Here is a 57168-nt window from a genome sequence, read left to right as displayed (position 1 = left end):
CTGCGATGCTGATAGCGCGACATGTCGGCGCCGGCATTCGCCCAGCCGATTCCGGTACCGGCGGCCATGGTGCCAATGCCGATGATCATCGCGCTCATCGGCGCCGGCGTGGCGTTGAACACCGCGCTCCAGTCGATGGTCGCGCAGAGGAAGCCGCCGACCAGAATGTTCAGCGCGCCGAACACGTAGGTCGCCCACTTCTGGATCACCAGCAAGGTGGCGTGGCCGAGGCCGGACACCGACAGGGTCAGCAGCACGAAAATCGCGATAAAGATCAGGGTCAGCACGGGCGCGCTTTTGGCTTCCACCGGCGAGCCGAACAGGATCGAGCACAACGACAGCAGCACGAACGCGGCGGTGGTGGTGTTGACGGTTTCCCAACCCAGACGCGACATCAGCGACACCAGCGTCGGGCCGATATTGCCGCGCACACCGAAGATCGCCCGCGAAAGGGTCAGGCTCGGCGCACGACCGCGACGACCGGCAATCGAGATGATCCCCACCACCGCGAACGAACCGGCAGCGCCTAGAATCGCGACGATGATCGCCTGCCAGATCGCCAGGCCGCGAAACGCAACCAGCGTGGCGCCCAGCGGCAGGCCGAGGATGGAAATGTTGGCAGCGAACCAGACCCAGAACAGTTGCAGCGGATGGCCGTTGCACTCGCCTTCCGGCACCGGTTCGATGCCCCGGGTTTCCAGTTGCCCGGCGCTTTGCCCGGCGGTCGATGAACTCATGAAAAATGCTCCTGTTTGCCTTTATTGTGGTTGTGGCAATGACGCAGAACGACCAGACATTCCGCCCTTCCTGGGCCTGTCTGCGCGATCCATTGCGGGTGAATATTCAGGATTTGCGGCGCGGCCATCGCTGGCAAGCCAGCTCCCACAGGTTCGAAGTGAACCTTGAGGTTTGCACGGTCCCTGTGGGAGCTGGCTTGCCAGCGATGGCGTCAGTTCAATCAGCGCAAGGCCAAAAGTCCCTGCACCAACGGTTCAAGCTCCAGACCATTGACGGCCTTCACCGTCTCGATCATCGGCGCCGGCCAGCTCTGCAGGCCCAGGCAGGCCCCGAGCATGGCGCCGAGAATCGCGGCGATGGTGTCGGTGTCGCCACCCAGGCTCGCGGCCATGCACAGCGCATCGAACGGCGTCATTTCACCGATCGCGACTTGCTGCGCGAGGGCGAACGACACCACCACCGATTCCTGCGACGCCACCGAGGTTCCAATCACGTCGTACAGCAGATCCGCGAGCAACACCGGGTCGCTCTCGACACTGATGCTGCGCGCCCAACTGATCCGCGACGCAATGCGCCCGCCGGCCACCCAGTGCCCATGAGACTCCGCTTGCTGGGCGATCTGCTGGCCGAGGTTCAGCGCCTCGCCCAGATCCAGGCCGTTGATGCCGGCCGAGACCACCGCAGCCACCGCCGCCGCGCTGGAAATCCCCAGCGTGGTGTTATGAGTGACCTGACAAGCCTGCACCACCGCCGCGATAAAGCGCTCGGGGTCGGCGACATCCGCCGCGATTCCCACCGGGGTGATGCGCATCGCTGCGCCGTTGGTGGTGCCGTAGCGCCCGGCCTCCTCCGGCGAATGGCCGGCGAGGATCATTTCGATCGCACGTTTGGTCGATGGGCCAAGCAAGTCCTGCGAGCCTTTGGCCTGCATCTCGGCTTCCCATTCGATCAGCCGTTGCGCGAGCACCGCCGGTTCGATCCGGCCCTTGCCTTCGACCAGCAACTCGCCGACCAGAATCGCCTGTTCGGTGTCATCGGTGATCGAGCCCTTGGGCATGTTCGCGGCAATCGGCTGCAAGGGCCCGGCGTCCTGTAGATCGGTGATCTGGCCGAAGCGCTGCTTGATGGTTTCGCGGTTCAGGGATTGGGTCGGCATGCCTAGCGCGTCACCCAGGGCAAGGCCATAAAACGCGCCCAAGGCACGGTCGAGGGCGGTCATTTCGATTCTCCAAATTGCAGGTGCAGACGGAAATGCACCGGGTCGAGCAGGCTTTCGACCTGCTCCATGAAGCGGTTTTGCCGGTCGTAGGTGGTGCGCAATGCCTTGAGGAACACCGTGCCTTCGGGGCGGCCGAGCAGTTCGGCGTCCTCGGCGTTGAGCGGTTCGGCGCCGATCCATTGATCGCCGCGCTCGCCGATGTAACCGTAGGCGGCCAGGGTGATGGTCAGGGAGTTGTCGATCAGGCCGACCCGCGGCAGGCTTTCCAGGCCTCCGCTGGCGGGCATCAGAGAGCGTTCAAGGGACACCGCCGTGCCATCGTTGGAACGGCGGCGACGTTCGAGAAGAATGAATTGATCGGAGCCGAAACGCGCAAGCAGATCCGCACGAGTCACGGCCTCCAGACGCAGCACGTCGGTATTGATCATCGCCCCGCTGTCGGCCAGGGCCTGGGCCCAGCCGCTGCGCTGGTCGAGCACCACACCGTCAAACGTGACGATGGAGCCGACCCCGCTTTGCGTGGCGATGTAATTGCGCCGCTTCAGTTCGGCCAGCGCTTCGCGCAACGTGCCACGGCTGACGTTGAATTCCTGAGCCAACTGGTGCTCGCCGGGCAACAGAAAGCCGTCCTCCATGAGGCCGCTTTCGATGCGTCGAACGAGCTCGTCGACCACCCGTTGTTTCTTGTCAAATCGTACCTGTCTAATCATGTACAAAGTGATAACCGAAACGGGTTGAGACGGGCAAGGGAAATTTTGGGTGGGGTGACGGAAGGCGGGAAGATCAAGAGCGCCCTCATCGGAACGCCGCCCGCCTAGCCCTCTCCCGGAGGAAGAGGGAACTGAATGGGGGATATTTGGGAGATACGCCGACCTGAGCCCGCTCGCTGAATCCATAATCGACTGAATTCTTCAGGTCAACGTAGAGCGCAAGACACCTCGGTCAGCTCCCTCTCCCTCCGGGAGAGGGCGGGGGGTGAGGGAGCTTTTGATCTCAGCGCTGTTTCAGACGGTCGATAACCACAGCCAACAGCAGAATCGACCCACGAATCACATACTGATAAAACGTGTCGATATTCTTCAAGTTCATCGCATTCTCGATAATCGCCAGAATCAAGACCCCGGCAATCACATGCCGGATCATCCCGATCCCGCCACTCAGCGACACCCCGCCCAGCACGCAGGCCGAAATCACCGTCAGCTCAAAACCCTGCCCGATCATCGGCTGCCCTGAAGTCATCCGCGAAGCCAGAATCACCCCCGCCAACGCACCAATAACCCCGTGCACCGCAAAGATGATGATCTTCGTACGGTCAACATTCACCCCCGCCAGCAACGCTGCTTCCTGATTGCCGCCGATGGCCATGGTGTTGCGCCCGTAGGTCGTGTAGTTCAGCAGCCAGCCGAAAAACAGGAAGCAGACGATAGTGATCAGGATCGGCACCGGCACGCCGAACAACTGGCCGTTACCGAACACGAAAAACGATTCCTGCGAGACGCCCACCGCTTTGCCGTTGGCAAAAATGTAGGCCAGGCCACGGACGATCTGCATGGTCGCCAGCGTCGTGATCAACGCGTTGACCCGCAACTTGGCGATCACGATGCCGTTGATCAACCCGACGATCAGCCCCATCACCAGCGCAGCGCTGACACCTAGAAGCACGCTGTTGGTGTCGCGCATCACCACCGCCGCAACCACCCCGGCGCAGGCAATCACCGAACCCACCGACAAGTCGAAATGCCCCGACGCCAAGCAATACAACATGGTGCACGCGGCGATCCCGGTAGTGGAAATCGCCAGACCCAGGCCACGCATGTTCAGCGGCGAGAGAAAGTTGTCGATCAGCAAGGTGCAGGCGATAAAAATGCCCACTGCCGCCAGCAGCATCACCCAGTCATCGAGGAAGCGCCGCATGTCCAGAGGTTTGCGCTCGGTCGGCAGGGTTTCGTTTTGGGTTGTCATCATAGTCACCTCTCAGTTCGCCACGCCGTCAGCGCGGTGGCGCGGCAAAGCCAGTTGCAGCAGGTTGGATTCGTTGGCCTGGTCGCGGCTGACTTCGCCACGCAGGGCGCCCTCGCACAGCACCAGAATGCGGTCGGAAATGCCCATCACTTCCATCAGATCGCTGGACACCACGATCACCGAAATGCCGTCGGCGGCCAGGTTATGGATGATCTGGTAGATCTCAGCCTTGGCGCCGATGTCGATGCCCCGGGTCGGCTCGTCGAGCAGCAGGACTTTCATCGGCATCGACAGCCAGCGGCCGAGAATGGCTTTTTGCTGATTGCCGCCGGACAGGAACTTGATCTGTTGCCCGGCGTGGGGCGTTTTCACTTTCAGGGCCTTGATCTGTTTGTCGGCGTTGCCCTTCTCCCAGATCCCGCGCAGCAGGCAACCGAGCCCGGAGTTCGCGCCCCGTGCACTGATGTTGATGTTCTCGGCGACGCTGGCGAGCGGGATGATGCCTTCCTTCTTGCGGTCTTCCGGGCACAACAGAATCCCGGCGGCAATCGCATCGCGGGGCGAACGCAGTTTCAGTTCATGACCGCGCAATTCCAGGCGTCCGGCGGTGTTGCGTTCGAGACCGCTGAGCAGCCGGAACAGCTCGGTGCGCCCGGCCCCGACCAGTCCGAACAAACCCAGAATCTCGCCTTTGTGCGCATCGAAACTGATCGGCTCGCGCAGGCCCGGGCCGAGCAATCCATCGACTCTCAGCGCCACGGCACCGCGCGGGCGACCGCGATAATCGTAGATGTCCTGAATGTCGCGCCCGACCATGCAGGTCACCAGTTGATCATGGGTCAACTGGCTCATGTCGTCGAAGGTGCGCACGTAGCGGCCGTCCTTGAACACCGTCACCGCGTCGCAGATGCGGAACACTTCTTCCATGCGATGGGAGACGTAGAGCACCACTTTGCCCTCGTCGCGCAGCCGACCGATGATCGCCATTAGCCGGTCGATTTCCCGCGCCGAAAGGCTGCTGGTCGGTTCGTCAAAGGCAATCACATGCGCGCCACGGGACAGCGCCTTGGCGATTTCAACCAGTTGCCGCTGACCGAGGGACAGGCGTCCGACCTTGGTCTGCGGGTCGATTTCATCGGCCAGGCCTTTGAGGCAAGCCAAGGCTTGCTGGCGCAGCGCGCCGCGATTGATCAGGCCGAAACTGGCCGGCAGGTGACCGAGAAACAGGTTCTCGGCCACGGTCATTTCCGGCACCAGATGCAACTCCTGGTGAATCACCGCCACGCCGCTGCCGATGCTGTCGGCGGTGGACTTGAACGCCATCGTCCGCTCGCCGATCTGCAGCTCGCCGCTGCTCGGAACGTAGGCACCGCCGAGGATCTTCAGCAGGGTCGATTTGCCGGCGCCGTTCTCGCCCATCAAGGCGTGAACCTGCCCGGGGTGAGCGACGAAACTGATGCCGTCCAGCGCCTTCACGCCCGGGAAGGTCTTGCCGATCCCGTTGAAACGCAGGCTGCCGCTGGCGCTGTGTTCTTGTGTCTGTACTTGCGCGTGCATTTAAGCCACCTCATCACACCGTTCAAGCGGCCCGGCTGCCCGGGCCGCCGCTGCCGTCAGTTCCACAGGCCGATCTTCTCCAGCTCCTGCTTGAAGTTGTCGCGGGTGATCAGGGTGACGTCGTCCATCGCGGTATACTTCGGTGGTTCTTTGCCGGTGGTGACCCACTCGTGCATCATCTCGGCGGTCTTGTAGCCTTCGATGTGCGGGCTCGGCAGCATTGAACCGTAGAAGCCGCTGTTGGGCTTTTTCAGTTCGCCGATGGCGTCGGTGCCGTTGATGCCGATGCCGATCACATTGGCCGCGGCAAACCCGGCGGCTTCAGTGGCGCGCACGCCGCCGAGCACGGTGTTGTCGTTCATGCCGCCGATGATCAGGTTCTTCGCCGCACTCGGCAGCTTGACCAGCGCCGAGTTGGTGGCATCCATGCTGCCCGGTACGTCGAGGGTTTTCAGGGCGGCGGTCAGAATGTGATCTTTCGGCATGCCCGCGTCTTCGAGGGCCTTCATCGAGCCGTCGGTGCGCTTCTTGCCGGTGTCGAGTTCGTTGTAGGTGTTGACCACCGCGTAGGTGTCTTTCCAGTCCCAGTTACGCTTTTTCGCCTCGGCGGCCATGGCGGCGCCCTGCTTCTGGCCGACTTCGAAGGCGGCCATGCCAAGGTACGGCACGTCCTCCATGAACTTGCCATTGGCGTCGACGAAACGGTCGTCGACGGCGATCACTTTCAGGTCATTGAGCTTGGCCTTGGCCATGATCGCCGGGCCAAGGGACACGTCCGGCGGGCAGATGACGAAGCCTTTGGCGCCGTTGGCCGCAAGGCTGTCGATAGCGGAGAGGGTTTTCTCGCCGTCAGGCACGGCGATCTTGATGAGCTCGAAGCCTTTGTCCTTGGCAGCTTTCTCGGCGAAGGCCCATTCAGTCTGGAACCACGGCTCTTCGGCCTGCTTGACCAGGAAACCGATCTTCACCGGATCGGCGGCCAGCAGCGAACTGCTCAGGCTGAACGCAGTGACCGCCAGCGCGGTGCTGCACAGGGTACGAATCCCGAAACGACGTTTCATAAGCAGACTCCTTGTTATTTTTCTTGAGCGTTATTTGAAAAACGTTAAAGCGGTCGAAGCGTTTCCTGCTAATCATGACGAAAATAGTCATATCGTATGATGATTGAATTTCAGGCGGACCTTTGCACCTGAAGTCCGGATTTTCAGTCGTGGTACATCACCGAGCGGCCACCATCGATGGTGATGCACGAGGCGTTGATGAACGGCGCTTCATCACTGGCCAGGAATACAGCAGTCATTGCCACTTCGATCGGTTGGCCGATGCGTTTCGGTGGGTGCAGATCGAAGGCGCGCTGACGTTCGGCGTGTGGGTCGGCGAAGCCGTTCCAGTAATCGACGTTGAGCTGGGTTTCGATGTAGCCCGGGGCGATGGCGTTGACGCGAATGCCTTTCGGCGCGTACTCGATGCCTAGCGCGCGGGTCAGCCCGAGCAAGCCGTGCTTCGCCACCGGGTACGGGAAGCAGCCGGGAATAATGTTGGTGGAATGGGTCGAGGCAATGTTGATGATGCTGCCGATGCCTTGCTCGATCATCTGCGGCAACACGGCTTTGCAGCCGTACCAGGCGCCGTCGAGGTCGATGGCGAAGCAGCGCTTCCAGTCTTCTTCGGTCATTTCCAGCGGATCGCGGAACACGTTGACCCCGGCGCAGTTGACCAGCACGTCGATGCGACCGTGCAGCTCGATGGCCAGTTTGGCCATGGCGTGCAGATCCTGCTGACGCGAGACGTCGGCCTTGATCGCCTGCACATCGGCGCCCTGCTCGCGCCAGTGCGCGGCGACTTTCTCGACCTTCTCGGCCTGGATATCGCTGATCACCAGTTTGGCCTGCTGCGAGGCGAAGGTCGCGACGATTGCTTCGCCGATGCCTTGAGCGGCGCCGGTCAGCAGCACGACCTTGTTTTTCAGGCGCTCGCCTTTCGGTGGCTCGGGCACGGGTGGCAGGGACAGAGGTTCAGCCATGGATCAGGACTCCTGTTCGAAAGCATAAAAAAACCGGGCATCTGACGATGTCCGGTCTGGAAGGCTTGTGGAACAAAACAGGCGAGCGCACGCCACGGCACCGAAACGGCCCGAAGCGCTGACTCCGCTGTGGAGTGCGATGAAAATTCGCTGCATCACTTCACCTGTTTTGTTCTTTTTAAGTGTGAGTGCGTGTTACTGCTGGAGCCGACTATAAACCCGACCGCCAAATAATCTCAATATATAATTTTGCATCCCATATTTCGGGATTTAACCAGCGAATCGCGTACAGAGCTTTCCGGCGACGTCCACTCGCAAAGACAGCACGGCGCCGTCCAGCGGGTGGTTCAGCGGACTTTTAGCGCTGGTGATGTACAGGGTTTTCAGGTCGGCGCCGCCGAATACGCAACTGGTCGGACGGCTGATGGGCAGATCGATCTTGCGGTCGATCTGGCCATCCGGTGTCAGGCGCAGCAGACAGCTGCCGTCCCAGCGGGCGTTCCACACGTAGCCTTCGGCGTCCATCGCCGAACCGTCCGGACCGCCGGGCTGATCGGAGCTGTACCAGGGCTGGGCGGGGTCGAGGTTGCCGTCGGTGTGGATGAAGTAGCGGTACAAAGTGCTGTCGAGGCTGTCGCCGAACAGCAGCGTGGTGCCGTCGTCGCTCCAGAGCAGCGTGTTGGGAATGCCCAGCCCCCGTAACAAGGGTGTGACCCTTTTATCCGGATCAATCCGGAACAGCCCGCCGGAACGACGGATGATCGGCAGATCCTGACCCTGCTCGCCAATGTTGTTTTGCATGGTGCCGAGCCACAAACGGCCCTGGCCATCACAACGTGCTTCGTTGGCGCGATTGCCCGGCTGCGGATCGGCGACGCAGAACAGCGTCAGTCGCGGCTCAAGTCCGGGGGAATCGAGATCGAGCCGGTAGACGCCGCTGCTCAGGGTCACCAACGCGTCGCCGCTGGCGCAGGGAATGAACGCCGAGACGTGCTCCGGCATCTGCCAGATCTGCACGTTCTGCCCGATCAGGCGCAGCGCCTGCTTTCCGGCGATGTCCACCCAGTACAGCGCCTGGGTCGGCGCATCCCAGAACGGGCCTTCGCCCAGTTGCGCCCGATGTTCTGTCACCGCAGTCCACGTCATGCAACCTCCTGTCTTGTTGTTTTTGTCAGCTGGCTTTTTTGTCGGCCATCACCTGCGGGTAGAACCGCTTGATGGCCAGGTCGGCATTGTCGATCAGGGTCATGCAGGCCCACACCCCGCGCGCGGCATCCCGGGCGGCGATGGCGTCGGCCATGTCTTTGTGGATGGGCAGAGTGCGGCGCAATTCATCGGGATCGGCCGCAGAAACTTCGAAGGACACGGCGAGCAATGCGCCGAGGGCCGGCACCATTTGCTCGATGAATTGATTGTGGCTGGCGGCGAGAATGCATTCGTGGAAGAACTGGTCAGCACGGTTGTAATCGATACCGCTGTCCACTGCCCGTTCCAGCGCGTTGTAAGCCTGCTGCACCGCTTGCACCTGTTCCACGGTCGCCCGCTCGCAGGCCCAGCGCACCGCCATCGGTTCGATGGTGCGGCGCAGGTCGAGCAGGTCATCGACGAAGTTTTCCGGCAGGCCGCTGCGCGACAGCCAGCCCACGACTTGCGGATCGAAAAGGTTCCAGCGTTTGATCGGCAACACCCGCGTGCCGACTTTCGGCCCGACTTCGAGCATGCCTTTGGCGACGAGGGTCTTGATGGCTTCGCGGATCACGGTGCGGCTGACACCGAGTTGCTCGCCCAGATCGGCCTCGACCTTGATTGCCTGCCCCGGTTTTACCTGGCCACCGGCAATCCAGGCGCCCAGCCAGTCAACCGTTGATGCGTGAAAACTGCTCGACATGGACACTCCGAAGCCGTTCGCTGTGGATGCCCAAGCTAATCATCATATGATTAAACGTCAATCGGGATTTTTAGGCTGGCGGACACAAGGCCTCAGGGGTACAACTCATCCCCCCGAAGCGACCGACCTCAGGGGGCCGGAGGTGAGATCAATGGCACTGCCTGGTCAGCAAAACTTTCGGTATAAACGACGTCCTTGGTTGCCCCCGCCACTTCCGCGAAGCGACAGGCAAAGAACTGGCTTCCATGATTGGAAACACCCCCAGCGCTGGTCAAGAAGTTGAACCGCAGATCCCTGACGTGCGAATCCCTTTTTTGCGGCGGGACAATCATATTGATGACCAACCGCACGTAAGCGAGCGCTTCGCCATGTTCGAAAACGCGGTCGATTTCCAATCCATGAGTATTTTCATCGCGGGGGGGATTCTGGGTACTGAGCCAACCAGTGACAGGGGAGGAGTTGAATGCCACGACTTTTGAAACTTTGATCAGGTGCTCGCTGGATCTGGGCATTGCATAGGCCAACTGCTGCGCCAGACCGCCTCCAAGGGAATGCCCCAAAGCAACGACCTTCACATCAGGCGGCAGTCGATGCTGGCGAATGCGGGTCTGTATTTCATCCTCGAAGACCCGAGCCACAATATCTCGCGTTATATCGTATTGGTCTTCGCCACGCAGTTTTGTCGGGATGAACCAGCGAGCATTGGATTCCCAGTCCTGACGCTGATCACCCTCGGTACCACGAAAAACGATAGCGACCTCGGAAACGTCACTGCTTCCCTTGCCCGTTCGATGCTCCCATACACTGAAAAACAACTTCGCTTTCTCAGCCTTTTTGGCCAGATTGGGTCCAGGGAACTGAGTCCATGCGTACCAGCCGGGCGTGGGGATCGTCACATCACTGTGAGGTTTACACGATCGCTCGAACTGCTTGGATAAGGGCTCGGTCACTTGTTTGATATTGGCCTGCACCAGTTGTTGCTTGTAATCAGGCCATTTCAAGTGATAGGCATTCGCCGCGAGGGCTGTATAAACCCAATAATTCTTCGCGACTGTTTCAACGTCATGATGAATCGTGTAACTGCTCTGATCATGCTCTCGAATCAGTACGGTGTCCGGTTTCTGTACCCATGAGCTGCATCCCGTCTGCAAAACGATCAACGTCAGCGCACCGACTTGATGTCTGTTCATTTCCATGCCCCTTCTGGCGAGTGGCATCTTGCCACACTACAGCTATAGCAGCTGCCGGAAAGGATTCAAGCGGGCTCGATCTGCGCAGTGGCGCCAGGCGGACAACATCTCAAGGTTCAAGACCTATCGGGAAAAACTCACCGCCACTCCAAATACCCAACCATCGCTGATCGTCGATCTCACGGCTGACAGCCAGCTCCACTAACTGATAGAACACGTTGCGGTGGATCAGCGCTTCGAGGTTGGTGCGCACATGCACGTAAGGGGCAGGTTCTTGCGTCGTCGGATCGATTTCGACCCGGATCGGATGTTCGGGACCGGCCTCGGTGGTTTCATCGACGTTGGTGGTAAAGCGCAGCAGTTGCGCCTCCCCCTCGCCTTCCACCTCGACGGCAATCGCCACAAATGGCGCGTCGTCGACCTTGATTCCGACTTTCTCCACTGGAGTAATCAGAAAGTAATCATCGCCGTCGCGGCGGATGATGGTGGAGAACAGCTTGACCATCGGCTTGCGCCCGATCGGCGTGCCTAGGTAATACCAGGTGCCGTCACGGGCGATGCGCATGTCGATGTCGCCGCAGAAATCCGGATTCCACAAGTGCACCGGCGGCAAGCCTTTGGTTTTGGGGATTTGCCCCAGCAGATCATTGGCTTTTTGCGGGCCACTCATGGCGTACTCCTTGATTACTGGTCCCCGACGCCAAGCAGACTGCGCGCGTACTGCGCAAGCGGTGGGCCGATCAGGTCTTCGGGCTTGTTGTCGTGGAACGTCAGTAAACCGCCACGACTCTTGATCCGTGCAGTATCAATCAAATACTGGGTGCTGGTCTCGATCAACATGATCTGAATCACGCCGCCGTCGATACCGAGGCGATCCACGGCTTCCTGATCGAGCCACTCATCGGAGTTGCCGATGCGGTCGTCGGCCTTGGCGAAACGGGTGTACAGCAGGTAGTGGGCACCGGCGTCGCGGGCTTCGCCCATCGCCTGATCGAGGCCTTCCGGCGCACGGGCGCGGCGGACCATCGGGAAGTACTCGACGAAGCCTTTGAAGGCCTCTTCAGCCACTACGTTGGGCCGCGGGTAAGAACCACCCGGCGGCGCGAACGAGCCTTGCGCAATGTAGATGAACGAATCCGGCTGAATGCGGAAGTTGTTTACGCGACGGCTGTCGCTGTGGTCCAGCAGCCCCGCGTCGCTCATCTGGTAGCGAGTTCCTTCGGCCATATCACTGACAGTCATACAGCCGCCCAGCGCCAAAACGGCCAGCAGCAAAACCAGGCTACGCATCCTAATCCTCCAGAAGCCGGTGACGGAAAACCGGCGAATGGCCGTAGGATGCAGCTTTTGCGCCAGTCCTTGGAAATGTGCAGGTATCCGCTTTGAAATAAGACTTCGCGGCTAAACCGGGTTCAGCCGCCGATGATCTTCATGACGGTGGCGCCCCCGGAGAACGCGACTTCCTGCTTGTCGCCCAACGCCTTGACCAGCAGTCGCTGCAACGCCGGCAGCGCCTCGTGACGTGGTTTGTCGAGCAGGTCACCGACGTAGTGGCGGTTGCTCGACGACAGGCAGCCATGCAGCCATCCGGTGGACGACAGACGCAGGCGCGAGCAGGTTCGGCAGAACGGCACACTTTCGTTGGCGATAACGCCGAAGTTGCCCCTACCGGGAATCGCATAGCGAACCGCCGTGGCGTCCACCGGCGCGTCGGTTTGCGCGTACTCGTAATGTTCGCCGATCAGGCTAAGCAGCTGTTGCAGGCTGACGAACTGTTGCAGGAAGGCGTTGGAATCAGTGGCCAGGTGGCCCATGCGCATCAGCTCGATGAAACGCAGCTCGAAGCCGCGCTCGAGGCAGTAATCGAGCAGCGGCATCACCTGGTCGAGGTTTTGCCCGCGCAACGGCACCATGTTGACCTTGATCTTCATCCCCGCCGCTGCCGCCTGATCCATGCCATCCAGCACGGTGGCCAGATCGCCGCCACGGGCAATGCTGCGGAACGCGCCGGCGTCCAGGGTATCGAGGGAAACGTTGAGGCGTCGCAGGCCGGCATCGACCAGCAGCGGAAGTTTTTTCGCCAGAAGTTGACCGTTGGTGGTCAGGCTGATGTCTTCCAGACCCATCTTGCCGACGGCGCTCATGAAAGATTCGAGTTTGGGGCTGACCAGCGGCTCGCCGCCGGTAATGCGCAGGCGCTCGATGCCGGCGGCTTCGATCAGATAAGCCACGCCACGTGCCATGGCCTCGGCCGACAGTTCATCCTGCGCAGCCACCAGCCGCTTGCCGTTGGGCACGCAGTAGGTACAGGCATAATTGCAGGCTGAAGTCAGACTGATCCGCAAATTGCGAAAACGCCTGCCTTGACGGTCAACGATCATGAAGCACTCCGGCGATGGAAAATCGAGCGGCTAAAACTTGACTCACAATTCAAGTTTTAGCAAGCCCTATGCCTGAGTATATTCCTGCGGTACTGCGCCATGTAGCGAAAAACACGGCGCATAAGGCAACTGAATGATTCAGCTGCTTGGCGTTTCAGGGTCGCGCTTGCGCTTGTTGCCCATGCGCACACCGATGTCCATCAGGAACTGGAAGAAACCTTCCTGATCTTCCAGCACATTGCTCCAGAACGGCGAGTGATACAGCGCCACCGCGCCGTGCACCAGCGCCCAGGATGCGCAGTAGTGGAAGTACGGCGGGACGTCTTCGAGCTTGCCTTCGCTGATGCGGCCCTTGATGAGCAGCGTCAGGCGTTCGAAGTTCGAGGCACGGATCTTGTGCAGCTCCTCGACCATCTCGGGCACCTGATTGCCCTTGACCACCTTCTCTTCCAGGCGATCGAACAGGCGATAGCGCTGCGGGTCGCGCATGCGGAATTCAAAGTAGGCACGGGACAGCGCTTCCTTGTCCTTGTCGACATCGGCCGAGTGCAACAGCTCGTTCAAGTCGCGCTCGTAATCGAGCATCAGGCGCAGATAGATTTCGGCCTTGGACTTGAAGTGCTTGTAGATCGTGCCTTTGCCGATACCCACGGCATCAGCAATCATCTCGACGGTGACACTGTCTTCACCTTGTTCGAGGAACAGCTTGAGCGCGGTATCGAGAATTTCTTGCTCGCGGCGACGAAACTCACGGACCTTACGAGGTTCTTTGTGCATAAGAAAAGGTCTGTAGGGGTCAAAATTCGAAGCCGCGTATTATGCCTAACTTGCGCAAAAATGCACGGATCATCCGACCATATCTGTGTTTCTTGTTCATTTCACGAACGTTTCGGGGGGAATGAGAACATAACCGAAGCGAACGTATTCCAAATTTGTTTAAAAACCCCGGCCGGCCAACTGGACTCGGCGCCAGACTGATCAATACTTGAACTGTCGGGCGACATCTCCCCCAAGTGTCGCGCCGGTAAAGGTACCAAGGGACCGCGTGCCTTTGTTTTACTCCTAATGGTCTTAACCCGGATTCACCCCCCAGAACCCGGGTTTTTTTTGCCTGCGATTCAGGCTTTTACATGCGCCAGCGGAAACAGTCGCTTGAAGTTCTCGGTGGTCTGCTCGGCAAAGCGCTCGTAGTTCTCGCCGCGCAGCATCGCCAGAAACTCTGCCACTTCCCGCACGTATTGCGGCAGGTTCGGTTTGCCGCGATACGGGATCGGCGCCAGATACGGCGAATCGGTTTCCACCAGCAGGCGATCGGCCGGAACCTTGCTCGCCACATCGCGCAGCGCATCGGCATTGCGGAAGGTGACGATGCCCGACAGGGAAATGTAATAACCCATGTCCAGCGCCGCCTTGGCCATGTCCCAGTCTTCGGTGAAGCAATGCAACACACCGGCCTGGGGCAGCGCGGCTTCGCGCAGCAGCTCGAGCGTATCGGCACGGGCGCCACGGGTGTGGATGATCACCGGTTTGCCAGTCTGCTGTGCTGCTTGCAGGTGCAGTCGGAACGACTCCTGCTGCAGTTCCGCCGCTTCCGGCTCGTAGTGATAGTCCAGACCGGTTTCGCCGATCGCCACCACTTTCGGGTGATTGAGCTCGTGCAGCAGCCAGTCCAGCGCCGGCGCCGCGCCCGGCTGCACATCCAGCGGATGTACGCCGACTGAGCAATCGACATCATCGTAGCGCTCGGCGAGGGCTTTGACGTCGGCCGCGTTGTCGGCGCTGACGCCGATGCACAGGAAGTGTCCGACCCCGCGCTGACGGGCCGCGTCCAGCGCGGCATCCAGGGAACCGTCGTGAACGGTGAGGTCGAGGCGATCAAGGTGACAATGGGAATCTACGAGCATAAAAAGGACTGCAACTTACATCGTATGAGTGGGACGGTCGGACTTCAGGGCTCCGGCCAGATGAGTTTCGATGCGACTGCGCGCGGTGTTGTCGCCATCGTTGAATTGCACGCCGACGCCGGCTGCGCGGTTACCCTGGGCGCCTTTGGGGGTGATCCAGGCCACTTTGCCGGCCACCGGAATCTTCTCCGCCTCGTCCATCAGGTTCAGCAGCATGAACACCTCGTCGCCCAACTTGTAGCTCTTGTTGGTCGGGATGAACAGGCCACCGTTCTTGATGAACGGCATGTAGGCGGCGTAAAGGACCGACTTGTCCTTGATGGTCAGGGACAGGATGCCGTTGCGCGGCCCCGGGCTGACAGGTTCATTCATGTTGACCTCCACTGCTGATGTTCAGAGTCTAGATACACATTCTTATCTTTGGCCAGGCAAGCTCGCCCATTGCACCAGCAACGCTTCCAGCAGCAACGCCGCATTGAGGTTGGCCTTGCTCAGGACTTTCTGGCGCTGGGCGAGGATCCAGTCCTGAATATCCAGCACTTTAGGCTGAGCACTTTTCTGCGCCAGGTACTGCACGACCTTGCGCATATCGGTCAGGCCGAGGCCTGCTTCATCCTGGGTCAATTGATAGCGCAGGATCAGGCTCGACCAGTCGCAGAACCAGTCGAACAGCCGCAGCATCGGAATGTTTTTCCACTCCTCGGCCAGTTGCGTCGGCGATTGCTGCTGCTTGAGCAGCTTCTTCACGCCTTCGACAACCTGCGAACGCTGTTCACGCACGCCCTGCCCCTGCAACGTGACGGCGGCCAACGGCGAGCCGGCGGCCAGGGTCAACAGTTCGACCCGTTCGTCTTCGGAACATTCCGGCAATGCCTGAGCCAGCCATTGCAGGCTCATGGATTCGCTCGGCAGCGGACAGGCCTGCTGCACGCAGCGGCTCTTGATGGTCGGCAACAACCGGCTCGGCTGGTGGCTGACCAGCAGCAGCACGGTATCGCCGGACGGCTCCTCAAGGCTCTTGAGCAAGGCGTTGGCGGCGTTGATGTTCATCGACTCCACCGGTTCGATCAGCACCACCTTGCGCCCGCCCAGTTGTGCGGTCTGCACCACGAAACTGACCAGATCACGCACCTGGTCGACCTTGATCGCCTTGTCCGCTTCCTCCGGTTCGAGGATGTAATTGTCCGGGTGGCTGCCGGCCTTGAGCAGCAGACAGGATTTGCACTCGCCGCAGGCTTCAGGCGTCGGACGCTGGCACAGCAGGCTGGCCATCAGTCGCTCGGCCAGCGCGCGCTTGCCGATCCCGGCCGGCCCGTGCAGCAGATACGCGTGGGCATGCTGAGTGCGACCGGCCAGTTGCTGCCAGAGGCTGTCCTGCCACGGATAGGCCTCAGCCACGGCTCAGCTCCAGCAAATTCGGAATCAGGGTATCCAGCGATTGTTGAACCTTGGCCAACGGCTGACCGGCGTCGATCCGCACGTAACGCGCCGGATCGGCTTCGGCGCGCTTGAGGAAAGCACTGCGTACGGCCTCGAAAAACTCACGGCCTTCCAGCTCGAAACGATCCAGACGTCCACGAGCACTGGCGCGGGCCAAACCGATTTCCACCGGCAGATCGAAAATCAGCGTCAGGTCGGGACGCAAGTCGCCCTGCACGAAAGTCTCCAGCGCCGCGATGCGCTCCAGCGACAAGCCACGACCGCCACCCTGATAGGCGTAAGTCGAATCGGTGAAACGGTCACACAGCACGACCGCACCACGGGCCAGTGCCGGTCGAATGACTTCAGCCAGATGCTGGGCACGGGCGGCGAACACCAGCAACAGCTCGGTGTCCGGATTCATCACTTCGTCGACCGGGGCCAGCAACACCTCACGAATGCGCTCGGCCAGCGGCGTACCGCCGGGCTCGCGGGTCAGCACCACTTCAATACCGGCGGCGCGCAGGCGCTCGGCGAGGTATTCGCGGTTGGTGCTTTTGCCGGCGCCTTCCGGGCCTTCCAGGGTAATAAACAAGCCAGTCACAGGCAGTCCTTAATCAAAGTCATTGCGTGTTTTGGGGAGCGGAGGCTTCCGGTTCCGGCGTCGGCGCAGGCTCTTGAGCAGGCGGCTGCGGCAACGACTCCGGTGCAGTGTCGGGAGAGGCGGCAGGTATCGCCTCCTCGGCTGCCGGAGCGGTTTCGGGCGCAGTCGTCGGCGCCGGGCTCGAGCGGTAATCCGCGCGCCGCTTGAGCTGGTACTCGCGCACCGCATTGTTGTGCGCGTCCAGATCATCGGAGAACACGTGACTGCCATCGCCCCGGGCAACAAAGTAGAGGCTGGTGCCATCCACCGGGTTGAGTGCGGCGTGAATGGCTTCACGTCCGACCATGGCGATCGGCGTCGGCGGCAGGCCGGGAATCATGTACGTGTTGTACGGCGTGGCTTCCTTGAGATGCGCACGAGTCAGCTTGCCGTTGTAGCGGTCACCCAGGCCGTAGATCACCGTCGGATCGGTCTGCAGCTGCATGCCCAGCGCCATGCGACGTACAAAGACGCCGGCAATCTGGCCACGTTCCTGAGGCACGCCGGTTTCCTTCTCCACCAGCGACGCCATGATCAGCGCCTGATAGGGCTCGGTGTAAGGCACGTCGGCGGAGCGTTTTTCCCACTCCTTGGCCAGCACTTCGTCGAGACGGTCGAAAGCCTTTTTCAGCAGTTCGGTATCGGTCACGCCGCGCACGAAGCGGTAGGTATCGGGGAAGAAGCGGCCTTCAGGGAACAGGCCCTTGTGACCGATTTTGGCCATCACATCACTGTCGCTCAGGCCGTTGAGGGTCTGCTCGATCTTTTCATCTTTGGCCAGCGCGGCGCGCACTTGATGGAAATTCCAGCCTTCGACCAGGGTCAGGCTGTACTGAACCACATCGCCGCGCTTCCACAGGTCGATCAGGCCGTTGACGGTCATGCCCGGCTGCATGCGGTATTCACCGCTGTGAATCGGCGTGCCGGCGAGGTTGAAACGCCAATAGACCCGCAGCCAGAACGCGTCCTTGATGACGCCATCGGCTTCGAGTCCAAGAAAAGTACGGGTCGGGGTGGATCCCTTGGGCACATCCAGCAGTTCTTCCTGCGTGATGTTCAGGGGCTGTTCCAGTGCCGAATGAATCTTCCAGGCGCTGGCGCCCAACAGCAGCCCTGCCAGAACCAGTCCGGTTTCCAGCAGCAGCAAAAGTTTACGTCTCACGAATCAGGCATCCAGTAGCGCGCGGGCAATGGTTTGCAGTTTACGGGTGAGCGGGCCAACCGGCCAGCTCAGAGCAGCACAGGCGCGTACCGGCCAGACGCCATACACGCTGTTGCAGACAAAGACTTCATCGGCCCATTGCAGCTGTTCGAGGGGGATGTCGGTGATTTGCACGGGGATGCCCAGGGACTCTGCCTGAAACAATATTTCTGCGCGCATCACCCCGGCCACGCCGCAGCGTTTCAGGTCCGCCGTGATCAGCACACCGTCACGCACCAGAAACAGATTGCTGAACACGCCTTCGATCACCCGACCGGCCTGATCGAGCATCAAACCTTCGGCGTGTTCACTGTCCTGCCATTCGGCGCGGGCAATAACCTGTTCCAGTCGATTGAGGTGTTTGAGCCCGGCGAGCAACGGCTGTCTGGACAAACGCGTGCTACACGGAAACAGGCGAACGCCCTGCTCGGCGTGGGCCGCTGGATAAGCGGCGGGAGGATTGCCTTGCAGAATGCGTCGGCCCTGCGCTGAAGGATCCGGCGCATAACCGCGCAATCCGTCGCCACGGGTGAGGATGAGTTTGAGCACGCCCTCGCCCATCGCGGCGGCATAGGATTGCAGCTCATGGCGAACCCGCTCGATGTCGGCTGCGATGGCCAGACGCGCACAGCCGTCGGCCAGACGCGTCAGATGCCGATCCAGCAGCAACGGCTGACCGCCTCGCACGGCGATGGTCTCGAACAGACCGTCGCCGTAAGCCAGGCCGCGATCTTTCAGCGACAGAGCGTCAGCCGGCAGACCGTCGACCCAGCAGTCCATCAGCCGGCGAACCGACGGAACGCCAACGTGCCGTTGGTGCCGCCAAACCCGAACGAGTTGGACAGCACGACATCGATATCCATATTGCGCGCGGTGTGCGGCACGAAATCGAGGTCGCAGCCTTCGTCCGGCTCTTCGAGGTTGATGGTCGGTGGCGCCACCTGGCTGTTGATCGCCAGCACGCTGAAGATCGCCTCGACCGCGCCCGCCGCACCCAGCAGGTGACCGGTCATGGATTTGGTGGAGCTGACTGCCAGTTTGTAGGCGTGATCACCGAACACCGACTTGATCGCGTTGGCTTCGGCAAGGTCACCGGCCGGGGTCGAAGTGCCGTGGGCGTTGATGTATTGCACTTGATCGACGTTGATCTTCGCATCGCGCAGCGCGTTGGTGATGCAGCGTGCAGCACCGGCGCCGTCGGCGGGTGGCGAAGTCATGTGGAAGGCGTCGCCACTGGTGCCGAAACCGATCAGCTCGGCGTAGATGGTCGCGCCACGGGCCTTGGCGTGCTCGAGCTCTTCGAGCACCAGCGCACCGGCGCCGTCGGACAGCACGAAGCCGTCACGGCCCTTGTCCCACGGACGGCTGGCGCGGGTCGGCTCGTCGTTGCGGGTCGACAGCGCACGGGAAGCACCAAAGCCACCCATGCCCAGACCGCACGCGGCCATTTCGGCACCGCCGGCAATCATCACGTCGGCTTCGTCGTACATGATGTTGCGCGCCGCCATGCCGATGCAGTGCGTACCGGTGGTACACGCTGTGGCGATGGCGTAGTTAGGCCCCTGTGCACCCAGGTGGATGGACAGGAAACCGGAAATCATATTGATGATCGAGCCAGGCACAAAGAACGGAGAAATCCGGCGCGGGCCAGTCTCGTGCAGCGTGCGGCTGGTTTCTTCGATGTTGGTCAGACCGCCGATACCCGAACCCATGGCCACGCCAATGCGTTCACGGTTGGCATCGGTGACTTCCAGACCGGCATTGCGTACGGCTTGAAAGCCGGCCGCCAGACCGTACTGAATGAACAGGTCGAGCTTGCGCGCTTCCTTGACCGACAGGTATTCCTCGACATTGAAGCCCTTTACCGAGCCGCCAAAGCGGGTGGAATAGGCAGAAAGGTCGGTGTGTTCGATCAGACCAATGCCACTGCGGCCAGCCAGAATGCCCTGCCAACTGCTCGGCACATCCGTGCCCAGTGGCGACAACATACCCATACCGGTGACTACGACGCGTCTACGCGACACAGCACTCTCCTTTTTCAAATGACGACTTTGCATCAGGCCTAAAGAAAAAACCGCACGCCATGATGGCAGTGCGGTTTTTCCATGACAGCAAGCAACGATTACAAACTATTACGCCTGGTGGCTAGTAACGTAGTCGATTGCAGCTTGTACAGTAGTGATCTTCTCAGCTTCTTCGTCAGGGATTTCGGTCTCGAATTCCTCTTCCAGAGCCATCACCAGCTCAACGGTGTCAAGGGAGTCGGCACCCAGGTCTTCTACGAAGGAAGCGGTGTTGACCACTTCTTCTTCTTTAACACCCAGTTGCTCGGCAACGATTTTCTTGACGCGCTCTTCGATGGTGCTCATACCTTGTTTTCACTCCTAATGGACAAATTCAGGCAGCTGGCCAGTGGGTAAGTGTATAGAAAGACTTTTCAGCTTTTCAACTGAAAGCTTCACTCCTCAAACCCTGCGGCCCTCTGCCTATAAATAGATTGCAGCTTTATAACGGATTTTAGACAGCTCGTATGACATTTTTTTGAAGCAATCCGTCACATTTGAATTACATGTACATCCCGCCGTTAACCGGGATTGTAGCCCCGGTCACGTATGCCGCACCGTCGGATGCAAGAAAAGCGACCACGGACGCGATCTCTTGAGCTTGTCCCAGACGGCCCAGCGGAATCTGCGTCTGCAAGGCTTCACGCTGTGCTTCAGGCAGCTCGCGGGTCATATCGGTGTCGATGAACCCTGGGGTTACCGAGTTGACCGTAATCGAACGCGAACCGACTTCACGCGCCATGGCACGGCTGAAACCTTCCAGACCGGCCTTGGCGGCTGCATAGTTTACTTGGCCAGCGTTGCCCATGGCACCCACCACTGAGCCAATACTGATAATTCGGCCCCAACGCGCCTTGGTCATGCCGCGCAGAACGCCCTTGGACAGGCGATACAGACTGTTCAGGTTGGTATCGATCACGTCGTACCACTCGTCGTCTTTCATGCGCATCATCAGGTTATCGCGGGTGATGCCGGCATTGTTGACCAGAATCGCCACCGGCGCACCGAACTGCTCCTGGATGCTCGCCAGCACTTTGGTGACCGATTCGTCGCTGGTGACGTTCAGTTCGAAACCTGCGCCCTGGATGCCGTTTTCCTTCAGGGTCGCAGCAATACGCTCGGCGCCCGAAGCGGAAGTCGCGGTGCCAACAACGATGGCGCCCTGACGACCCAGTTCCAGTGCGATAGCCTGGCCGATGCCACGGCTTGCGCCGGTGACCAGTGCAACTTTACCTTGCAGACTCATGCAAGCTTCTCCTGATTCAGACAGCCGCTGCGCGAGCAGCAGCAAAAGCGTCTGGGGTATTGAGGTTGGAAGTCGAAACGCCTTCGGCGCAACGTTTGTTCAGACCGGCCAGCACCTTGCCAGGGCCGCACTCGACCAGATTGGTCGCGCCTTTGGCGGCCAGAGTCTGTACGGACTCGACCCAGCGGACCGGCTTGTAGAGTTGCTCCAGCAGATCACGCTTGAGGGTTTCCAGATCCGCCGGCACCTGAGCGCTGACGTTCTGTACCACAGGGATCTGCGGCGCCTGCCAGTCGATGGCAGCGATGGATTCGGCGAAGCGCTCGGCAGCCGGGCGCATCAGCTCGCAGTGCGACGGCACGCTGACCGGCAGCGGCATGGCGCGCTTGGCGCCACGGGCCTTGCAGCCTTCGATGGCGCGCTCAACGGCCGCCTTGGCACCGGCGATCACTACCTGACCCGGGGAGTTGAAGTTCACCGCGCTGACCACTTCGCCCTGCGCCGTTTCAGCACAGGCAGCGAGAACATCGGCATCTTCCAGACCGAGGATGGCAGCCATGCCGCCCTGCCCGGCCGGAACAGCTTCCTGCATCAGCTGGCCACGGCGCTCAACGAGCTTTACCGCATCGGCAAGGCTCAGGCTGCCGGCAGCGACCAGCGCGCTGTATTCACCCAGGCTGTGACCGGCAACGAAGGCCGGACGCGCACCACCTTCCGCCAGCCACAGACGCCACAGGGCGATCGAAGCGGTCAGAATGGCCGGTTGGGTTTTATCGGTTTGATTGAGCAGCTCTTCCGGGCCCTGCTGGGTCAGCGCCCACAGGTCGTAGCCCAGAGCATCGGATGCTTCTTTGAAAGTTTCGAGGATCAACGGATGTTGCGCGCCCAGCTCGGCCAGCATGCCGAGGGACTGCGAACCCTGTCCTGGAAAGACGAATGCGAGGGAAGCAGACATGTAACAAGCCCCTAATGATCTTGTCGTCGGAAAAATGGCATCCCGCTAGAGGGACGCAAGAAACTGACAGTTGGATGGCCCTTTGAACCGGGCGGTCACATTTAAGCATTGTCCGACGAAAACGCCTAAGACAACAAATCCTCCAGACGGCCGTGCAGGCGTTCGGGAAGATTCTCCTGAATCTCGATCAGCGCTCGCTGAATGGCACTCTGAAATCCCTGAACCCCGGCCGAACCGTGACTTTTCACGACAATGCCCTGCAAACCGAGGAAGCTTGCGCCGTTATGTCGCGCCGGTGCCAGATCAGCCTGCAGACGCTTCATCAATGGCAACGCCAGAGCGCCGACAGCGCGGGAGGCGAGGTTTTTCTTGAACAAAGCCTCGATGCGCGCAGCGATCATGGTCGCCAGGCCTTCGCTGGACTTGAGCAGAATATTGCCGACAAAACCATCGCAAACCACCACGTCCGCCTCGCCGCGATACAAACCGTCACCTTCGATGAAGCCGATGTAATTGATGCCCCGGGCAGCCTGCAGCAACGTCGCAGCAAGCTTGACCTGCTGATTGCCCTTGATGTCTTCGGTGCCGATATTCAGCAGCGCGACACGCGGGCGAGCGATACCCAGCGTTTGCGCCGCCACGGAACCCATCACGGCGAACTGCAACAGATGCTCGGCACTGCAATCGACGTTGGCGCCCAGATCAAGCAACTGGCAATAGCCCTTCTGAGTAGGGATCGCGGCGACCATGGCCGGACGATCAATCCCCGGCAGGGTCTTGAGCACAAATCGCGACAGCGCCATCAAGGCACCGGTATTGCCGGCACTGACACAGGCCTGAACCTTGCCGTCACGCAGCAATTCGAGAGCGACACGCATCGACGAGTCCGGCTTGCCACGCAGGGCCTGAGCAGGTTTTTCGTCCATGGTGATGACTTCGGACGCCGGAACAATCGTCAGGCGCGCGCGATCGGCAGCCGATTGGCCGGTGATCAGTTCTTCAAGAAGGGAGGGTTGACCGACGAGGGTCAGGTGCAGCGAGGGCGTAGCAGAAAGGCAAGCAAGGCTGGCCTGAACAATGCTGCGGGGACCGAAGTCCCCGCCCATTGCGTCAATCGCGATGACTTGAGCGGACAAGTGATTACTCGTCAGCGCCCTTGTCGATCACTTTACGGCCACGGTATACGCCTTCTGGCGATACGTGGTGACGCAGGTGAACTTCACCAGTGGTTTTTTCTACAGACAGGGTGCTAGCCTCGAGAGCGTCGTGCGAACGGCGCATGTCACGGGCAGAGCGGGATTTTTTGTTCTGCTGAACAGCCATAATTGATTAACTCCTAAACGTTTGGGTCACGCTTTAACTGCGCCAATACACTGAACGGGTTGGACCGCGTTACCTCGTCCTCGCTCGGTTCGGGCTCATCTGCTCCCGCCGGCTGCTGGCATTCTTCCGGATGATGAGCAGGCACAATGGGCAAGGCGAGCAGAAGCTCCTCCTCGATCAGTGACTGCAGATCCAATGGATCTTCGCCCAGTTCCAGCACGTCATAACCTTTCGGTAACGACTGGGTATTCGCACCCTCCTTCACAACAGCGTAACTGCATTCGCTGTGGATCGGCAGGGTGACCAGCTCAAGACAACGCTGGCAAACCATTTTGACTTCGGTGTCGATAAAGCTGTGGATTACCACAGATTTACGTTCATCTCGTTCAAAAACGAATTTTGCCTGCACCGTACCGACATCGTCGGAAAGCGGGTCGCAGAGTCTCTTCAAATCGGCCAGCAGCAGTTCACCTTGAAGGGTGGTGCCACGGTCAGCCAATTTGCGCGGGTCAACGTGAGGTGGAATCGGGTCATTCAACATAGGCGCAGCATTATAGGGATGCACCCACCCATGTCAAAGGAAATTGTGCCCTGTCCGTCACTTGCGCGCCTCCGCTAGAATCTGTCGCCTGCCTCTGGAGATGCGAATGCTGCCTTTATTACTCGCTTCAAGCTCGACCTATCGTCGGGAATTGCTCAGCCGTCTGCGCCTGCCGTTCGTCTGCAGCTCGCCGGATATCGATGAAAGCCATCGCCCGGACGAGTCGGCAATCGAGCTGGTCAAGCGCCTCGCCGAACAGAAAGCCCGCGCCCTGGCCGACAGCCACCCTGCTCACCTGATCATCGGCTCCGACCAGGTTGCGGTACTCGGCGAGCGCATCATCGGCAAGCCGCACACCTTCGAAAATGCCCGCGAACAACTGATGGCCGCCAGCGGCGCCAGCGTGACCTTCCTCACCGGCCTGGCCCTGCTCAACAGCCAGACCGGCCACTGCCAGGTCGACTGCGTGCCCTTCACCGTAAACATGCGCGTACTGGACCAGGCCCGCGTCGAGCGCTATCTGCACGCCGAGCAACCCTACGACTGCGCCGGCAGCTTCAAGGCCGAAGGATTGGGCGTGAGCCTGTTCCAATCCACCGAAGGCCCGGACGCCACCAGCCTGATCGGCCTGCCACTGATTCGCCTGATCGACATGCTATTGACGGAAGGCGTACAGATTCCCTGACCCACAAAAAACCGGCCCTCAGGCCGGTTTTTCTTGCAGCATTCGATCAGCGTAACGACGGGCCGTTAAAACCCATCCACATTGCCAGTTTCTCGGCAACGCTGGCACCGAGCTTCTTCGAGAAGCGATCGAACGGCGATTCCTGAACGGTGAAGTCCACCAGTTCTTTTTCGCCAATCACGTCACGCGCCACCGAGCTGGCATTGCCCAGACCATCGATCAACCCCAGCGGCAGGGCCTGCTCGCCAGACCAGACCAGCCCGGAGAACAGCTCCGGATGCTCCTTGTCCTTCAGGCGATCACCACGCCCCTGCTTGACGCTATTGATGAACTGCTTGTGCGTGGTATCCAGCACACTTTGCCAGAACGCCGTCTCTTCCGGCTTTTGCGGCTGGAACGGATCGAGGAACGCCTTGTGCTCGCCAGAAGTGTAAGTGCGACGCTCGACGCCAAGCTTCTCCATCGTGCCGACAAACCCGTAACCGGCCGCCGTCACACCAATGGAACCCACCAGACTGGCCTTGTCGGCATAGATCTGATCCGCCGCACTGGCAATGTAATAGGCACCGGAAGCGCCAAGATCGGAAATCACCGCGTACAGCTTGGTGTCAGGATGCAGGCCGCGCAAACGCTTGATCTCGTCATACACATAACCCGACTGCACCGGACTGCCGCCCGGGCTGTTGATGCGCAGGATTACGCCTTTGACCTTCTTATCTTCGAACGCTGCACGCAGGCTGCCGACGATGTTGTCGGCGCTGGCAGGCTCTTTGTCGGCGATCATGCCGGTGACGTCGATCAACGCGGTGTAGTTGGAGCTGCGCGTAGCGCTTTTCTCCATATCCATCAACGGCGTGAACAGAATCAGCGCAACAAACAGATAAACAAAGGTCAGCAACTTGAAGAAGATGCCCCAGCGCCGCGAACGACGCTGCTCCTGCACGCCGGCCAGCAGAGTCTTTTCCAGCAGCTTCCAGCTTTTCGCATCACCGTCGTCGGCAGTTGCCTTGGCCGGTGCTTTCCATTCGTCGGTCATGCCATCCACCCCAGCAAAAACGTATTAAGCCTGCTGCCCCAGCCAGGCGTGCAATTCGGAAAAATGGTCGATCGACAGTCGCGGCTCGAACTGCTGCAGTGATTCGATCGATTGCGCGCCATAACTGACCGCCACCGAATCCATCCCCGCATTGCGCGCCATCAGCAGGTCGAAGGACGAATCGCCGACCATCAACGCCTGTTCGGCACGCACACCGCAGTGAGCGAGTATCTGCTCCAGCATCAGAGGGTGCGGCTTGCTCGCAGTTTCATCCGCAGCGCGGGTGATATCGAAATAATCTTCCCAGCCATTGGCCTTGAGCACCCGATCCAGACCGCGACGATTCTTGCCGGTCGCGACAGCCAGGTGATAGCCCTGCTCGCGAAAGGACGCCATCGACTCGACTACACCTTCGAACAACGGCGAAGGCACGGCTTCTGCAGCGATGTAGTGATCGGCGTAATACTCGCGAAACAAGGTCATTTCGGCATCACTGATTTCGGGATACAGCGTGCGGATCGCCTCGGGCAAGCCCAGACCGATGATGCCCTTGACGGCAAAATCATCACGCAACTCGAAACCGGAGCGCCCGGACGCCGAGTGCATTGCCTCGACAATCCGATGAATGGAATCGGCCAGGGTGCCGTCCCAATCGAAAATCAGCAGCTTGTAATCAGATGGGCGCACTCAATCGCTCCACAGTCTTGGCCCACATTTCATCGACCGGTGCCTGCAACTTGAGCTCACCGCCATCGGGCAGCGGCACGGTCAGCATGTACGCGTGCAGGAACAGGCGCTTGCCGCCCAGATCACGGATTTCCTTACTGAAACCATCATCGCCGTACTTGGTGTCACCGGCAATGCAGTGCCCTGCGTGCAACGTATGGACGCGGATCTGGTGCGTGCGACCGGTGATCGGCTTGGCTTCGATCAAAGTGGCAAAATCGCCAAAGCGACGCAGGACCTTGAACACGGTCACAGACTCCTTGCCCTCCTCCTCGTCGACCTCGACCATGCGCTCCCCGGAGCGCAGATTGCTCTTGCCGAGCGCCGCACGGACTTGCTTGATCGAGGTCGCCCAATTGCCGCGAACCAGTGCCATGTAACGCTTGTCGACACCGTCACCGCGCAACGCGGCATGCAAGTGGCGCAACATGCTGCGCTTCTTGGCGATCATCAGCAGGCCGGAGGTGTCGCGATCGAGACGGTGAACCAGTTCCAGCTCCTTGGCATCGGGGCGCAACTGACGAAAGGCTTCGATAACGCCGTAATTCAGGCCGCTGCCACCGTGAACCGCAATGCCGGCGGGCTTGTTGATCACGATCAGGGCCTTGTCTTCGTAGACAATCGAGGCTTCCAGGCGCTGCAACAGGCCTTGGGCCAAAGGCACCGGCTCGTCACGCTCAGGCACACGAACAGGCGGCACGCGCACGATGTCGCCGGCCTGCAGCTTGTATTCGGGCTTGATCCGACCTTTGTTCACACGCACTTCGCCTTTGCGCAAAATGCGGTAAATCAAGGTCTTGGGCACGCCTTTGAGCCGGGCGAGGAGGAAATTGTCGATTCGTTGGCCGGCATATTCCGGCGAGACCTCAAGCAATTGAACGCCTGGAGTCGAAGGGGCAGTAGTCGTCATGGCGCCGATGATAACAATTTTTATGGAATTGAAGCACTTAATCATTGCTGCTATAGTCGCGAACGCCGCCAAAAGCGGCCTGGACAGCGGAACCACGGTCAAAAACCGGCCCTGACCAACGCAATTCACCAGGACGCGAGGCCGTCCTACGGGGCTTTTGCTACGTAACGGTGGAGTTTGCAGCTGTAACAAGCGCAGGTGACATGAGGCCTGAATCACGCCGCAAAGCAGAGTTTTGACTCGCCACGCGAGCCATATTCACGGCCAGTTCACAAAGTGCAGTCAGCCGCGGATGACCCCGAGCGAAGACTCCGGAAACACCGCCTGAATTAGCCATGATGCGTGACCTCCCCTTTCGGAGCTCACGGTAAATGCCAACCCGCTGCGGATTCTGCGCGCGGCAGCACCCGAATTATCAGGGATACGTGTAGGGTGGAGATGCACAACCGCTGGACTGTGTAGCAACAGGTTTTATCAAGACGCTTCATCTCGTCCACAGCCACCGGTTGATTCCTCCTCCTGACTGAGTGCTTAAGTAGCCACAGCAAGCAGGACGCGTACGTCGCGATAACGGCCCAATTGGCCGGACATCGCTGGACACGGGAATGGCCAACCACTCCCGACGCACCTGACACCGACCGTGAGAAGTCGTGTGTGCCGAACGCCGTTTCCGGCAGCCCGGAAACCGACGGTACTACATGAAAAGAATGCTGATTAACGCAACTCAACCCGAAGAGTTGCGTGTTGCACTGGTAGATGGCCAGCGCCTCTACGACCTGGACATCGAATCCGGTGCACGCGAGCAGAAAAAGGCCAACATCTATAAAGGCCGCATCACTCGCATCGAACCAAGCCTTGAGGCTGCCTTTGTCGATTTCGGCTCCGAGCGCCACGGCTTCCTGCCCCTCAAAGAAATCTCCCGCGAATACTTCAAGAAAGCCCCTGAAGGCCGCGTCAACATCAAGGACGTCCTGAGCGAAGGCCAGGAAGTCATCGTTCAGGTCGAAAAAGAAGAACGTGGCAACAAGGGCGCAGCCCTGACCACCTTCATCAGCCTGGCCGGTCGTTACCTCGTTCTGATGCCGAACAACCCGCGTGCCGGCGGCATCTCCCGTCGCATCGAAGGCGAAGAGCGCAACGAACTGCGTGAAGCGCTGAACGGTCTGGTCGCTCCAGCCGACATGGGTCTGATCGTGCGCACTGCCGGCCTGGGCCGCAGCAGCGAAGAAATGCAGTGGGACCTCGATTACCTGCTTCAACTGTGGACCGCCATCAAAGAAGCCTCGCTGGATCGTTCCGCGCCATTCCTGATTTACCAGGAAAGCAACGTGATCATCCGCGCCATCCGCGATTACCTGCGCCAGGACATCGGCGAAGTGCTGATCGACAGCGTTGAAGCCCAGGACGAAGCCCTGACCTTCATTCGCCAGGTGATGCCGCAGTACGCCAGCAAGATCAAGCTGTACGAAGACAGCGTTCCGCTGTTCAACCGTTTCCAGATCGAAAGCCAGATCGAGACCGCTTTCCAGCGCGTCGTTGAACTGCCGTCCGGCGGCTCCATCGTCATCGATCCGACCGAAGCCCTGGTGTCCATCGACATCAACTCGGCGCGCGCCACCAAAGGCAGCGACATCGAAGAAACCGCCCTGCAGACCAACCTTGAAGCGGCTGAAGAAATCGCCCGTCAGTTGCGCCTGCGCGACATCGGCGGCCTGATCGTCATCGACTTCATCGACATGACCCCTGCCAAGAACCAGCGCGCCGTGGAAGAGAAAGTCCGCGAATGCCTGGAAGCCGACCGCGCCCGCGTGCAGATCGGTCGCATCTCGCGCTTCGGCCTGCTGGAAATGTCCCGTCAGCGCCTGCGTCCTTCGCTCGGCGAAAGCAGCGGCATCGTCTGCCCGCGCTGCAGCGGCACCGGCATCATCCGTGACGTCGAATCGCTGTCCCTGGCGATCCTGCGCCTGATCGAAGAAGAAGCCCTGAAAGACCGCACCGCCGAAGTTCGCGCTCAAGTGCCGATCCCGGTGGCCGCGTTCCTGCTCAACGAAAAACGCAACTCGATCACCAAGATCGAACTGCGCACCCGCGCCCGCATCGTCATCCTGCCGAACGATCACCTCGAAACCCCGCATTTCGAAGTTCAGCGTCTGCGTGACGACAGCCCGGAAGCCGCGACCAACCAGTCCAGCTACGAAATCGCTGCCGCTGCCGCCGACGTCGAAGACGTCCAGCCAGCCGCCGCGACCCGCACCCTGGTGCGCCAGGAAGCCGCCGTCAAGACCGCTCCGGCCCGCGCCAACGCTCCGGTTCCGACCGAAGTCGCCGCTCCGGCCCCGGCACCTGCTCCGGTTGCCGCGCCAGAGCCAAGCCTGTTCAAAGGCCTGGTGAAGTCGCTGGTCAGCCTGTTCGCCACCAAGGAAGAACCTGTAGCTCCGGTTGTGGTTGAAAAACCAGCCACCGAGCGTCCGGCCCGCAACGAAGAGCGTCGCAACGGTCGTCAGCAGAGCCGCAACCGTAACGGTCGCCGCGATGAAGAACGCAAGCCGCGCGAAGAACGTGCACCGCGTGAAGAGCGCGCCCCACGTGAGCCGCGTGAAGAGCGTCAGCCGCGCGAACCACGTGAAGTCCGCGAGCCGCGCGAATCCCGTGACGAAGCACCGGTAGCCCGCGAAGAACGCGCACCACGCGCCCCTCGTGAAGAACGTGCACCACGTGCTCCACGTGAAGATCGCAAGCCGCGTGGCGAGCGTGAAGAACGCGTACGTGAACTGCGCGAACCTCTGGATGCCGCTCCGGCCGTTGCTGCCGCCGCCACCGCTGAAGAGCGTCCGGCCCGTCAGCCGCGTGAAGAACGTGCGCCACGTCCTCCGCGTGAAGAGCGTCAACCGCGTGCCGAACAGGCCGCTGCTGCCGTCGCTGAAGAAGAAATCACCACCAACGAAGAGCAACTGCCGGAAGACGGTTCGGAGAACGCCGAAGGCGATCGTCCACGCCGCCGCTCCCGTGGTCAGCGTCGTCGCAGCAACCGTCGCGAACGTCAGCGTGATGCCAACGGCAACGTGATCGAAGGTTCGGAAGAATCCGAGTCCGGCGAAAACGCCCAGGCGCCAAGCACTGCCGATCTGGCTGCTGGTCTGGCTGTTACCGCTGCAGTTGCCAGCACCGCGATCAGCGCTCCGGCTGAAGCTCAGGCCCACGAGCAAGCTGAACGCGCTACCGCTGCAACACTGGAAACTGCTCCAGTAGAAGCGCCGGTTGTTGAAGCAACCACTCCGGTAGAAGTAGCTGCCGCTCCGGAAGTCGAAGTGGCTCCGGCTCGCGAAGCTCAGCCTCAGGTTGAAGCGGCTGCCGAACCAGCGGTGACCTTCCAAGCACCAGCCGTAGTTGAAGAGTCGGTTGTCGAAACCGTCGCTGAAACCGTGACCGAAACCGTGCGTGAAGTTCGCGAAGAACAGACCGCATTCAACTGGGTCGCCGAGCCAGCTGTCGCAGAAACACCAGCGCCAGTGGTTGAAGCACCTGTTGTTGAAGAAGCCAAGACTGCCGAGCCAGTAGTGGTTGCCGAACCGGCACCGGTCGTTGAAGCCCCTGTGGTTGAAGCGCCAGTTGTCGCCGAAGCACCTGCCCCGGTAGTTGAAGCGTCTCCAGTTGTCGCGCCGGTCAGCGCCCTGACCCCAAGCGGCCGCGCACCAAACGACCCGCGTGAAGTGCGTCGTCGCAAGCGTGAAGAAGAGCGTCTGCAGAAGGAAGCCGAACTGGCTGCCGCTGCTGCTCCAGTCGCTGCCGAGCCAGTGGTTGCCGAAGTGGTCGAGGCAGCTCCTGCCCCTGTCGCTGAAGAAGTTGCCGTTGAGGCCGTGATTGCCGAAGCACCACGCTCCGTTCAGGAAGCGGTCGAGCAACACGAAGAGGCCCAGGAAAAAGAACACGAGCCTAAACCTCTCGTCTGATTCCAAAGCCAATAAAAAGCCCCGCCTGGTGATCCAGGCGGGGCTTTTTTATGCCTCAAGGTTTTTCAGGATGGCGGGAAAACCAGCGCATCCGGCACGTCGATATCCCACAACACACCCGGATCATCCACCGCGACTTCAATCACTCGTCCTTGGGCAAACAGCGGTCTGGCGCCGCGGTCACCGGACAAAGACATCAGTCCCGCTGCGAACGATCGACCAAACCCGACCGGATGCCCATAGTCACCGTTCAACGTCGGTACGCTGACCGCATCCTCGGCAATCGCCGCCACGACCCGTTCCATGCTCGACGGCAGGATGAACGGCATGTCGCCCAGCACAATCAGCCAGCCATCGGCATCCGGGCAAGCCGCCACACCCGCCGCGATGCTGTCGCCCATTCCCGTGGATTCGATCGAGACAATGTCACACCCATAAGCCTGCGCCATGCGCATTGCCTGCGGGCGCGCCTCGGTCGTCACCAGCACTCGCTGGTCGAGGCTCGCCGGCAGGTTCACCAACACCTGCTCGATCACCGAACGCACCGCGCCATCACGCCCGGTGCAATCGGCCAGCAGCTTGTCCTTGTTGGCACCCGCCACTTCGCGAAAGCGGCTGCCCTCGCCCGCCGCCAGCACAATCACTCCGATGGATCGGCTCATACACTCTCCACTGTTTTCTTCTGCTTGAGCTCGACACCATTCTTGATCGCGACGATTTCGGCCAACAGCGACAAGGCGATTTCCGCCGGGGAATGGCTGCCAATATGCAAACCGATCGGCCCGTGCAAACGGGCGATGGCCGCTTCCGACAAGCCTAGCTCAGCCAGATTTTCCCGACGTTTGCGGCTATTGACCCGCGAGCCGAGCGCACCGACATAGAACGCTTTGGAATCGAGCGCCGTGAGCAGCGCCATGTCGTCCAGCCGTGGATCATGAGTCAGCGCGACAATCGCCGTGCGTTCATCGGTCTGGATGTTCAGCACCGCTTCATCCGGCATACCGGGCACAAACCGCCCATGCTGCTCTTCCCAGCCATAGACGAACTCGGTGCGCGGATCACAGATCAGCACTTCGAAATCCAGCAGCCGCGCCATCTCGGCCACATACCGCGACAACTGCCCGGCGCCGATCAACAGCAGGCGCCAGCGTGGGCCGTAAATGGCACGCAGGGTTTGTCCGTCGAAACTCAATGCGTCGGTCTTGCCGGCCGGTCGCAGCACCACCTCGCCAGTGCCGATGTTCAGCTCGCGAGCGACGATTTCGTGGGCTTCGCAGCGATCCAGCAACTCGGCGACCCACGCCGGATCGCCGACTCGCTCCTCGGTCAGGCGCAGAGTGCCGCCGCACGGCAGGCCGAAACGCGCCGCCTCTTCCTGCGTCACGCCGTAGGTGATCAACTGCACCGGCGGCCCGTCGGCGGGAATCCGTCCGTCGTGCAGCCGGGCGATCAGATCGTCCTCGACGCAACCGCCGGACACCGAACCGATCACCACGCCATCTTCGCGCAACGCGAGCATTGCGCCGGGCGCCCGGGGCGCGGTGCCCCAGGTCTGCACCACGCTGAACAACATCACCCGCTGCCCGGCGCGACGCCATTCGAGCACACTGCGCAGGACATTCAGATCGGCGCTGTCCATCACGCTTGCGCCTTCTGCCAGCCCTGCAACTGGTAGCGCACCGGCAGGTTGCGAATGCGCTGACCGGTGGCGGCGAAGATCGCGTTGCACAGCGCCGGCGCAATCGGCGGCACGCCCGGTTCGCCGACACCACCCAGCGGCACCTCGCCCGGCGGCGTTACCAGATGCACCGCGACTTCCTTCGGCGCCAACGACATGCGTGCCACTTCATACATATGGAAGTTGTCCTGTTGCACCTTGCCGTCCTTGAAGCTGATTTCGCCCCACACGGCATTGCCCAGGCCCATCACACAGGCGCCTTCGAACTGCGAACGGATCCGCTCCGGGTTGATCTGCGGGCCGCAATCCACGGCGATATCGGCCTTGTGCACGATCAGCGTGCCGTCGTCCTTGACCTCGACTTCGATCACCGCCGCCACGTAGGTGACGAAGCTGTAATGCACCGCCAATCCGAGACCACGACCCTTGGGCAGTTGACGACCCCAACCCGCCGCCTTGGCCGCAGTCTCGAGCACGGTGCGCATCCGCCCGGTGTCGATCGGATAACGCTCTGGGGATTCGCCGTAGTTCCATTCTTCACTGAGCGTACGCGGGTCGATCTGCCGATCCGGGCCGAGCAACTTGATCTGATACTTGAGCGGATCTTCCTTGGCCTTGTGCGCCAGTTCGTCGACAAAGCTCTGAATCGCAAAACCATGGGGAATGTTCGACACCGAGCGATACCAGCCCACCCGCGTGTGCACCGTGGCCTCAGGGTTTTCCAGGCGCACGTTGGGAATTGCGTAGGCCATGTTGGTAAAGCCCATGCCCAGCTCGAACGCAGCTTCGTGATTCATGCCCGGCGCAAACAGCGCGGTAATGCTCGGCGCTACCGTGCGGTGCAGCCAGGCGGACGGCAAGCCGTCCTTGCCGACGCCGGCCTTGAGGTATTCGGCGGATACGGTGTGGAAATACGAGTTGTGGATGTCGTCTTCCCGGGTCCATTGCACGCGCACTGCTTTGCCAGGAAATTCCTTGGCGAGCACGGCAGCCTCAACGACGAAGTCCGGTTTGGACTTGCGGCCGAAACCACCGCCGAGCAGTGTCACGTTAAAGGTGACGTTATCGAATGGCAGCCCCAGGCGTTCGGCGATCCGCTCGCGGGTAACCTGCGGCGCCTGGCTCGGTGCCCACGCCTCGCAGGTGCCATCCTTGTAACGGGCGATGGCAACCATCGGCTCCATCGGTGCCTGGGCCAGATGCGGCAAGTAATAAGAGGCTTCCAGAGTGCTGGCGGCACTGCCGATGGCCTTGTCGATGTCGCCAGTGTTGCGTACCACTTTGCCCGGTTTCAGCGAAGCGGCTTCGATCTCCTTGCGATAGGCGACCGAGTCATAAGTGGCGTTCGGGCCATCGTCCCACTCGATCTTCAGCGCTTCACGACCTTTCAATGCCGCCCAGGTGTTGCTGGCCACCACGGCCACGCCGCCCAGTGGCTGGAATTCCGAAGGCAATGGCCGGGGTTCGATCTGGATGACTTTGAGCACGCCCGGCACTTTCAGCGCGGCGCTGTCGTCGACCGACTTGACCTTGCCGCCGTACACCGCCGGACGCGCAATGACCGCGAACAGCATGCCGTCGAAATGCACGTCGGCCCCGTAAACCGCCCTACCATTGACGATGTCGGCACCGTCGATGGCTTTGGTGCCTTCCTTGCCGATGTAACGAAATTCTGACGGCTGCTTGAGCCGCAGGCTGTCACGGGCCGGCACCGTCAGCGCACTGGCCGCAACGGCCAGCTCACCGTAACCCAACTCGCGCCCGGACGGCGTGTGAATGACTTTATGCAGTTGTGCGCGGCATTCGCCGACCGGCACCTTCCACTGCGCGGCGGCGGCCTGCTCCAGCATGGTCCGCGCGGCAGCGCCGCAACGGCGCATCGGTTCGTACCAGTGACGCATGCTGCGCGAGCCGTCGGTGTCCTGGTTGCCGAAGCGCACCTCATCACCCGGCGCCTGCTGAACCTTGACGTGCGCCCAGTCGGCTTCCAGCTCATCGGCGACCACCATGGTCAGGCTGGTGCGCACACCCTGGCCCATTTCCGAACGGTTGCAGACCACGGTCACCGTGCCGTCAGCGGCAATGCTGACGTAGACCTTCGGATCGTCGATCCAGCCGTTCGGCATGCCGTCGGCACCGAACTGCTTCGGCTTGTCTTCGGCCAGCGCATCCTGCCAGCCCCAGCTCGCCGCCAGCACCAACGCACCGGTGGCGCCGACGCCCTTGAGGAAGCCCCGGCGACTCAGGTTGCTCAGGGCGAAATCGTTCGGTAGACGGCTCATGCCTTGGCCTCCTTCAGGTGAGTGGAGGCCTGACGGATCGCGGTCTTGATCCGGTTGTAGGTGCCGCAACGACAAATGTTGCCGACCATCGCCTCTTCAATCTGCTCATCGCTCGGATTCGGGTTGGTCTTGAGCAACGCGGTGGCGGACATGATCTGCCCGCCCTGGCAGTAACCGCATTGAGCCACAGCCGTGTCGAGCCAGGCTTGCTGGACGATCTGACCGACCGGATCGGCGTGCAGGTTGTCGATGGTGGTCACGTTCTGCCCGACCACCGAACCGATCGGGGTGATGCAACTGCGCGCCGGCGCGCCGTCGATATGAATGGTGCATGCACCGCACAGGCCCATGCCGCAGCCGAACTTGGTGCCGTTGTAACCGGCGACGTCACGGATCGCCCACAACAGCGGCATGTCCTCGGTGACATCGAGTGGATGATCTTGACCATTGAGTTTCAGGGTAATCATGGGCACGCCCGCATATTCATGGAGGTTATGGGGTCGAGCCATCTGCCACCGCAGGGACGGTGGTGGTTCGCGCAGATCGGCTCAGGCTAATCAGGCTCTCTTGTGCCGACGGGAACGTCTGCACCGGGCCTTTGGTGGAGCAAATGACTGGTATCGTTAGCTGGCTACGTTAACCCGCGATTAACAAAAAAGCCCTGCACTTTTTTAAATAGTGCAGGGCTTTGGGTTCAGCCTTGAAAGCGTAGCCTCAATAGCGATTGGGCTCCATTTCCAGCTCGACATTGAAACGTTCTGCAATGTCTTTCTGGATGCGCTGAGCCAGATCGAGCAATTGCAGCCCGGTCGCCGCGCCGTAGTTGACCAGCACCAGCGCCTGCAATTTATGCACGCCGGCATCGGCCTCACGGAAACCTTTCCAGCCGGCGCGCTCGATCAACCAGCCGGCCGCCAGTTTCATCTGCCCGTCCGGTTGCGCATAAGCCACCAGATCCGGGTGCTGCGCCTTGATCTGTGCGACCACGGCCGCCGACACCAGCGGGTTCTTGAAGAAACTGCCGGCATTGCCGAGCACCGCCGGATCCGGCAGCTTTTCGCTGCGGATGCTGCAAATCGCTCGACTGACATCCGTCGGCGTCGGCTGCTCGATACCCTGCTCGGTCAGGCGCTGACGCACCGGACCGTATTCCAGGTGCAGATGCGCGACTCGATCCAGTGCAAAGCGCACCCGCAGGATCAGCCAACGACCCGGCTGCTGCTTGAACACGCTGTCGCGGTAGGCGAAGTTGCACTCTTCCAGACTGAAGTCGCGCAGCTCGCCGGTCTGGCGATCCAGCGCCGTCAGGCCGGCGAACACATCCTTGATCTCGACACCGTAGGCACCGATGTTCTGCATCGGTGCGGCGCCAACGGTGCCGGGGATCAGACTGAGATTCTCCAGCCCGGAAAAACCCTGCGCCAGCGTGTGCTGCACGAACGGGTGCCATGGCTCCCCAGCTTCGGCTTCGATCACCACGCGGTTGCCGTCGTCGCTGATGACGCGGATGCCACGAGTGGCCATGCGCAGCACCAGCGCCGGGATGTCCGCCGTGAGCAACAGGTTGCTGCCGCCGCCAATCACCAGCAACGGCACATCGTGGGAAGTCGCGTAAGCCAGGGCTTCGCGCACATCGGCGTCACTGTGGGCTTCGGCAAACAGCTGCGCGCGAACGTCGACGCCGAAGGTATTGAAGGGTTTCAGGGAAACCTGCGGTTGCACCTGCAAACTCATAACCGCCCCTTCACTTCGATCAACAGCTGATCGCAGGCACGTTCGATCAGATCCAGCACCTGCTCGAAACCCTGATCGCCGTCGTAATACGGATCCGGTACTTCATCGACTTCGCCTTCATAGCGGCGCAGGAACAGATCCAGCTCGGCCTTGCCGGTGGACGGTTGCAAGGCCTTGAGGTTGCGCAGGTTGCTGTTGTCCATGGCGAGGATCAGGTCGTAGCTGGCGAAATCGGCGCGGCTGACCTGCTGGGCGCGTTGCGCCGACAGGTCATAACCCCGCAGTTTGGCCGCAGCCTGGCTGCGCTTGTCCGGCGGATTGCCGACGTGCCAGTCGCCGGTGCCGGCGGAGGCCACTTCGACCTGATCCGCCAGTCCCGCTTCACGCAACTTGTGGCGCAACACACCTTCGGCGGTGGGCGAACGGCAGATATTGCCCAGGCACACGAACAGAACGCGCATCAGGCCTCCAGCAGGCGACGGACGCGCTCGAGATCTTCGGCGGTGTCGACCCCCGTCGGCGGCGCGATCAACGCGTCAGCCACGTGAATCCGCACGCCGTGCCACAGGGCACGCAGTTGTTCGAGGGATTCGGTGTTTTCCAGCCAGCACGGCCCCCAGCTCACGAAATCCTGAAGGAAGCCTGCGCGGTAGGCATAAATGCCGATGTGGCGACGATACGGCACGCCTTCCGGCAGCACGTCGCGGCTCTTGGCGAACGCATCGCGGGCCCATGGCAGGGTCGCTCGACTGAAGGTCAGCGCCAGACCGTTGAGGTCGCTGACGACCTTGACCACGTTCGGGTTGAACAGGGTTTCCACGTCTTCGATCGGCTCGGCCAGGGTGGCCATGCGCGCTTCGGTGTGGGCCGCGAGGTTGTCGGCGACCTGATCGATCACGCTCGGCGGGATCAGCGGTTCGTCACCCTGCACGTTGACCACGATGGCATCCGGCTCCAGACCCAGCTTCGCGGCCACTTCAGCCAGACGGTCAGTACCGGAGTTGTGATCTTCACGGGTCAGCACCACTTCGGCGCCGAAGGCCTTGCAGGCCTCGACAATGCGCGCATCGTCGGTGGCCACGACCACACGGCTGGCGCTGCTTTTGCTGGCCTGTTCCCAGACGTGCTGGATCATCGGCTTGCCGACGATATCCAGCAGCGGCTTGCCCGGCAAGCGAGTCGAGGCATATCGCGACGGGATGACAACGGTGAAGGCGGTGGTCATTTATCCAGACGCTCGTCGGTGGTCAGGGTGCGGGCTTCGCTTTCCAGCATCACCGGGATGCCGTCGCGGATCGGGTACGCCAGGCCGGCGCCCTTGCTGATCAGTTCGGTCTTGTCGGCGCTGAGCTTGAGCGGGCCTTTGCAGATCGGGCAGGCGAGGATGTCGAGCAGTTTGGTGTCCATGAACATTCCCTGGATAAAAACGGATTAAGGCAAAAGAAGATCCGGCAACAGGCGCATCAGTTGCGTGTCGAACCAGGCCACGAAGGCCGGCGACGGCACGGCATCGACCGCCAGGTACCACCAGTCATCGGCGGCGAAGGCACGGCACTTCACCGCGTCCTTTTCAGTCATCACCACTGGCAATGACGGCGTGAAACTCAAGGCCTGCACGCTGTATTCGGCGTGATCGGCAAACGCGTGGGGCACAGGCCGCCAGTCTAGCGCTTCGAGGGTATTGAAGAAACGTTGCGGGTTGCCGATCCCGGCCACCGCGTGCACGGCCTGACCGGGAGGAAAATGATCGAGCGACCGGCGTTCGCCGCTGCGCAAATTGACCAGCGCCGACGGTTTGAGACGGAAAGCGAATCCGCCGTCGCGATCCTCAAGGGCGCCATTGAACAGCACACCATCAACGCTTTGCAGGCGCTCGGCCGGCTCGCGCAGGGGGCCGGCGGGCAGGCAGCGCTGATTGCCAAGGCCACGGGCGGCGTCGATCAGCACCAGTTCCAGATCCCGCGCGAGGCGGTAATGCTGCATGCCGTCATCGGACAGGATCAGGTCCAGCGGCTCGCTGTCCAGCAGGGCTCTGACGGCGGCGCTGCGATCGGGGTCGATCATCAGCGGTACGCCGGTGCGCTGCACGATCAGCAAGGGTTCGTCACCGGCGATGTCGGCAGTCTGGTCAGCTTCGACCCGCCATGGCAGTTGCACCGGTTTGGCACCGTAACCACGGCTGACCACGCCGACCCGCAGCCCGTGGCGTCGGCAGTGCTCGATCAGCCACAGGATCATCGGTGTCTTGCCGGTGCCGCCGACGGTGATGTTACCGACCACGATCACCGGTACCGGTGACTGATAGATCTCACCCTCGCCGTCGAGAAAACGCTGACGCTTGCCGGCCACGACGCGGCGGTACAGCCACTCCAGCGGCCGCAACAGCGTCAGGGCCGGGTGCCCCTGATACCACGCGGCGAGCAGACGATCGGACATGGCCATCAGGATTTGGGCGCCGCCTCGACCGTGGTCATGCGCAGATGGCTGAAACCGAGCTTGCCGGCCGCATCCATGGCGGTGATCACGGATTGATGCTGAGCCTTGCCGTCAGCACTGATCGACAACGGCATGTTGGTGTCGCCGTTGGCTTCTTTCTGCATGGCTTCCATCAGGGTCGCCAGATCGTTCTTCGGCAGAATCTTGTTGTTCACCGAGAACACGCCTTCGGCGCTGATGGCCACATCCAGTTGCTTGACCTGCTGATCCTCGGCCGGCGAACCGCTGACCGCTTCCGGCAGATCGACGCGCAACTGGGTTTCGCGGGTGAAGGTGGTGGTCACGACGAAAAACAGCAACAGGATGAACACCACGTCGATCAGCGACGCGAGGTTGATGTCGATGGTTTCCCGGGGCTTGCGACGGAATTTCACGCTTTGCCCCCGGCCAGATCGACGTCACGGTCGCCCTGCACCACTTCCACCAGTTTGATCGCTTCCTGTTCCATGCCCACCACCAGTTCATCGATGCGGCGTTGCAGGAAACGGTGGAAGAACACCGCCGGAATACCGACCATCAGGCCCGCAGCGGTGGTGATCAGCGCCTTGGAAATACCGCCGGCCAGCACCGCAGCATTGGTGGTCATTCCCGAGCCGGTGAAGGCGCTGAAAATATCGATCATGCCCAGCACCGTGCCCAGCAGACCGAGCAGCGGCGACATGGCGGCGATGGTGCCCAGCGCGTTGACGTAGCGTTCCAGCTCGTGGATGACCCGGGCGGCCGCTTCTTCAATGCACTCCTTCATGATCTCGCGACCATGCTTGGAGTTGGCCAGGCCCGCGGCGAGGATTTCCCCCAGCGGCGAGTTGGCGCGCAATTCCTTGAGTTTTTCCTTGTTGAGCTGCTTGTCCTTGATCCAGACCCAGACCTGACCCAGCAGATGCTCAGGGGTGACGCGACTGGCGCGCAGGGTCCACAGGCGCTCGGCGACGATCGCCATGGCGGCGATGGAACTCAGAATGATCGGCAACATCATCCAGCCGCCGGATTTGACCAATTCCCACACAGTGACAGCCCCCTCGAAAAAGTGCGCCACTTTACCATACCGGTTCGCGATAAAGACCCGTCGCCCCGACGACCGTGCTCAACGGTACTCCGCCCCCGGCAACGGCGGGTCGCGCCAGAAGCGGCGTTGTTGACGCATCGACCGGGCCGGCTGAAACCGCCCCAGTTGCAGATGAATGGCGCCCTGCTCGGCGCTGTCATGGATGTGTATGCCCTGTTTGCGGTAACGGGCGATGACCGTCGGGTGCGGATGACCGAACGAATTGCCCTGCCCTCGGGAAATCAGCACGGCGTGGGGCTGCAAAGCCTTGAGCAAGGCCATCGATGAGGAACTGCGGCTGCCATGGTGCGGAGCTTGCAGCCACTGGGTATGAACTGCCAGCGCGCTGTTGAGCAGGTCCCGTTCGGCAGCGCTGTCGATGTCGCCGGTCAGCAGCAATCGTTCGCCGTTGGCTTCGATCTGCAACACGCAGGAACGCTGATTACTGTCGTGGGCGTCGGCCCATTGCCATAGATGAAAGGCAACGCCGTCCCACTGCCATTGCCGACCACTTTCACAGGCCTCCGCATTCAGCTCTTCGGCCAGCCCCGGCGGATCGCCGCTGATGACCCGGCTGACCGGCAATCCTTTCGCTACGGCGAGTGCGCCACCCGCGTGATCGGCATCGGCATGGCTGAGCAGCATCAGGTCGAGGTGTTCCACCCCCAGTTTGCGCAAGGCCGGCAGCACCACTCGCTCGCCGAGGTCGAAGTCGCCGAAACGCGGGCCGCTGTCGTACAGCAAGGTGTGATGCCGGGTGCGGATCAGAATTGCCAGACCCTGGCCGACATCCAGTTGCCACACATCCGCTACGCCTTCGGTCAGGCGTTCTCGAGGCGGAAATGCCAGCACCAGCAGCAACGGCCAGCCCAAGGGACGCAGGGGAACGCCTCGGGGCAGCAATAACAGCACTGCACCGATGCAACCCAGCGCCACGATCCAGCCCGGCATCGATTGTGCAACCCACGCCGGCCAGCGCCCGGCAATCAGGGCCAGCGCCCGGAACAATCCATCGATCAGTCCGCCGGCCAGCCACAGCAGCCCTTCCCCGACATAGGGAATCGGCAACAGCAATGTCCCCAGCAACGCCGGCGGCAGCACCGCAAAACTGACCCACGGCACCGCAAGCAGATTGGCCAGTGGTCCGCTTAGGCTGATCGGCAGGCTCAGCGCCACCAGCACCGGGCACAAGCCGATCGCGATCAGCCACTGCGCGCGCGTCCAGGTCTGCCACCAGCGCCACGGCCCCAGACGGCCGCCGAAGGTAAAGATCAGCACGGCGACCGCGATAAAGGACAGCCATAACCCCGGGCGCAGACTGGCCAGCGGATCCATCAACAGCACACCGTTGAAGGCCAGCAGCAACGGCCACCAGGCACCGAGATGGCGAAATCGCAATCGCCACAGCAGCACCAGCGCAACCATTACGCAGGCGCGCCGCACCGGTACATCGAACCCGGCCAGCAGGCCGTAACCCAGCGCCGCCGCGAACGCCAGACCGCACGCCCAGGGCAGCCAGGGCCAACGCAACGGCCAGATCCCGACCCGCGCCAACCCGGCGACCAGCGCATACATCAACGCCGCCAACAGCCCGATGTGCTGGCCGGAAATCACCAGCAGGTGCACGGTGCCGGTGTCCTGCAAGGTCTGCCAATCCTCGCGACTGAGCCCCGAACCATCACCGAGCACCAGCGCAGCCAGGGCGCCGTTACGTCCCTGGGCATCCACTGCAAGCAGGCGCTGGCGAATGCTGTCACGCCAGGCCCACTGCGCCGGCGCCAGGCGCTCGCCATCCTTCACCGTCCCGGTGGCGCCGATGCGCTGCGCCAGCAGCCAGGCTTCGTAATCGAACGCATCCGGATTGAGCAGGCCACCGGGGCGCTTGAGCTTGACTGCCAGTCGCCAGCGTTCGCCACTTTTGATCTCAGGCCCGGCGTACCACGCCAGACGCATCAGCGACGGCAGTTTCTCGTGACGCGAGCGCGCATCGGACAGTTCGAAGCGCACGACGCCCTCGGCATTCTGCGGCAAGCCGACGACCCGTCCTTCCACCCAGCGCGTTTCGCCATCCAGCCGGGAAGGCAGCCGGTCATTCAACGCCATCTGCGCGTTGAAACCCGCCCATGTAAATCCAAGCAGCAAAAACGCCAGTGGGTAGCTGCGAAACGGCAGCAGCATCAGCGCCACCCACGGCAACACCAGCAATAACCCGACCAGCGGCAAGGCCGGCAAAAAAACCGGAGCCAGCAGACCGACCGCCAGCGCCATCATCCCTGTGCGCATAAGCCCGTCCTTGAGAGTCCCACCTTCAGGCATAGCGGCTGCGGGGCACGCGCGTCGTTATCAATTGTCACAAAGTCTGAATGGGCGGTTCATAGAATCCAGACATACTTGCCGCCTTAACCGACCGAGAAGCCCTATGCCCCGGCGCTTATTCAAACGTTACATGCCCGACCCGACGAGCATCAGGGAACACAAATCCTTACGCTTTCTCGGCACGTTGCTGCATGACCCGAACCTCTGGCACCTCAACCGACACTCGGTGGCCCGGGCCATGGCCGTTGGCCTGTTCGCCGCGTTCCTGCCGATTCCCGCACAGATGCTGGTGGCCGCCGTCCTCGCGATCATGGTGCGCGGCAACATGCCGATTGCCGTCAGTCTGGTCTGGCTGACCAATCCGATCACCATGCCGGCGGTATTCTTCTGCACGTATCAGGCCGGGGCCTGGCTGATGGATGTGCCCGCCCGCACGCTCCCCGACGAATTGACCTGGGAATGGATCAGCGGTGAGCTCTCGACCTTGTGGCAACCGTTCCTGCTGGGTTCGGTGGTGGTCGGGTTGGCACTGGGCGCCCTCGCCTATTGTCTGGTGATGATGTACTGGCGCTGGTGGGTGGCCCGGCAATGGGCGCGGCGCAAGAAAAGACGTCAGGCGTGAATGCAAAACGGCCTCCACTGTGGGAGGCCGTTTTTCATTGCAGCATTGAAGGGATCAGGTGCGCATGCCGCGCCCGCTCACCAGCAACCGCGAACAACCGATATACAGCACCACGGTCGCCACCAGCATGAAGGTGATCGCGATGCCGATGCGAATGTCCGACACACCGAGGATGCCGTAACGGAAAGCGTTGACCATGTGCAGCACCGGGTTGGCCAGCGACACGGTCTGCCAGAACGGCGGCAGCAAGGTGATCGAATAGAACACGCCGCCCAGGTAGGTCAGCGGGGTCAGCACAAAGGTCGGGATGATCGAGATGTCATCGAAGTTGCGCGCAAACACCGCGTTGATGAAGCCCAGCAGCGAGAAGATCGTCGCCGTCAGCACCACCACCAGCACCGTCACGCCAAGATGGTGTACCTGCAAATGGGTGAAGAACAGCGACAGGATCGTCACAATCACACCCACCATCAGGCCGCGCAGGACGCCACCAATGGTGTAACCGATCAGGATCGTGTGCGGCGACACCGGCGACACCATCAGCTCTTCGATGGAGCGCTGGAACTTGCTGCCGAAGAAGCTCGACACCACGTTGCCGTAGGAGTTGGTGATCACCGACATCATGATCAGCCCCGGCACGATGTACTCCATGTAGGTGAAGCCACCCATATCGCCGATCTGCCGGCCGATCAGGTTACCGAAGATCACGAAGTACAGAACCATGGTGATCGCCGGCGGCAGCAGAGTCTGCGGCCAGATCCGGGTGAAGCGTCTGACTTCGCGGTAAACGATGGTGTTGAGGGCAACGAGGTTGGGGCGCAGCTCCGAACTCATACCGCCACCTTCGACAGATTTTTCTCCACCAGGGACACGAACAGCTCCTCGAGGCGATTGGTTTTATTGCGCAGGCTCAGCACTTCGATGTTCTGCAGGGCCAGTTGGCCGAACAACGCGGTGATGCCCATGGACTTGTCGACCTGAACCTCCAGGGTATGGCCGTCCAGCAGCCGTGCCGGGTAGCCCGCCAGTTGCGGCGCGACACTCAGACCGTTCTTCAGGTCCAGCAGGAAGGTTTCCACATGCAGTTGGCCGAGCAGCTGACGCATGCTGGTGTTCTCGACGATGGTGCCGTGGTCGATGATCCCGATGTTGCGGCACAGCTGCTCAGCCTCTTCCAGGTAGTGGGTGGTGAGGATGATGGTGATGCCTTTCTGGTTCAGTTCGGTGAGGAACGTCCACATCGAACGGCGCAGCTCGATATCCACCCCGGCGGTCGGTTCATCGAGGATCAGCAGACGCGGTTCATGCACCAGCGCCCGGGCGATCATCAAGCGACGCTTCATGCCGCCGGACAGCGAACGCGACGGCACATCGCGTTTGTCCCACAGGCCGAGCTGGGTCAGGTACTGCTCGGCGCGTTCCTTGGCGATCTTCGCCGGAATGCCGTAGTAACCGGCCTGGGTCACGACGATGTCGAAGGTCTTTTCGAACTGGTTGAAGTTGAATTCCTGGGGCACCACGCCGATGGAGCGCTTGAGCGCCGCCGGGTTCTTGTCCAGGTCGTGGCCAAAGATATTCACCGTGCCGCTGGTCTTGTTGACCAGGGTCGAGAGAATGCCGATGGTCGTGGATTTGCCGGCGCCGTTGGGGCCGAGCAAGGCGAAGAAGTCACCTTCGGCGACGTCCAGATCGATACCACTCAAGGCCTGGAACCCGTTGCCGTAGGTTTTGGTTAGCTGCCGGATGGACAGAGCGGAACTCATATCGGATTTACGCACCCAGTAAAGAAAAAAGGACTGATAAAAGGCCGGCGGCGAGGAAGACAACCGCAGCGCTAGAGCGCAATGGTGCTTGCCGTCGCCGCACAAGTACAGTCAAGTGTGTCGATAGTAGGTATTAAGTCAACGCGGTCATGACAGCTTTCTGATACGCCGGACGCTGCTTCAGCCGCGCATACCAGGCTTCAAGATTCGGCTGTGACGCGCGCTCGATCGGCATCTCGAACCAGGCATAAATGAAACTGCCGAGCGGGATATCGCCCATGCCGATTTCATTACCGGACAGATACGGCTGATCCTTCAGCGCCTGATCGGCCATCGCCAGCAAGCCGTCACATTCCTTGATCGCCGCATGGATTGCCGGCCAGTCCTGCTTGTCTGCCGGGGTACGCAGAACGCCCCAGAACACCGTGCGAAACGGTCCGGCAAAACTGGAAGTCGTCCAGTCCATCCATTTGTCAGCGGTGGCGCGGGTCTGTGGATCCGCCGGGTACCACGAAGTATCGGCTGCATGCTTTGCCAGCAGATAACGCACAATGGCATTGGATTCCCACAGCACAAAACCGTCGTCCTGAATCACCGGCACCCGCCCGTTCGGGTTCATTGCCCGGTACTCCGGCGTGTCGACCACCCCAAACGCGCCACCGGCATCAATGGCCTCGTAGGCCAGCCCGAGCTCTTCGGCAGCCCACAACGGCTTTCTGACATTCGACGAATTCTTGCGACCCCAGATCTTCAGCATGACCGCCTCTTTTCCAGTAAATGGGCAGGCAGCATACGCCGGATCAGAGGCGGCCGACATCACCGCGCATGTCACCGGACAGTGGCGTCTGCTGATCGTTGAACAGGTGCGGATAACATTTCTGCAGATGTTCGAAGAAAAAAGATTCCGGTACATCGGCGAACTGGCCGTGATCGACCAGGTACTCCATCAGCAGCGCACCATCGCTGTTGTACGGGTGGAAAACGCTGTCGTTTACGCCATCGAATTCCAGCGGCGCAACGTTGAACATTTCGCAGAGTTTCTGGTTGAACGCGGGTGTGGCTTTCACCCAGAGATCATTGAGAAACAGCTCGGTATAACCATGCATGGCGAACACTTCGCTTCTCAGCAGTTCAAGCAGACGCGGCGTCGACAGATGATTTTTCACATCCGCCAGACCAATGCGTGCGGGGATCCCGCAATGGCGCGCGCAACCGGCGAGCAACGTGGCCTTGGGTACGCAATAACTCTCACCCGCCGCCAGCGCGTAGCTGCCGCGCAAGGTCTGCGGGTCGCGGCTGAAGGTGTACATGTTGTAACGCACCGCCTCGCGCACGGCGTAATAAAGACTGACCGCCTGCGCGAGCGGATCGCGGCTGGCACCACGGTGCTGCTCGGCGAACTCCACCACCGAGGGGTGGTCACTATCGATGAAGCGACCGGGGCTCAGATACTCGTGCATGACGACATTCTCCTGATTGAGCCCCGAGTCTAGCGAGAGGTTCAGCACAGAGATAACGACGTTTCGGCCAAACATGCACGCAAAGACGCGGAAGCTGCGAACGATTTCCCACGCGTGTTGCCCACCGAACCTACAAAAGACATCCGGGGTTTCCCACGATTTCAATCACCTTGCTCTGACCGCCCCGTTTTGCAGATGCCGTCTAAGCTCTGGAGGGTCGGTTCGCCCTGGTTCACGGAGGATTAAATATGCTGTTGTTGTGGATACTGGTTCTGATCGTCGGCGTGGCGTATCTGGCCCACCGGCGCATCGCCCCGCTGCCGGCACTGGGTATCGTCGCCGCTTACCTGTTGGCGATGGGGATTTTCAGCCATGCACCGGGCTGGTTGCTGCTGATTTTCTGGGTCGTGCTGGCCCTGGTGGCCGCCCCGTTGCTGTTGCCTGACCTGCGCCGCAAACACTTTACCGCGCCGCTGTTCAGCTGGTTCCAGAAAACCCTGCCTCCGATGTCGCAGACCGAACGCGACGCGATCGACGCCGGCACGGTGTGGTGGGACGGCGAACTGTTCAGCGGCCGTCCGGATTGGGACAAGCTGCTGTCCTATCCCAAGGTGCAACTGAGCGAAGAGGAACAGGCGTTCATCGACGGCCCGACCGAAGAGCTCTGCGCCATGGTCACCGACTGGCAGATCGGTCAGTCGATGGATCTGCCGCCCGAAGCCTGGACTCACATCAAGGAACACGGTTTCTTCGCCCTGATCATTCCCAAGGAGTTCGGCGGCAAGGGTTTCTCCGCCTACGCCCACTCCCAAGTGGCGATGAAACTGGCGACCCGCAGCGGCGACCTCGCCTCTACCGTGATGGTGCCCAACTCCCTCGGCCCGGCCGAACTGCTGCTGCATTACGGCACCGACGAACAACGCAATCATTACCTGCCACGGCTGGCCCGGGGCGACGACATTCCTTGCTTTGCGCTGACTGGCCCGCTCGCGGGTTCAGACGCGGGTGCGATGCCCGACACCGGGATCATCTGCAAAGGCGAATGGGAAGGTCAGGAAACTCTCGGCCTGCGCCTGAACTGGGAAAAACGCTACATCACCCTCGGCCCGGTCGCGACCTTGCTCGGCCTGGCCTTCAAGGCCTATGACCCGGATCACCTGCTCGGCGACAAGGAAGACCTGGGCATCAGCCTCGCGCTGATCCCGACCGACACCCCCGGCGTGGAAATCGGTCGCCGCCACCTGCCGCTGGGCGCTGCGTTCATGAACGGCCCGAACTCCGGCAAGGACGTATTCATCCCGCTGGACTTCCTCATCGGCGGCCAGGACATGCTCGGCAAAGGCTGGATGATGCTGATGAACTGCCTGTCGGTCGGGCGTTCGATCTCGCTGCCGGCAGTGGGCACCGGCGCGGCCAAGTTCACCAGTCTGGTGACCGGGCAATACGCGCAGATTCGCGAGCAATTCAACGTGCCGCTGTCAGCGTTCGAAGGCATTCAGGAAGCCATGGCACGGATCGGCGGCAACGCCTGGATGATGGACGCTGCGCGGATGCTGACCGCAAACGCGGTGGATCTGGGCGAGAAGCCTTCGGTGCTGTCGGCGATCCTCAAATATCACCTCACCGAGCGCGGTCGCGAGTGCATCAGCCACGCGATGGATGTGCACGGCGGCAAGGCGATCATCATGGGCCCGAACAACTACCTGGGCCGCAGCTGGAACGGCGCACCGATCTTCATCACCGTGGAAGGCGCGAACATTCTTTCGCGCAACCTGATGATCTTTGGTCAGGGCGCGATCCGCTGCCATCCGTTCGTCCTCAAGGAAATGGCCCTCGCCGGACGCGAGGACAAGGACCAGGCGCTCAAGGAATTCGATGGCCTGCTGCTCAAGCACATCGGATTTGCCGTGAGCAACGCCGCCAGCACGCTGGTGCTGAACCTCGGCTTCGGCCATTTCGAACATGCACCGGGAGACAAACTCAGCCAAGGTTATTTCCGCGCCCTCAACCGTCAGGCTGCCGCGTTTGCCATGCTCGCCGACCTGAGCATGATGCTGCTGGGCGGCGAACTGAAACGCCGCGAGCGTCTGTCGGCGCGTCTGGGTGATGTGCTGAGCAACCTGTATCTGGCCTCGGCGGCGCTCAAGCGTTATCACGACCTCGATTCCCCGGCGTACATGGAACCGCTGTTCAGATGGGCCATGGAAGAAAGCCTCGGCCAGTCGGAAAAAGCGCTGGATGAACTGCTGACCAACTTCCCGAACCGGGTCTTCGGCTGCCTGCTGCGAGTGATCGTGTTCCCGTTCGGCCGCCGTCACAAAGGCCCGTCGGACAGACTCGGTGCCGAAGTGGCTGCGGTCATCGGCCGGGCCAAGGGCGATCCGGCGCTGGAAGAACTGCTTGCCGGCTGCTATCGCCCGCAATCGGCCGACGATGCGGTCGGTGCGCTGCAGCACGCCTGCGATCAGTTGAACGCTGCGCAACCGCTGCACAAAAAACTGCACACCTCGCTCAAGAGCGGTCAGGTCAAACCGGTCGCCGGCGAACACGCCATCGATGCCGCACTGGAAGCCGGGGTGTTGCAGGCCGTGGAAGCCCAGACCCTGCGTGATGCCGAAGCGGCTCGACGCAAGGTGATCGATGTCGATGATTTCGACAAGGAGCAACTGAAACCGGCGGACGGCAAAATCCGCTGATCCCTTCAATCAGTGAAAAACGGGCGCAGGGGCTTTATACTCCCGCGCCCGTTTTGCTCTTGAGGACTTATCTCGTGTCCAACGTCGTTGCCGATCATCTGGTTTTGCTCGACCACCTGCGCAGTATCCTGGTCGCCGTAGGTGAGGCCGATCAGGTTCCCGAAGAAAGCCATGCCCTGTTCCTGGAGCGTTTCGACGAACTGCTGGCATCCCTGCCGATCGAGCCGATCGAAAGCCAATACCTGGGCCAGGACATCCTGACTCAAGTGATTACCCGTTACCCGCAAATTGCCCACCTGATCCCGCGGGATCTGCTGTGGTTCTTCGCCGGCGACTGCCTGCATTACCTGTCCGACGAAGAAATCGACATGTACCAGGCGCTGGAAGAACGCCGCTACGAAGCCGAACAGAACGATGAACCGTTCGACTGGAACCAGGAAAAACAGCTGCTGGCGATGTCCGCCCAGGACAGCAAGCACTGATTTTCGCCCGATAAAAAAGGCCCGCATGGTGATCCATGCGGGCCTTTTTTTATCGGGTCAGAGCAACCCTTCACTCTCGGGCAATTCGTACTCCGCCAACGGTTTTGAACCGCCGGATTTTGCCGGCTTGCTCAGGGTCGGCTCTTTCTCCAGGCACTCCACCAGATAGTCGATGAACACCCGCAGCTTCGGCGGCAGATAACGCGTCGGCGAGTGCAGCAACCACAACCCGCCGTGGTACGACGCCAGGAACGTCCAGTCCGGCAGCACCTGCACGATCAGCCCCTGCTCCAGGGCATAACGCGCGGTGAAATACGGCAGGCTGCCAATGCCGATGTGCTGCAACACGGCGCCCAGACGCACGCCGGTGTGATTGGCGGCATACCGCCCGCGCACGCCGACAGTGACGGCTTTCGTGCCTTTCTTGAATTTCCAGCGCGCATCGCTCGGGGTTTCGCCCAGGTAAATGCAACTGTGGTTAAGCAAGTCATGGGGATGAGTCGGCGTCCCGTGTTCGGCCAGATACTGCGGCGTCGCGCAGAGCAAATGGTCGATGGTCAACAGTTGTCGTCCCACCAGTCCAGCCGGTGGACGGTCCGTGATGCGAATGGCCAGGTCGACATGGTCGTCGATAAGATCGACCTGGCGGTCCTCCAGCAACAGCTCCACGTCGACCTTCGGATAGCGCCGCAGAAACTCCGGCATGTGCGGATGAATCGCGAAGCGCCCAACCGCTTTCGGCACGCTGACCCGCACCAGCCCCTCGGCTTCGTGGGTGAACTGGCCGCTGATCTCCATCACCGACTTCGCCGCGCTGACCATTTCCTGACAGCGTTTGAACACCTCTTCCCCGCCATCGCTCAAGCGCAGTTTGCGCGTGGTGCGTTGCAGCAGCCGCGTGGCCAGCGCCTTCTCCAGCCGGGAAATGCTGCGGCTGACTGCCGATGGCGATGAGCCCAATTGGCGAGCGGCTTCGGAGAAGCTGCCGGTCTCTACGACCTTGACGAAAATCGCCATTTCACCGAGCAGCGGCAGTGGAAGATTTATGCTCACAGCGCAACAGTCCTTTGATGTTTGAACGGATTATCACGTTATTGCACGATTCATATAATTAAAAAAGAAACTTTAATAAGGGCATGGAATATGACGCTTCGCCTCTTTTTCCATAGTGATGACCTCAAGGCCAATGTGGAAGTCCTCGACTGCACGCCCCACGAGAACGAATTCGCCGTTGTGTTGCGCGCCACACTTTTTCATCCCCAGGGCGGTGGCCAACCCTGTGATACCGGCTGGATTGGCGACAGCCAGGTTCTGCGCGTCGTTCAGGAACCGGACCGGATCATTCATTTCGTCGATCAACCGGTGCCACTGGGCATGACCCAGATTCGCGTCGACGAAGAACGCCGCCGCTTCAACACCCGCATGCACTCTGCCGGGCATTTGATCGGCCACTTTGTCCAGGCCATGGGCTGGATGCCGATCAAGGCCCATCACTGGCCGGACGAGGGCCGGGTGCAATTCAAGCCCGGAGATTCGGCTCAGGAAGTCGATGCACAAGTCGTTCAATACGGCATCGGGCAATGGATCGAACACGATCTGCCACGCCTGACGTCCCTGCGCGAAGGCGCACGGGAAATCGGTTTCGGTGAACTGCCAGCCTATGGCTGCGGTGGCACCCATGTACGCAGCCTGAAGGATCTGGGCACAGTCACGATCGCGTCCCTTTCGCAGAAGAAAGGCACGTTGTCCGTCCACTACAGCGTGGATTGAGGATTTCGGGCGCTGCCAGATGCAGCGTCCGACGCCGGGGGAACCGCGTTCGCCGGTTCCGTTGACTATTCGATAGATGGACCTGAAACCATGATGCTTGACGTCGAGCGTCTCGATGAGACGTGCATAAAAAAACTGGCCAACGAAGAAGTCCTCGCCATCCGCGTCAAGGGCTTTCTGCCCCAGGCGCAGGCGATCCAGATTGGCGACAAGATCCTCGCGCCCGGCTTCGAGGGCTACATCAACGCGCCCAGCATCGGCCGCATCGGCATGGCGTTCTACGAGGCGGAAAACCAGCCGCTGCTGATCGAAGACTACTTCGAGCGCGCCACCAGCAACATCGCCGAGCTGCGTAACCGTTGCGCGCCCTATTCGTCACCGGTCGACACCCTGCGCTGCATGCTCGACGAATCCTGGCCGGCGGGTGCCCACCTGGAAAACCTTTACGGTCGCAAGATGTACGTCGGCCTGTCCCGGGTAGTGAAACCGGGCGTGTGCTTCCTGGCCCATCACGACATCTTCGCCAAGGACGCCCCGGAAAGTTTTCAGGCCCGCAGCCTCGAGGCGCAGTTCGCCTGCAACGTCTACCTCAACATGCCAACCGAAGGCGGCGCATTGCAGATGTGGGAAGACGACATTTCCCCGGACCGCTTCGATGAAATGCGCGGCGACAGCTACGGCATCGACCCGGCGCTGCTTGGCCCGCCCGCCCTCGAAGTACGCCCGGAACCGGGGGATTTCATCATGTTCAATTCGCGTCGCATGCACTCGGTAACGCCGGGCGTGGCCGATCCGCGCTTGAGCCTTTCGTTTTTTGTCGGCTATCGCGGCAATGCTTCACCCCTGACTTTCTGGAGCTGAAATGACATCGAATTACCTGGGCGAGTTTCTGGCATTGGCCACCATCCACTTTCTGGCCGTGGTCGCTCCCGGCCCGGACTTCGCCGTGACCATCCGCCAGAGTGTGCGTTTCGGTCGACTGGTCGGCATCTGCACGGCATTGGGCATCGGCGCGGGAATTTCCGTGCACGTGCTGTACACCTTGCTGGGCGTAGGCGCCTTGATGCACACCACGCCCTGGCTGCTGACCGTCGCCAAAGTGGTCGGCGGTGCTTACATTCTTTACCTCGGCGTCAGCCTGATACGCAGCAAACCCAAGACGACAATGGAAGGCGAAAAGACCAGCGACGAACCGTTGATTGAACAATCGCTGTTCAAGGCGTTTTCCACCGGTTTCCTGACCAACGCCACCAACCCCAAGGCCACGCTGTTTTTCCTGGCGATCTTCACCACGATCATCAGCGCCAGCACACCGCTGCAAATCCAGGCCCTGTACGGGTTGTGGATGTGCGGGGTGAATGCGTTGTGGTTCGTGATCGTCGCGCTGTTCTTTTCCAGCAGCAAAGTGCGCGTGCTGTTCATGCGCATGGGCCACTGGTTCGAGCGCAGCATGGGGGTGATTCTGATCCTGTTTGCCGGGCGTCTGGTGTTGTCGATGTAATCTGCGCCCATAAAAGAGGCTCGCACAGTCAAGCTGGCGAGCCTCTTTTGCTTTCGGGATCCGTTGTAAGTCCTGCCCTAGAGGCCTCAATCCTATTTTTTCGATTCAGTGTCATTTTTGCGACGTGTCTCACTTCGGGGGCTCCCCTATCACTCGCTGGTGGTGTTAGTTTGCGAAACCGTCTGACGCTTCGATCAGATACCTCCTACTCACTGCCTGCAAAGGAATGCCCTTAGCAATGGACTTTTCACTCAAGCAACTGGCCGCCTCGACGTTGATTCTGGCCAGCCTTTCGTCCGTCACACTGCCAGCCCACGCCAACCTGACCGAGCAGCAGAGCGCGACCATCCTCAAGACATTCAACGAGGCAAAGGTCAGTGATTTCAGAGCGTTTCTCGGTGATCTGGCAAAGAACGACCTGAGCAAGACCGACGATCTGCGTCCAGCCATCAGCGCCTTCCTCGATAACAAGACGCTGACCGCCGAACAGCAAAACGAGATCCATCGCTTGCTCGGCCTCTACACTCGCGTGAAGTACGGCAAAGCCGCGCTGGAAACCCTGCGCGAACTGGTGGAAATCCCGACCTACCGCAAGGACGGTGTCGATCAGCACGACAACCCCGAGTTCATCAAGATCGCGGGCAAGATCAAAGCTCTAGCCGAGTCTTTCGGCCTGAACTACCGCAACATCGACAACCGCGTTTACGAAATATCCCTCGACGGCAGCGGCAAGGACGTCGTCGGCATTCACGCTCACGCCGACGTGGTGCCGGTAACGCCGGAAAACTGGGTACTGAAGGACGGCACCAAACTTGATCCGTTCAAAGTCACACTGATCGGCGACCGCATGTACGGCCGTGGCACCGAAGACGATAAAAACGGCATCGTCGTAACGCTTTACGCCATGAAGGTGATCAAGGAAGAGAAGCTGCCACTGGCGCGCAATTTCAAACTGCTGGTGGACACCACCGAAGAAACCACCGGTGACGCGATTCCTTACTATTTCGAACGCAACCCGACGCCGGAGTACAACCTGGCGCTGGACGGTGGCTATCCGGTGGTGATTGCCGAGAAAGGTTACGGCACCGTCATGGCTAGGTTCGCCAAGCGCAAGGCCGAGGGCAAAGGCGCGGAAATCACCTCGATGACAGGTGGCCTGGCGACCAACCAGATTCCATCGGTTTCGGTCGTCACCCTGGTGACTGACAAACCTGCCGACCTGGCGGCCAGCCTGCAAAAGGCCGGCGCTGAATACGCCAAGCGCAATGGCGGCGATTTCGAAGTGAACGCCAAGGTCGATGGCAAAGACGTCAAACTCACCGTCACCGGTGTTTCCGCGCACTCGTCCGAGCCTGAATCCGGCGTCAACCCGGTTGCCCGCATGCTCGACTTCATCCACAGCGTGGACGGCAAGATCGCCCTCAAGCACAACCATATCACCGACGCTGCGCACTACGCCGCCGACAATTGGGGCCTGGACTACAAGGGCGGCAAGCTGGGCGTCGGTTTCGCCGATGACTTCATGGGCCCGCTGACCACTTCCCTGACCTACGTCGGCATGGACGACAAAACCTTCAAACTCGCGGTTAACCTGCGCGTGCCGAAGGGCAAGTCGCCGGAACTGCTCAAGACAGAAATCGCCGACAAACTGGCAGCCTGGAGCAAGAAAAACCATGTCGCGGTGAACTTCGACTATTCGATCGCCGAACCGATGTACCGCAACCCTGAAGGCGAATGGGTCAAGGCGCTGCTGGCGGTGGCCACCGAGAATCTGGGCATGAAACACGAATTCGGCACCTCGGCCGGCGCCACCTCAGTGCATGAACTGCCGAACGGTGTGCAATTCGGCCTGGCACGACCTGAGGTCAAATACACCGGTCACACCGATGGCGAGTTCAAGACCGTTGACCAGTTCTTGCTGGACCTGCAGATCGTCACCGAAATGATGGGACGCATCGGGCAATTGCCAAAACTGTGATCCATACGTCAACGCCACAATGAACAAAGGCCCGTCGGTTCCCACCGACGGGCCTTTTCAATTCAGTCGACGACCGCCACACCCATTCGACTGCACACGAAAAACCGCCTCCCCATCAGCAGCATTGCCAGCGTCAATGCCGTAATCAGCCCCAGCCAGATGCCTTGCGGTCCCCAGCCCAACCCGAACGCCATCAGGCAACCGAACGGCAAGCCGACACCCCAGTAACAGAAAATCGCCAGCCACATGGGCACACGAGTGTCCTGCAAACCGCGCAAGGCGCCGGCGGACAGCATTTGCAACCCATCGGGAAACTGTAACGCTGCGGCGTACAGCAAAAGCGTCGAGGCGAGCGCGGTGACCGCTACATCCGCGCTGTACCAACCCGCTATCGTTTCATTGCCCAACAGCATGATCAGTACCGAAACGCTTTGCGCGACCAGGACGATGACGCAGCCCGCCCCGGCAGCCTGCCGGACGCCTTTGAAATCCCCCCGCCCCAACGCATGACCGACCCGAACGGTCGTGGCTTCAGCTACGGCCACCGGGATCATGAAACACAGCTGAGCCAGATTCACCGCGATCTGATGGGCCGCCAGAAAAGTCGAGCCGAGGCGGCCAATCAGTAGCGAGGTGACAATGAACAGACTGCCCTGGGTCAAAATCGCGATGCCGATCGGTATTCCAACCCTCAACAAATCAACGATGCCGGCAAGACGCGGCGGATCAAAGCGGGCAAACAGCTGCAAATGCGCCAGCCGCTTGCCTCGCCAGAGGTGCGCAGCGAACAGCAACGCTTGCAGCCACATCATCAAGGCCGACGCGATGCCCAGTCCTTCAGCCCCCATCTCCACGAAACCCAACTTGCCATTGGTCAGCACATAACCCACTGGCGCCAGAAACAAGAGACCACCAAAACCGAAGACCATGGTCGGACGCATCCAGTGCATTCCTTCGCACAGATAGCGCATGCAGAAAAACAGGGTCAACGCCGGACTTCCCCAACGCACAGCCTGCAGAAAGGCCTGTGCCCCCGGAATAATTTCCGGTGCAATCCCGGCGGGTGCGAGCAGATGAGGCGCAAGGCTCAGGAAAGCGAACATCAGCCCTCCCATGAACAGCGCCAACCACATGGCCTGGCGAAAGATCGGCCCAATCTCGTCTGTTCGCTCCGCGCCGTGTAAACGGGCGACTGAAGCGGTCAGCGCAATCAATGTTCCGATTGGCACCAGCATCGGCAGCCACAACAACGCCGTGCCGAGCGTGACGGCAGCCAAGGTATCGGTGCCGTGATTGCCCGCGATGAGGTTATCCACGAAAGCAATCAGCCCTGCGCACAGGTGCCCTATGACCAACGGAAGCGACAGCCATGCGGTTGCTCGAATCTCGCGCAGATGGCCGGGAGGTCTGATCGTTTGTGACATTAAGTGAGATCCTCGAATTCGATCACCCCCGCTTCAGCCATCAAGGCTGACGGGGCGGACGTTATCTCAGAATCGATCGAGGGCTGGCTGTCAGACGCTTCCGCAAATCACGGATTCACCGTAGGAAAGTTGTAACAAAGCACAGCCCGCCCAAAAAACGCGCATACAAAAACGCCGCTCATCACTGAGCGGCGTTTTTGTGAATATGGAGCGGGAAACGAGACTCGAACTCGCGACCCCGACCTTGGCAAGGTCGTGCTCTACCAACTGAGCTATTCCCGCAATGGCGTCCCCTAGGGGACTCGAACCCCTGTTACCGCCGTGAAAGGGCGGTGTCCTAGGCCACTAGACGAAGGGGACA

At 60.8% G+C, this 57168-nt stretch carries 57 protein-coding genes and 2 tRNA genes (1 of these 59 only partly in view); 9 read left to right on the top strand and 50 right to left on the bottom strand.

Going from position 1 to position 57168, the window contains the following annotated elements; genetic code table 11:
- The 27 genes from AC07XZ_RS11145 to AC07XZ_RS11015 all read right to left on the bottom strand — a co-directional run.
- Window positions 1–737 carry the 5' portion of a purine-cytosine permease family protein gene (locus AC07XZ_RS11145; protein WP_085647459.1) on the bottom strand. Its footprint begins 730 nt before the window's first position, so the window shows 737 of its 1467 coding nt (coding positions 1–737); the start codon lies at window positions 735–737; its stop codon lies off the left edge, out of view.
- A 221-nt stretch (window positions 738–958) separates the two neighbouring features.
- Window positions 959–1957 carry an ADP-ribosylglycohydrolase family protein gene (locus tag AC07XZ_RS11140; RefSeq protein ID WP_102686501.1) on the bottom strand — a complete coding sequence of 333 codons (999 nt, stop codon included), beginning with the start codon at window positions 1955–1957 and terminating at the stop codon, window positions 959–961.
- The gene (locus AC07XZ_RS11135; RefSeq protein ID WP_102686502.1) at window positions 1954–2667 is read right to left on the bottom strand and encodes a GntR family transcriptional regulator; all 714 of its coding nucleotides are present in this window, start codon (window positions 2665–2667) and stop codon (window positions 1954–1956) included. The genes AC07XZ_RS11140 and AC07XZ_RS11135 overlap by 4 nt, the downstream gene beginning before the upstream one ends.
- 283 nt (window positions 2668–2950) lie before the next feature.
- Window positions 2951–3919: an L-arabinose ABC transporter permease AraH gene (araH, locus tag AC07XZ_RS11130; protein ID WP_102686523.1), complete on the bottom strand. Its 969-nt coding sequence runs from the start codon at window positions 3917–3919 to the stop codon at window positions 2951–2953.
- 12 nt (window positions 3920–3931) lie between these two features.
- Window positions 3932–5476, bottom strand: a complete 1545-nt coding sequence (gene araG / locus AC07XZ_RS11125) for an L-arabinose ABC transporter ATP-binding protein AraG (protein WP_102686503.1) — start codon at window positions 5474–5476, stop codon at window positions 3932–3934.
- A gap of 56 nt (window positions 5477–5532) precedes the next feature.
- A complete protein-coding gene (locus AC07XZ_RS11120; protein WP_085745050.1) occupies window positions 5533–6537 on the bottom strand; it encodes a substrate-binding domain-containing protein in 1005 nt (334 codons plus the stop codon).
- Between the two features lie 143 nt (window positions 6538–6680).
- Window positions 6681–7499 carry an SDR family oxidoreductase gene (locus tag AC07XZ_RS11115; protein WP_011335425.1) on the bottom strand — a complete coding sequence of 273 codons (819 nt, stop codon included), beginning with the start codon at window positions 7497–7499 and terminating at the stop codon, window positions 6681–6683.
- 270 nt (window positions 7500–7769) lie between these two features.
- Window positions 7770–8645 carry an SMP-30/gluconolactonase/LRE family protein gene (locus AC07XZ_RS11110; RefSeq protein ID WP_102686504.1) on the bottom strand — a complete coding sequence of 292 codons (876 nt, stop codon included), beginning with the start codon at window positions 8643–8645 and terminating at the stop codon, window positions 7770–7772.
- Window positions 8646–8670: 25 nt separating this feature from the next.
- The gene (locus tag AC07XZ_RS11105; protein WP_102686505.1) at window positions 8671–9387 is read right to left on the bottom strand and encodes a FadR/GntR family transcriptional regulator; all 717 of its coding nucleotides are present in this window, start codon (window positions 9385–9387) and stop codon (window positions 8671–8673) included.
- A gap of 128 nt (window positions 9388–9515) precedes the next feature.
- Complete coding sequence (locus AC07XZ_RS11100; protein WP_158247723.1) at window positions 9516–10577, bottom strand: lipase family protein; 1062 nt, start codon at window positions 10575–10577, stop codon at window positions 9516–9518.
- 109 nt (window positions 10578–10686) lie between these two features.
- Window positions 10687–11247: a DUF1285 domain-containing protein gene (locus tag AC07XZ_RS11095; protein ID WP_085745054.1), complete on the bottom strand. Its 561-nt coding sequence runs from the start codon at window positions 11245–11247 to the stop codon at window positions 10687–10689.
- 14 nt (window positions 11248–11261) lie between these two features.
- Window positions 11262–11867, bottom strand: a complete 606-nt coding sequence (locus AC07XZ_RS11090) for a DUF4823 domain-containing protein (protein WP_007950810.1) — start codon at window positions 11865–11867, stop codon at window positions 11262–11264.
- A gap of 122 nt (window positions 11868–11989) precedes the next feature.
- Window positions 11990–12958 carry a GTP 3',8-cyclase MoaA gene (locus tag AC07XZ_RS11085; RefSeq protein ID WP_102686506.1) on the bottom strand — a complete coding sequence of 323 codons (969 nt, stop codon included), beginning with the start codon at window positions 12956–12958 and terminating at the stop codon, window positions 11990–11992.
- A 138-nt stretch (window positions 12959–13096) separates the two neighbouring features.
- Window positions 13097–13735 (bottom strand): TetR/AcrR family transcriptional regulator, encoded by a 639-nt coding sequence (locus AC07XZ_RS11080; protein WP_007950805.1) that lies wholly within the window; start codon window positions 13733–13735, stop codon window positions 13097–13099.
- 341 nt (window positions 13736–14076) lie between these two features.
- On the bottom strand, window positions 14077–14862 hold the full coding sequence (locus AC07XZ_RS11075) for a TatD family hydrolase (RefSeq protein ID WP_102686507.1): 786 nt from the start codon (window positions 14860–14862) through the stop codon (window positions 14077–14079).
- Window positions 14863–14877: 15 nt separating this feature from the next.
- The gene (locus AC07XZ_RS11070) at window positions 14878–15234 is read right to left on the bottom strand and encodes a PilZ domain-containing protein (protein WP_007950801.1); all 357 of its coding nucleotides are present in this window, start codon (window positions 15232–15234) and stop codon (window positions 14878–14880) included.
- A 42-nt stretch (window positions 15235–15276) separates the two neighbouring features.
- Window positions 15277–16260 (bottom strand): DNA polymerase III subunit delta', encoded by a 984-nt coding sequence (locus AC07XZ_RS11065; RefSeq protein ID WP_085745056.1) that lies wholly within the window; start codon window positions 16258–16260, stop codon window positions 15277–15279.
- Window positions 16253–16885: a dTMP kinase gene (tmk, locus tag AC07XZ_RS11060; RefSeq protein ID WP_007950797.1), complete on the bottom strand. Its 633-nt coding sequence runs from the start codon at window positions 16883–16885 to the stop codon at window positions 16253–16255. The genes AC07XZ_RS11065 and tmk overlap by 8 nt, the downstream gene beginning before the upstream one ends.
- Before the next feature lie 19 nt (window positions 16886–16904).
- Window positions 16905–18086 carry an endolytic transglycosylase MltG gene (mltG, locus tag AC07XZ_RS11055; RefSeq protein WP_064383483.1) on the bottom strand — a complete coding sequence of 394 codons (1182 nt, stop codon included), beginning with the start codon at window positions 18084–18086 and terminating at the stop codon, window positions 16905–16907.
- 3 nt (window positions 18087–18089) lie between these two features.
- The gene (pabC, locus tag AC07XZ_RS11050) at window positions 18090–18905 is read right to left on the bottom strand and encodes an aminodeoxychorismate lyase (protein ID WP_064383485.1); all 816 of its coding nucleotides are present in this window, start codon (window positions 18903–18905) and stop codon (window positions 18090–18092) included.
- Entirely contained in the window at window positions 18905–20149 is a 1245-nt protein-coding gene (gene fabF, locus AC07XZ_RS11045) for a beta-ketoacyl-ACP synthase II (RefSeq protein WP_041475396.1), read from the bottom strand. Before fabF ends, pabC begins: the two co-directional genes overlap by 1 nt.
- 108 nt (window positions 20150–20257) lie before the next feature.
- Window positions 20258–20494: an acyl carrier protein gene (acpP, locus tag AC07XZ_RS11040; RefSeq protein ID WP_003175607.1), complete on the bottom strand. Its 237-nt coding sequence runs from the start codon at window positions 20492–20494 to the stop codon at window positions 20258–20260.
- Window positions 20495–20690: 196 nt separating this feature from the next.
- Window positions 20691–21434, bottom strand: a complete 744-nt coding sequence (gene fabG, locus AC07XZ_RS11035) for a 3-oxoacyl-ACP reductase FabG (RefSeq protein ID WP_007950790.1) — start codon at window positions 21432–21434, stop codon at window positions 20691–20693.
- A 16-nt stretch (window positions 21435–21450) separates the two neighbouring features.
- Window positions 21451–22389, bottom strand: coding sequence for an ACP S-malonyltransferase (gene fabD / locus AC07XZ_RS11030; RefSeq protein WP_102686508.1), 939 nt, complete (start codon window positions 22387–22389; stop codon window positions 21451–21453).
- 125 nt (window positions 22390–22514) lie between these two features.
- Window positions 22515–23525, bottom strand: coding sequence for a phosphate acyltransferase PlsX (gene plsX / locus AC07XZ_RS11025; protein ID WP_074688106.1), 1011 nt, complete (start codon window positions 23523–23525; stop codon window positions 22515–22517).
- A gap of 4 nt (window positions 23526–23529) precedes the next feature.
- On the bottom strand, window positions 23530–23712 hold the full coding sequence (gene rpmF, locus AC07XZ_RS11020) for a 50S ribosomal protein L32 (protein WP_003179396.1): 183 nt from the start codon (window positions 23710–23712) through the stop codon (window positions 23530–23532).
- A 13-nt stretch (window positions 23713–23725) separates the two neighbouring features.
- Window positions 23726–24253, bottom strand: coding sequence for a YceD family protein (locus AC07XZ_RS11015; protein WP_003204262.1), 528 nt, complete (start codon window positions 24251–24253; stop codon window positions 23726–23728).
- Between the two features lie 106 nt (window positions 24254–24359).
- Between AC07XZ_RS11015 and AC07XZ_RS11010 the strand changes: the two genes are divergently transcribed.
- Window positions 24360–24938 carry a Maf family protein gene (locus AC07XZ_RS11010; protein WP_102686509.1) on the top strand — a complete coding sequence of 193 codons (579 nt, stop codon included), beginning with the start codon at window positions 24360–24362 and terminating at the stop codon, window positions 24936–24938.
- Window positions 24939–24984: 46 nt separating this feature from the next.
- On the opposite strand, the gene sppA is transcribed toward AC07XZ_RS11010, so the two are convergent.
- Genes sppA through rluC form a run of 3 tightly spaced genes read right to left on the bottom strand, consistent with a single transcriptional unit; the run spans window position 24985 to window position 27610 of the window.
- Window positions 24985–25974: a signal peptide peptidase SppA gene (gene sppA, locus AC07XZ_RS11005; protein WP_102686510.1), complete on the bottom strand. Its 990-nt coding sequence runs from the start codon at window positions 25972–25974 to the stop codon at window positions 24985–24987.
- 24 nt (window positions 25975–25998) lie between these two features.
- Complete coding sequence (locus tag AC07XZ_RS11000; RefSeq protein WP_085607333.1) at window positions 25999–26661, bottom strand: HAD-IA family hydrolase; 663 nt, start codon at window positions 26659–26661, stop codon at window positions 25999–26001.
- Window positions 26648–27610: a 23S rRNA pseudouridine(955/2504/2580) synthase RluC gene (gene rluC, locus AC07XZ_RS10995; RefSeq protein WP_007950779.1), complete on the bottom strand. Its 963-nt coding sequence runs from the start codon at window positions 27608–27610 to the stop codon at window positions 26648–26650. Before rluC ends, AC07XZ_RS11000 begins: the two co-directional genes overlap by 14 nt.
- A gap of 698 nt (window positions 27611–28308) precedes the next feature.
- Between rluC and rne the strand changes: the two genes are divergently transcribed.
- A complete protein-coding gene (gene rne, locus AC07XZ_RS10990; RefSeq protein WP_102686511.1) occupies window positions 28309–31560 on the top strand; it encodes a ribonuclease E in 3252 nt (1083 codons plus the stop codon).
- Between the two features lie 65 nt (window positions 31561–31625).
- On the opposite strand, the gene AC07XZ_RS10985 is transcribed toward rne, so the two are convergent.
- The 12 genes from AC07XZ_RS10985 to AC07XZ_RS10930 all read right to left on the bottom strand — a co-directional run bounded on the left by AC07XZ_RS10985 (window position 31626) and on the right by AC07XZ_RS10930 (window position 43078).
- The gene (locus tag AC07XZ_RS10985) at window positions 31626–32222 is read right to left on the bottom strand and encodes a nucleotidyltransferase family protein (RefSeq protein ID WP_085745061.1); all 597 of its coding nucleotides are present in this window, start codon (window positions 32220–32222) and stop codon (window positions 31626–31628) included.
- Window positions 32219–33199, bottom strand: coding sequence for an XdhC family protein (locus tag AC07XZ_RS10980; RefSeq protein WP_102686512.1), 981 nt, complete (start codon window positions 33197–33199; stop codon window positions 32219–32221). The genes AC07XZ_RS10985 and AC07XZ_RS10980 overlap by 4 nt, the downstream gene beginning before the upstream one ends.
- Window positions 33199–35520: a xanthine dehydrogenase family protein molybdopterin-binding subunit gene (locus AC07XZ_RS10975; protein ID WP_085745063.1), complete on the bottom strand. Its 2322-nt coding sequence runs from the start codon at window positions 35518–35520 to the stop codon at window positions 33199–33201. The genes AC07XZ_RS10980 and AC07XZ_RS10975 overlap by 1 nt, the downstream gene beginning before the upstream one ends.
- A complete protein-coding gene (locus AC07XZ_RS10970; protein WP_039770687.1) occupies window positions 35517–35987 on the bottom strand; it encodes a (2Fe-2S)-binding protein in 471 nt (156 codons plus the stop codon). Before AC07XZ_RS10970 ends, AC07XZ_RS10975 begins: the two co-directional genes overlap by 4 nt.
- A 247-nt stretch (window positions 35988–36234) precedes the next feature.
- Window positions 36235–37254, bottom strand: a complete 1020-nt coding sequence (gene murB / locus AC07XZ_RS10965) for a UDP-N-acetylmuramate dehydrogenase (RefSeq protein ID WP_085607343.1) — start codon at window positions 37252–37254, stop codon at window positions 36235–36237.
- Window positions 37251–37715: a low molecular weight protein-tyrosine-phosphatase gene (locus AC07XZ_RS10960; RefSeq protein ID WP_064598568.1), complete on the bottom strand. Its 465-nt coding sequence runs from the start codon at window positions 37713–37715 to the stop codon at window positions 37251–37253. Before AC07XZ_RS10960 ends, murB begins: the two co-directional genes overlap by 4 nt.
- Entirely contained in the window at window positions 37715–38479 is a 765-nt protein-coding gene (gene kdsB, locus AC07XZ_RS10955) for a 3-deoxy-manno-octulosonate cytidylyltransferase (protein WP_102686513.1), read from the bottom strand. Before kdsB ends, AC07XZ_RS10960 begins: the two co-directional genes overlap by 1 nt.
- Complete coding sequence (locus tag AC07XZ_RS10950) at window positions 38476–38661, bottom strand: Trm112 family protein (RefSeq protein WP_003174668.1); 186 nt, start codon at window positions 38659–38661, stop codon at window positions 38476–38478. Before AC07XZ_RS10950 ends, kdsB begins: the two co-directional genes overlap by 4 nt.
- A 24-nt stretch (window positions 38662–38685) precedes the next feature.
- A complete protein-coding gene (lpxK, locus tag AC07XZ_RS10945; protein ID WP_102686514.1) occupies window positions 38686–39696 on the bottom strand; it encodes a tetraacyldisaccharide 4'-kinase in 1011 nt (336 codons plus the stop codon).
- Entirely contained in the window at window positions 39696–40124 is a 429-nt protein-coding gene (locus AC07XZ_RS10940; RefSeq protein WP_102686515.1) for an ExbD/TolR family protein, read from the bottom strand. The genes lpxK and AC07XZ_RS10940 overlap by 1 nt, the downstream gene beginning before the upstream one ends.
- A complete protein-coding gene (locus AC07XZ_RS10935) occupies window positions 40121–40756 on the bottom strand; it encodes a MotA/TolQ/ExbB proton channel family protein (RefSeq protein ID WP_163976130.1) in 636 nt (211 codons plus the stop codon). Before AC07XZ_RS10935 ends, AC07XZ_RS10940 begins: the two co-directional genes overlap by 4 nt.
- 78 nt (window positions 40757–40834) lie before the next feature.
- Window positions 40835–43078, bottom strand: coding sequence for a DNA internalization-related competence protein ComEC/Rec2 (locus AC07XZ_RS10930; protein ID WP_102686516.1), 2244 nt, complete (start codon window positions 43076–43078; stop codon window positions 40835–40837).
- 136 nt (window positions 43079–43214) lie between these two features.
- Between AC07XZ_RS10930 and AC07XZ_RS10925 the strand changes: the two genes are divergently transcribed.
- Window positions 43215–43733 (top strand): DUF2062 domain-containing protein, encoded by a 519-nt coding sequence (locus AC07XZ_RS10925; protein WP_007950764.1) that lies wholly within the window; start codon window positions 43215–43217, stop codon window positions 43731–43733.
- 54 nt (window positions 43734–43787) lie between these two features.
- Here the strand turns inward: AC07XZ_RS10925 and AC07XZ_RS10920 are convergent, their stop codons facing one another.
- From AC07XZ_RS10920 to AC07XZ_RS10905, 4 genes are all read right to left on the bottom strand, one after another.
- On the bottom strand, window positions 43788–44567 hold the full coding sequence (locus tag AC07XZ_RS10920) for an ABC transporter permease (RefSeq protein ID WP_007950763.1): 780 nt from the start codon (window positions 44565–44567) through the stop codon (window positions 43788–43790).
- Entirely contained in the window at window positions 44564–45496 is a 933-nt protein-coding gene (locus AC07XZ_RS10915; RefSeq protein WP_102686517.1) for an ABC transporter ATP-binding protein, read from the bottom strand. The genes AC07XZ_RS10920 and AC07XZ_RS10915 overlap by 4 nt, the downstream gene beginning before the upstream one ends.
- A 133-nt stretch (window positions 45497–45629) precedes the next feature.
- Window positions 45630–46253 carry a glutathione S-transferase family protein gene (locus tag AC07XZ_RS10910; RefSeq protein ID WP_102686518.1) on the bottom strand — a complete coding sequence of 208 codons (624 nt, stop codon included), beginning with the start codon at window positions 46251–46253 and terminating at the stop codon, window positions 45630–45632.
- Window positions 46254–46296: 43 nt separating this feature from the next.
- Window positions 46297–46956: a transglutaminase-like domain-containing protein gene (locus tag AC07XZ_RS10905; protein WP_102686519.1), complete on the bottom strand. Its 660-nt coding sequence runs from the start codon at window positions 46954–46956 to the stop codon at window positions 46297–46299.
- A gap of 248 nt (window positions 46957–47204) precedes the next feature.
- Here AC07XZ_RS10905 and AC07XZ_RS10900 point away from each other — a divergent pair, with 248 nt between their 5' ends.
- Together AC07XZ_RS10900 and AC07XZ_RS10895 are read left to right on the top strand one after the other, a co-directional pair.
- A complete protein-coding gene (locus AC07XZ_RS10900) occupies window positions 47205–49652 on the top strand; it encodes an acyl-CoA dehydrogenase (RefSeq protein ID WP_102686520.1) in 2448 nt (815 codons plus the stop codon).
- Window positions 49653–49726: 74 nt separating this feature from the next.
- On the top strand, window positions 49727–50134 hold the full coding sequence (locus AC07XZ_RS10895; RefSeq protein WP_007950758.1) for a PA2817 family protein: 408 nt from the start codon (window positions 49727–49729) through the stop codon (window positions 50132–50134).
- A 57-nt stretch (window positions 50135–50191) separates the two neighbouring features.
- Here the strand turns inward: AC07XZ_RS10895 and AC07XZ_RS10890 are convergent, their stop codons facing one another.
- Window positions 50192–51187, bottom strand: a complete 996-nt coding sequence (locus AC07XZ_RS10890; RefSeq protein WP_102686521.1) for a LysR family transcriptional regulator — start codon at window positions 51185–51187, stop codon at window positions 50192–50194.
- 90 nt (window positions 51188–51277) lie between these two features.
- Between AC07XZ_RS10890 and AC07XZ_RS10885 the strand changes: the two genes are divergently transcribed.
- The 4 genes from AC07XZ_RS10885 (at window position 51278) to AC07XZ_RS10870 (ending at window position 55383) form a co-directional block, all read left to right on the top strand.
- Window positions 51278–51904, top strand: a complete 627-nt coding sequence (locus AC07XZ_RS10885; RefSeq protein WP_085745073.1) for an alanyl-tRNA editing protein — start codon at window positions 51278–51280, stop codon at window positions 51902–51904.
- 90 nt (window positions 51905–51994) lie between these two features.
- The gene (locus AC07XZ_RS10880) at window positions 51995–52765 is read left to right on the top strand and encodes a 2OG-Fe(II) oxygenase (RefSeq protein WP_007952184.1); all 771 of its coding nucleotides are present in this window, start codon (window positions 51995–51997) and stop codon (window positions 52763–52765) included.
- Window position 52766: 1 nt separating this feature from the next.
- Complete coding sequence (locus tag AC07XZ_RS10875; RefSeq protein WP_085745075.1) at window positions 52767–53405, top strand: LysE family translocator; 639 nt, start codon at window positions 52767–52769, stop codon at window positions 53403–53405.
- A 238-nt stretch (window positions 53406–53643) separates the two neighbouring features.
- Window positions 53644–55383, top strand: coding sequence for a dipeptidase (locus tag AC07XZ_RS10870; protein WP_085745076.1), 1740 nt, complete (start codon window positions 53644–53646; stop codon window positions 55381–55383).
- 62 nt (window positions 55384–55445) lie between these two features.
- On the opposite strand, the gene AC07XZ_RS10865 is transcribed toward AC07XZ_RS10870, so the two are convergent.
- From AC07XZ_RS10865 to AC07XZ_RS10855, 3 genes are all read right to left on the bottom strand, one after another.
- A complete protein-coding gene (locus AC07XZ_RS10865; RefSeq protein ID WP_102686522.1) occupies window positions 55446–56807 on the bottom strand; it encodes an MATE family efflux transporter in 1362 nt (453 codons plus the stop codon).
- 206 nt (window positions 56808–57013) lie between these two features.
- Window positions 57014–57089, bottom strand: a tRNA-Gly gene (locus AC07XZ_RS10860).
- 2 nt (window positions 57090–57091) lie between these two features.
- Window positions 57092–57167: transfer RNA gene (locus AC07XZ_RS10855), tRNA-Glu, on the bottom strand.
- Window position 57168 lies beyond the last annotated feature (1 nt).

This window comes from Pseudomonas sp. GW458-11-26-14-LB4, assembly GCF_059423925.1.
The sequence above is the reverse complement of the archived record's forward strand: the minus strand, read 5'-3'. Positions and strand labels throughout refer to the sequence as shown.

Coding starts and splice junctions, on each gene's coding strand:
- AC07XZ_RS10985 (WP_085745061.1), bottom strand. CDS start 32,222: ATGAGCCGATCCATCGGAGTGATTGTGCTGGCGGCGGGCGAGGGCAGC.
- AC07XZ_RS11135 (WP_102686502.1), bottom strand. CDS start 2,667: ATGATTAGACAGGTACGATTTGACAAGAAACAACGGGTGGTCGACGAG.
- AC07XZ_RS10910 (WP_102686518.1), bottom strand. CDS start 46,253: ATGCTGAAGATCTGGGGTCGCAAGAATTCGTCGAATGTCAGAAAGCCG.
- AC07XZ_RS11120 (WP_085745050.1), bottom strand. CDS start 6,537: ATGAAACGTCGTTTCGGGATTCGTACCCTGTGCAGCACCGCGCTGGCG.
- AC07XZ_RS11140 (WP_102686501.1), bottom strand. CDS start 1,957: ATGACCGCCCTCGACCGTGCCTTGGGCGCGTTTTATGGCCTTGCCCTG.
- AC07XZ_RS10920 (WP_007950763.1), bottom strand. CDS start 44,567: ATGAGTTCGGAGCTGCGCCCCAACCTCGTTGCCCTCAACACCATCGTT.
- lpxK (WP_102686514.1), bottom strand. CDS start 39,696: ATGGCCATGTCCGATCGTCTGCTCGCCGCGTGGTATCAGGGGCACCCG.
- rluC (WP_007950779.1), bottom strand. CDS start 27,610: ATGACGACTACTGCCCCTTCGACTCCAGGCGTTCAATTGCTTGAGGTC.
- AC07XZ_RS10870 (WP_085745076.1), top strand. CDS start 53,644: ATGGACTTTTCACTCAAGCAACTGGCCGCCTCGACGTTGATTCTGGCC.
- AC07XZ_RS10930 (WP_102686516.1), bottom strand. CDS start 43,078: ATGCGCACAGGGATGATGGCGCTGGCGGTCGGTCTGCTGGCTCCGGTT.
- AC07XZ_RS10960 (WP_064598568.1), bottom strand. CDS start 37,715: ATGCGCGTTCTGTTCGTGTGCCTGGGCAATATCTGCCGTTCGCCCACC.
- fabD (WP_102686508.1), bottom strand. CDS start 22,389: ATGTCTGCTTCCCTCGCATTCGTCTTTCCAGGACAGGGTTCGCAGTCC.
- AC07XZ_RS10875 (WP_085745075.1), top strand. CDS start 52,767: ATGACATCGAATTACCTGGGCGAGTTTCTGGCATTGGCCACCATCCAC.
- rpmF (WP_003179396.1), bottom strand. CDS start 23,712: ATGGCTGTTCAGCAGAACAAAAAATCCCGCTCTGCCCGTGACATGCGC.
- AC07XZ_RS11095 (WP_085745054.1), bottom strand. CDS start 11,247: ATGAGTGGCCCGCAAAAAGCCAATGATCTGCTGGGGCAAATCCCCAAA.
- kdsB (WP_102686513.1), bottom strand. CDS start 38,479: ATGACCACCGCCTTCACCGTTGTCATCCCGTCGCGATATGCCTCGACT.
- AC07XZ_RS10880 (WP_007952184.1), top strand. CDS start 51,995: ATGATGCTTGACGTCGAGCGTCTCGATGAGACGTGCATAAAAAAACTG.
- AC07XZ_RS10915 (WP_102686517.1), bottom strand. CDS start 45,496: ATGAGTTCCGCTCTGTCCATCCGGCAGCTAACCAAAACCTACGGCAAC.
- AC07XZ_RS10900 (WP_102686520.1), top strand. CDS start 47,205: ATGCTGTTGTTGTGGATACTGGTTCTGATCGTCGGCGTGGCGTATCTG.
- AC07XZ_RS11070 (WP_007950801.1), bottom strand. CDS start 15,234: ATGAATGAACCTGTCAGCCCGGGGCCGCGCAACGGCATCCTGTCCCTG.
- AC07XZ_RS11090 (WP_007950810.1), bottom strand. CDS start 11,867: ATGCGTAGCCTGGTTTTGCTGCTGGCCGTTTTGGCGCTGGGCGGCTGT.
- sppA (WP_102686510.1), bottom strand. CDS start 25,974: ATGACCGACGAATGGAAAGCACCGGCCAAGGCAACTGCCGACGACGGT.
- AC07XZ_RS10970 (WP_039770687.1), bottom strand. CDS start 35,987: ATGATTACCCTGAAACTCAATGGTCAAGATCATCCACTCGATGTCACC.
- AC07XZ_RS11080 (WP_007950805.1), bottom strand. CDS start 13,735: ATGCACAAAGAACCTCGTAAGGTCCGTGAGTTTCGTCGCCGCGAGCAA.
- AC07XZ_RS11015 (WP_003204262.1), bottom strand. CDS start 24,253: ATGTTGAATGACCCGATTCCACCTCACGTTGACCCGCGCAAATTGGCT.
- araG (WP_102686503.1), bottom strand. CDS start 5,476: ATGCACGCGCAAGTACAGACACAAGAACACAGCGCCAGCGGCAGCCTG.
- AC07XZ_RS10950 (WP_003174668.1), bottom strand. CDS start 38,661: ATGGACACCAAACTGCTCGACATCCTCGCCTGCCCGATCTGCAAAGGC.
- AC07XZ_RS10975 (WP_085745063.1), bottom strand. CDS start 35,520: ATGAGCCGTCTACCGAACGATTTCGCCCTGAGCAACCTGAGTCGCCGG.
- AC07XZ_RS10980 (WP_102686512.1), bottom strand. CDS start 33,199: ATGGACAGCGCCGATCTGAATGTCCTGCGCAGTGTGCTCGAATGGCGT.
- AC07XZ_RS11100 (WP_158247723.1), bottom strand. CDS start 10,577: ATGAACAGACATCAAGTCGGTGCGCTGACGTTGATCGTTTTGCAGACG.
- AC07XZ_RS10865 (WP_102686522.1), bottom strand. CDS start 56,807: ATGTCACAAACGATCAGACCTCCCGGCCATCTGCGCGAGATTCGAGCA.
- AC07XZ_RS11110 (WP_102686504.1), bottom strand. CDS start 8,645: ATGACGTGGACTGCGGTGACAGAACATCGGGCGCAACTGGGCGAAGGC.
- AC07XZ_RS11085 (WP_102686506.1), bottom strand. CDS start 12,958: ATGATCGTTGACCGTCAAGGCAGGCGTTTTCGCAATTTGCGGATCAGT.
- AC07XZ_RS10925 (WP_007950764.1), top strand. CDS start 43,215: ATGCCCCGGCGCTTATTCAAACGTTACATGCCCGACCCGACGAGCATC.
- araH (WP_102686523.1), bottom strand. CDS start 3,919: ATGACAACCCAAAACGAAACCCTGCCGACCGAGCGCAAACCTCTGGAC.
- AC07XZ_RS10905 (WP_102686519.1), bottom strand. CDS start 46,956: ATGCACGAGTATCTGAGCCCCGGTCGCTTCATCGATAGTGACCACCCC.
- acpP (WP_003175607.1), bottom strand. CDS start 20,494: ATGAGCACCATCGAAGAGCGCGTCAAGAAAATCGTTGCCGAGCAACTG.
- AC07XZ_RS11010 (WP_102686509.1), top strand. CDS start 24,360: ATGCTGCCTTTATTACTCGCTTCAAGCTCGACCTATCGTCGGGAATTG.
- fabG (WP_007950790.1), bottom strand. CDS start 21,434: ATGAGTCTGCAAGGTAAAGTTGCACTGGTCACCGGCGCAAGCCGTGGC.
- AC07XZ_RS11115 (WP_011335425.1), bottom strand. CDS start 7,499: ATGGCTGAACCTCTGTCCCTGCCACCCGTGCCCGAGCCACCGAAAGGC.
- AC07XZ_RS10885 (WP_085745073.1), top strand. CDS start 51,278: ATGACGCTTCGCCTCTTTTTCCATAGTGATGACCTCAAGGCCAATGTG.
- pabC (WP_064383485.1), bottom strand. CDS start 18,905: ATGGACTGCTGGGTCGACGGTCTGCCGGCTGACGCTCTGTCGCTGAAA.
- rne (WP_102686511.1), top strand. CDS start 28,309: ATGAAAAGAATGCTGATTAACGCAACTCAACCCGAAGAGTTGCGTGTT.
- murB (WP_085607343.1), bottom strand. CDS start 37,254: ATGAGTTTGCAGGTGCAACCGCAGGTTTCCCTGAAACCCTTCAATACC.
- AC07XZ_RS11105 (WP_102686505.1), bottom strand. CDS start 9,387: ATGTCGAGCAGTTTTCACGCATCAACGGTTGACTGGCTGGGCGCCTGG.
- AC07XZ_RS11075 (WP_102686507.1), bottom strand. CDS start 14,862: ATGCTCGTAGATTCCCATTGTCACCTTGATCGCCTCGACCTCACCGTT.